At 69.5% G+C, this 57,671-nt stretch carries 47 protein-coding genes (2 of these 47 only partly in view); 9 read left to right on the top strand and 38 right to left on the bottom strand.

What is annotated here, in order from left to right:
- From atpG to KF708C_RS37005, 12 genes are all read right to left on the bottom strand, one after another.
- Positions 1-611, bottom strand: the 5' portion of a protein-coding gene (gene atpG / locus KF708C_RS04815) for a F0F1 ATP synthase subunit gamma (protein WP_020200455.1). It extends 265 nt beyond the left edge of the window; 611 of the gene's 876 nt are visible here — the first part of the coding sequence; its start codon is at positions 609-611; its stop codon lies beyond the left edge, outside the window.
- Positions 612-687: 76 nt separating this feature from the next.
- Positions 688-2,229 (bottom strand): F0F1 ATP synthase subunit alpha, encoded by a 1,542-nt coding sequence (gene atpA, locus KF708C_RS04820; protein WP_020200456.1) that lies wholly within the window; start codon positions 2,227-2,229, stop codon positions 688-690.
- A 50-nt stretch (positions 2,230-2,279) separates the two neighbouring features.
- Positions 2,280-2,819, bottom strand: a complete 540-nt coding sequence (locus KF708C_RS04825) for a F0F1 ATP synthase subunit delta (RefSeq protein ID WP_020200457.1) — start codon at positions 2,817-2,819, stop codon at positions 2,280-2,282.
- A 2-nt stretch (positions 2,820-2,821) separates the two neighbouring features.
- Positions 2,822-3,292 (bottom strand): F0F1 ATP synthase subunit B, encoded by a 471-nt coding sequence (locus KF708C_RS04830; protein WP_020200458.1) that lies wholly within the window; start codon positions 3,290-3,292, stop codon positions 2,822-2,824.
- Between the two features lie 100 nt (positions 3,293-3,392).
- Positions 3,393-3,659, bottom strand: a complete 267-nt coding sequence (gene atpE / locus KF708C_RS04835; RefSeq protein ID WP_006157246.1) for a F0F1 ATP synthase subunit C — start codon at positions 3,657-3,659, stop codon at positions 3,393-3,395.
- A 63-nt stretch (positions 3,660-3,722) separates the two neighbouring features.
- Positions 3,723-4,586: a F0F1 ATP synthase subunit A gene (gene atpB / locus KF708C_RS04840; protein ID WP_029043061.1), complete on the bottom strand. Its 864-nt coding sequence runs from the start codon at positions 4,584-4,586 to the stop codon at positions 3,723-3,725.
- 266 nt (positions 4,587-4,852) lie between these two features.
- The gene (locus tag KF708C_RS04845; protein ID WP_059410917.1) at positions 4,853-5,386 is read right to left on the bottom strand and encodes an ATP synthase subunit I; all 534 of its coding nucleotides are present in this window, start codon (positions 5,384-5,386) and stop codon (positions 4,853-4,855) included.
- A gap of 326 nt (positions 5,387-5,712) precedes the next feature.
- Complete coding sequence (locus tag KF708C_RS04850; RefSeq protein WP_059410918.1) at positions 5,713-6,615, bottom strand: ParB/RepB/Spo0J family partition protein; 903 nt, start codon at positions 6,613-6,615, stop codon at positions 5,713-5,715.
- A 104-nt stretch (positions 6,616-6,719) separates the two neighbouring features.
- Positions 6,720-7,493: a ParA family protein gene (locus KF708C_RS04855; protein WP_020200462.1), complete on the bottom strand. Its 774-nt coding sequence runs from the start codon at positions 7,491-7,493 to the stop codon at positions 6,720-6,722.
- A gap of 68 nt (positions 7,494-7,561) precedes the next feature.
- Positions 7,562-8,269, bottom strand: coding sequence for a 16S rRNA (guanine(527)-N(7))-methyltransferase RsmG (gene rsmG, locus KF708C_RS04860; RefSeq protein WP_059410919.1), 708 nt, complete (start codon positions 8,267-8,269; stop codon positions 7,562-7,564).
- Complete coding sequence (mnmG, locus tag KF708C_RS04865) at positions 8,270-10,210, bottom strand: tRNA uridine-5-carboxymethylaminomethyl(34) synthesis enzyme MnmG (protein WP_059410920.1); 1,941 nt, start codon at positions 10,208-10,210, stop codon at positions 8,270-8,272.
- A gap of 206 nt (positions 10,211-10,416) precedes the next feature.
- Positions 10,417-10,818 carry an N-formylglutamate amidohydrolase gene (locus KF708C_RS37005; RefSeq protein WP_370552787.1) on the bottom strand — a complete coding sequence of 134 codons (402 nt, stop codon included), beginning with the start codon at positions 10,816-10,818 and terminating at the stop codon, positions 10,417-10,419.
- Between the two features lie 1,096 nt (positions 10,819-11,914).
- Between KF708C_RS37005 and KF708C_RS35455 the strand changes: the two genes are divergently transcribed.
- Positions 11,915-12,556 carry a hypothetical protein gene (locus tag KF708C_RS35455; protein ID WP_197090314.1) on the top strand — a complete coding sequence of 214 codons (642 nt, stop codon included), beginning with the start codon at positions 11,915-11,917 and terminating at the stop codon, positions 12,554-12,556.
- Between the two features lie 91 nt (positions 12,557-12,647).
- Here the strand turns inward: KF708C_RS35455 and KF708C_RS04880 are convergent, their stop codons facing one another.
- The 15 genes from KF708C_RS04880 to KF708C_RS04950 form a co-directional block, all read right to left on the bottom strand.
- Entirely contained in the window at positions 12,648-13,391 is a 744-nt protein-coding gene (locus tag KF708C_RS04880; protein WP_059410922.1) for an ABC transporter ATP-binding protein, read from the bottom strand.
- A 10-nt stretch (positions 13,392-13,401) separates the two neighbouring features.
- Positions 13,402-15,282: a branched-chain amino acid ABC transporter ATP-binding protein/permease gene (locus tag KF708C_RS04885; RefSeq protein ID WP_059410923.1), complete on the bottom strand. Its 1,881-nt coding sequence runs from the start codon at positions 15,280-15,282 to the stop codon at positions 13,402-13,404.
- A gap of 10 nt (positions 15,283-15,292) precedes the next feature.
- Positions 15,293-16,345, bottom strand: a complete 1,053-nt coding sequence (locus tag KF708C_RS04890; protein ID WP_059410924.1) for a branched-chain amino acid ABC transporter permease — start codon at positions 16,343-16,345, stop codon at positions 15,293-15,295.
- 212 nt (positions 16,346-16,557) lie between these two features.
- The gene (locus KF708C_RS04895; protein WP_059410925.1) at positions 16,558-17,706 is read right to left on the bottom strand and encodes an ABC transporter substrate-binding protein; all 1,149 of its coding nucleotides are present in this window, start codon (positions 17,704-17,706) and stop codon (positions 16,558-16,560) included.
- A gap of 420 nt (positions 17,707-18,126) precedes the next feature.
- Positions 18,127-18,885 (bottom strand): sulfite exporter TauE/SafE family protein, encoded by a 759-nt coding sequence (locus KF708C_RS04900; RefSeq protein ID WP_020200470.1) that lies wholly within the window; start codon positions 18,883-18,885, stop codon positions 18,127-18,129.
- Between the two features lie 111 nt (positions 18,886-18,996).
- Positions 18,997-19,542 (bottom strand): hypothetical protein, encoded by a 546-nt coding sequence (locus KF708C_RS04905; protein WP_059410926.1) that lies wholly within the window; start codon positions 19,540-19,542, stop codon positions 18,997-18,999.
- Between the two features lie 396 nt (positions 19,543-19,938).
- Positions 19,939-20,973, bottom strand: a complete 1,035-nt coding sequence (locus KF708C_RS04910; RefSeq protein ID WP_059410927.1) for a branched-chain amino acid ABC transporter permease — start codon at positions 20,971-20,973, stop codon at positions 19,939-19,941.
- A complete protein-coding gene (locus tag KF708C_RS04915) occupies positions 20,973-21,857 on the bottom strand; it encodes a branched-chain amino acid ABC transporter permease (protein ID WP_020200473.1) in 885 nt (294 codons plus the stop codon). The genes KF708C_RS04910 and KF708C_RS04915 overlap by 1 nt, the downstream gene beginning before the upstream one ends.
- A gap of 132 nt (positions 21,858-21,989) precedes the next feature.
- Complete coding sequence (locus KF708C_RS04920; protein WP_020200474.1) at positions 21,990-23,198, bottom strand: ABC transporter substrate-binding protein; 1,209 nt, start codon at positions 23,196-23,198, stop codon at positions 21,990-21,992.
- A gap of 91 nt (positions 23,199-23,289) precedes the next feature.
- The gene (locus KF708C_RS04925; protein WP_020200475.1) at positions 23,290-24,027 is read right to left on the bottom strand and encodes an ABC transporter ATP-binding protein; all 738 of its coding nucleotides are present in this window, start codon (positions 24,025-24,027) and stop codon (positions 23,290-23,292) included.
- A 9-nt stretch (positions 24,028-24,036) separates the two neighbouring features.
- Positions 24,037-24,813 carry an ABC transporter ATP-binding protein gene (locus tag KF708C_RS04930; RefSeq protein WP_020200476.1) on the bottom strand — a complete coding sequence of 259 codons (777 nt, stop codon included), beginning with the start codon at positions 24,811-24,813 and terminating at the stop codon, positions 24,037-24,039.
- Between the two features lie 381 nt (positions 24,814-25,194).
- A complete protein-coding gene (locus tag KF708C_RS04935) occupies positions 25,195-26,907 on the bottom strand; it encodes a GMC family oxidoreductase (protein ID WP_059410928.1) in 1,713 nt (570 codons plus the stop codon).
- 117 nt (positions 26,908-27,024) lie between these two features.
- The gene (locus tag KF708C_RS04940; RefSeq protein ID WP_082079435.1) at positions 27,025-28,008 is read right to left on the bottom strand and encodes an alpha/beta hydrolase; all 984 of its coding nucleotides are present in this window, start codon (positions 28,006-28,008) and stop codon (positions 27,025-27,027) included.
- Positions 28,009-28,073: 65 nt separating this feature from the next.
- Complete coding sequence (gene cueR / locus KF708C_RS04945; RefSeq protein ID WP_059410929.1) at positions 28,074-28,592, bottom strand: Cu(I)-responsive transcriptional regulator; 519 nt, start codon at positions 28,590-28,592, stop codon at positions 28,074-28,076.
- Positions 28,589-31,036, bottom strand: a complete 2,448-nt coding sequence (locus KF708C_RS04950) for a heavy metal translocating P-type ATPase (protein ID WP_059410930.1) — start codon at positions 31,034-31,036, stop codon at positions 28,589-28,591. The genes cueR and KF708C_RS04950 overlap by 4 nt, the downstream gene beginning before the upstream one ends.
- A gap of 262 nt (positions 31,037-31,298) precedes the next feature.
- Between KF708C_RS04950 and KF708C_RS04955 the strand changes: the two genes are divergently transcribed.
- Complete coding sequence (locus tag KF708C_RS04955) at positions 31,299-31,493, top strand: heavy-metal-associated domain-containing protein (RefSeq protein WP_059410931.1); 195 nt, start codon at positions 31,299-31,301, stop codon at positions 31,491-31,493.
- Between the two features lie 85 nt (positions 31,494-31,578).
- Here KF708C_RS04955 and KF708C_RS04960 read toward each other — a convergent pair whose 3' ends face one another.
- The 7 genes from KF708C_RS04960 to KF708C_RS04990 all read right to left on the bottom strand — a co-directional run bounded on the left by KF708C_RS04960 (position 31,579) and on the right by KF708C_RS04990 (position 44,359).
- Positions 31,579-32,307 carry an OmpW/AlkL family protein gene (locus tag KF708C_RS04960; protein ID WP_020200482.1) on the bottom strand — a complete coding sequence of 243 codons (729 nt, stop codon included), beginning with the start codon at positions 32,305-32,307 and terminating at the stop codon, positions 31,579-31,581.
- Positions 32,308-32,595: 288 nt separating this feature from the next.
- Positions 32,596-33,576, bottom strand: coding sequence for a delta(1)-pyrroline-2-carboxylate reductase family protein (locus KF708C_RS04965; protein WP_059410932.1), 981 nt, complete (start codon positions 33,574-33,576; stop codon positions 32,596-32,598).
- 70 nt (positions 33,577-33,646) lie between these two features.
- On the bottom strand, positions 33,647-34,651 hold the full coding sequence (locus KF708C_RS04970; RefSeq protein WP_059410933.1) for an aldo/keto reductase: 1,005 nt from the start codon (positions 34,649-34,651) through the stop codon (positions 33,647-33,649).
- A 153-nt stretch (positions 34,652-34,804) separates the two neighbouring features.
- A complete protein-coding gene (gene pbpC / locus KF708C_RS04975; RefSeq protein WP_059410934.1) occupies positions 34,805-37,033 on the bottom strand; it encodes a penicillin-binding protein 1C in 2,229 nt (742 codons plus the stop codon).
- Positions 37,030-37,731 carry a lysoplasmalogenase gene (locus tag KF708C_RS04980; RefSeq protein ID WP_020423607.1) on the bottom strand — a complete coding sequence of 234 codons (702 nt, stop codon included), beginning with the start codon at positions 37,729-37,731 and terminating at the stop codon, positions 37,030-37,032. The genes pbpC and KF708C_RS04980 overlap by 4 nt, the downstream gene beginning before the upstream one ends.
- Positions 37,728-43,754, bottom strand: coding sequence for an alpha-2-macroglobulin family protein (locus tag KF708C_RS04985; protein ID WP_059410935.1), 6,027 nt, complete (start codon positions 43,752-43,754; stop codon positions 37,728-37,730). The genes KF708C_RS04980 and KF708C_RS04985 overlap by 4 nt, the downstream gene beginning before the upstream one ends.
- Before the next feature lie 131 nt (positions 43,755-43,885).
- Complete coding sequence (locus tag KF708C_RS04990) at positions 43,886-44,359, bottom strand: Lrp/AsnC family transcriptional regulator (protein ID WP_020200488.1); 474 nt, start codon at positions 44,357-44,359, stop codon at positions 43,886-43,888.
- 203 nt (positions 44,360-44,562) lie between these two features.
- Here KF708C_RS04990 and phhA point away from each other — a divergent pair, with 203 nt between their 5' ends.
- The 4 genes from phhA (at position 44,563) to KF708C_RS05010 (ending at position 48,501) form a co-directional block, all read left to right on the top strand.
- A complete protein-coding gene (gene phhA / locus KF708C_RS04995; RefSeq protein WP_059410936.1) occupies positions 44,563-45,507 on the top strand; it encodes a phenylalanine 4-monooxygenase in 945 nt (314 codons plus the stop codon).
- A gap of 147 nt (positions 45,508-45,654) precedes the next feature.
- Entirely contained in the window at positions 45,655-45,972 is a 318-nt protein-coding gene (locus KF708C_RS05000; protein WP_043364969.1) for a 4a-hydroxytetrahydrobiopterin dehydratase, read from the top strand.
- A 159-nt stretch (positions 45,973-46,131) separates the two neighbouring features.
- The gene (locus KF708C_RS05005) at positions 46,132-46,836 is read left to right on the top strand and encodes a response regulator transcription factor (protein ID WP_020200491.1); all 705 of its coding nucleotides are present in this window, start codon (positions 46,132-46,134) and stop codon (positions 46,834-46,836) included.
- Positions 46,837-46,887: 51 nt separating this feature from the next.
- Positions 46,888-48,501, top strand: a complete 1,614-nt coding sequence (locus tag KF708C_RS05010; protein WP_020200492.1) for a sensor histidine kinase — start codon at positions 46,888-46,890, stop codon at positions 48,499-48,501.
- 37 nt (positions 48,502-48,538) lie between these two features.
- Here the strand turns inward: KF708C_RS05010 and KF708C_RS05015 are convergent, their stop codons facing one another.
- The gene (locus KF708C_RS05015) at positions 48,539-49,144 is read right to left on the bottom strand and encodes an SET domain-containing protein (protein ID WP_059410937.1); all 606 of its coding nucleotides are present in this window, start codon (positions 49,142-49,144) and stop codon (positions 48,539-48,541) included.
- A gap of 1,251 nt (positions 49,145-50,395) precedes the next feature.
- On the opposite strand from KF708C_RS05015, the gene KF708C_RS05020 reads away from it, so the two are divergent.
- Together KF708C_RS05020 and KF708C_RS05025 are read left to right on the top strand one after the other, a co-directional pair.
- Positions 50,396-50,674 carry an HU family DNA-binding protein gene (locus tag KF708C_RS05020; protein ID WP_017227089.1) on the top strand — a complete coding sequence of 93 codons (279 nt, stop codon included), beginning with the start codon at positions 50,396-50,398 and terminating at the stop codon, positions 50,672-50,674.
- A 244-nt stretch (positions 50,675-50,918) separates the two neighbouring features.
- A complete protein-coding gene (locus KF708C_RS05025) occupies positions 50,919-51,890 on the top strand; it encodes a DUF2272 domain-containing protein (RefSeq protein ID WP_059410938.1) in 972 nt (323 codons plus the stop codon).
- Between the two features lie 305 nt (positions 51,891-52,195).
- On the opposite strand, the gene rarD is transcribed toward KF708C_RS05025, so the two are convergent.
- Positions 52,196-53,086: an EamA family transporter RarD gene (gene rarD, locus KF708C_RS05030; RefSeq protein ID WP_020200495.1), complete on the bottom strand. Its 891-nt coding sequence runs from the start codon at positions 53,084-53,086 to the stop codon at positions 52,196-52,198.
- 90 nt (positions 53,087-53,176) lie between these two features.
- Entirely contained in the window at positions 53,177-54,310 is a 1,134-nt protein-coding gene (locus KF708C_RS05035) for a TRAP transporter substrate-binding protein (protein ID WP_029043066.1), read from the bottom strand.
- Positions 54,311-54,799: 489 nt separating this feature from the next.
- Between KF708C_RS05035 and KF708C_RS05040 the strand changes: the two genes are divergently transcribed.
- Entirely contained in the window at positions 54,800-56,536 is a 1,737-nt protein-coding gene (locus KF708C_RS05040) for a carbohydrate porin (RefSeq protein WP_059410939.1), read from the top strand.
- 234 nt (positions 56,537-56,770) lie between these two features.
- On the opposite strand, the gene KF708C_RS05045 is transcribed toward KF708C_RS05040, so the two are convergent.
- Positions 56,771-57,671 carry the 3' portion of a sensor domain-containing diguanylate cyclase gene (locus KF708C_RS05045; protein WP_020200498.1) on the bottom strand. 383 nt of this gene lie beyond the right edge of the window, so the window shows 901 of its 1,284 coding nt (coding positions 384-1,284); its start codon lies off the right edge, out of view; its stop codon occupies positions 56,771-56,773.

The following is a 57,671-nucleotide window of genomic DNA, read 5'->3' on the forward strand; positions in this document are numbered from 1 at the left end:
CGCTTTTCATCTTCGGTCTGGGCAAACTTGTCGGCGGGGAGCGGCAGCAGCTGCTCCACCATCGGCTCCTGTTTCATCGTGTTGATGAACTTGGTGTAAGCCAGGTACACGGCATCGACTTCACCATTGGTGAAAGCGTCGAGCTGGACCTTGATCGCGCCGATCAGTTTTTCCAGATGCGGGGTGTCACCGAGGTGCACCACGTGCGAAACCACCTTGCCGCCGATGCGGCCCAGGAACTGCATGCCCTTGGAACCGATGGCGGTGCTCTGCACCGTCACGCCGCGCGCCTGCAGCTCGCGCAGTTCGTTGGTCACCGCGCGCAGCACGTTCGTGTTCAGGCCGCCGCACAGGCCCTTGTCGGTCGTCACCACGATCAGGCCGGCGCGCTTGACTTCGCGCGCCACCATGAAGGGGTGCTTGAACTCGGGATTGGCCGCAGCCAGGTGCGCCGCGATGTTGCGCACCTTCTCGGCGTAGGGACGGGCATTGCGCATCCGTTCCTGCGCCTTGCGCATCTTGGACGCGGCGACCATCTCCATCGCCTTGGTGATCTTGCGCGTGTTCTGCACGCTCTTGATCTTGGTTCGAATTTCTTTCGTTCCGGCCATATCTTCCTCTCCATTCGTGCCGCGCCGGGGCCGTCATGGCAACGGCGGCCCGGCGCAGATTCGTGGAATTACGCGGTTAGAACGCGGCGGACTTCTTGAAATCCTCGATCGCGGCACGCAGCGCGGCTTCGTCTTCCTTCGACAGATCCTTGGTCTCTTCGATGCGGTTGACGAGGTCGGCGTACTTGGTCTTCAGATGGTCGTGCAGGCCCTTCTCGAAGGGGAGAATGTCCTTCACGTCCACGTTGTCGAGGAAGCCGTTGTTGGCTGCGTACAGCGACGCGGCCAGCTGCCACACCTGCAGCGGCAGGTACTGCGGCTGCTTGAGCAGTTCGGTCACGCGGCGGCCGCGCTCGAGCTGCTTGCGGGTGGCGTCGTCCAGGTCGGAGGCGAACTGCGCGAACGCGGCCAGCTCACGGTACTGGGCCAGGTCGGTACGGATACCGCCGGACAGCTTCTTGACGACCTTGGTCTGGGCGGCACCGCCGACGCGCGACACCGAGATACCGGCGTTGATGGCGGGACGGATACCGGCGTTGAACAGGTCGGTTTCCAGGAAGATCTGGCCGTCGGTGATCGAGATCACGTTGGTCGGCACGAACGCGGACACGTCGCCGGCCTGCGTTTCGATCACGGGCAGCGCGGTCAGCGAGCCGGTCTTGCCGGTCACGGCGCCCTTGGTGAACTTCTCGACGTAGTCGGCGTTCACGCGGGCGGCGCGCTCGAGCAGGCGCGAGTGCAGGTAGAACACGTCGCCGGGGTAGGCTTCGCGGCCCGGCGGGCGGCGCAGCAGCAGCGACACCTGGCGGTAGGCCCAGGCCTGCTTGGTCAGGTCGTCATAGACGATCAGCGCGTCTTCGCCGCGGTCGCGGAAGTATTCGCCCATCGTGCAGCCGGCGTAGGCGGCCAGGTACTGCATGGCGGCCGAATCCGAAGCCGAGGCGGCGACCACGATGGTGTATTCCATCGCGCCCAGTTCCTCGAGCTTGCGCACCACGTTGTTGATCGTCGAAGCCTTCTGGCCGATCGCCACGTACACGCAGAAGACGCCCTTGCCCTTCTGGTTGATGATGGCGTCGACGGCCACGGCGGTCTTGCCGGTCTGGCGGTCGCCGATGATCAGCTCGCGCTGGCCGCGGCCGATCGGCACCATCGCGTCGATCGACTTCAGGCCGGTCTGCACCGGCTGGCTCACCGACTGGCGCGCGATCACGCCAGGGGCGACCTTCTCGATCACGTCCGTTTCCTTGGCGTTGATCGGGCCCTTGCCGTCGATCGGCTGGCCGAGCGTGTTGACCACGCGGCCGAGCAGTTCGCGGCCGACCGGCACTTCCAGAATGCGGCCGGTGCACTTGACCGGGTCGCCTTCCGAAATGTGTTCGTAGTCGCCCAGCACCACGGCGCCGACGGAGTCGCGCTCGAGGTTCAGCGCGAGGCCGAAGGTGTTGCCGGGGAATTCCAGCATCTCGCCCTGCATCACGCCGGACAGGCCGTGCACGCGGCAGATACCATCGGTCACGGAAATCACCGTGCCGGTGTTGCGCACTTCAGCGTCGGCGCCAAGACCCGAGATGCGGGACTTGATCAGCTCGCTGATTTCTGAGGGGTTCAGTTGCATCACAATGCTCCTAATTCTTCAATCCGTCGGCCGCTGGGCGCTTGCGCGCCTCAGGCGGTCAGCGCGACTTGCATCGCAGCCAGGCGGGCACGCACGGAGGTGTCGAGGACTTCGTCGCCAACCTTGACGCGCACGCCGCCGATCAGCGACGGGTCTACCGCAACCGTGGGCTGCAGCTTGCGGCCGAACTTGCGTTCGAGCGCGCCGACGAGGTCGGTCAGGGTCGCGCCTTCGATCGGGAAGGCACTCGTGATCTCGACATCGGCCGACCCTTCGCGGGCGTTCTTGAGCGCATGGAACTGCTCGGCGATCTCCGGCAGGACTGCCAGGCGGTGGTTTTCCACCAGCAGGCCGACGAAGCGCTTGGCCTCGTCGTTGACCGGAGACTTCAGGGCCGACAGGAACAGTGCGGCCAGCTTGTCGCCGGGCACGTTCGGATCGCCAGCCACCGCCTTCATGTCGGGATTGGCGGCAACCTGCCCCATCTCCGACACCAGCTCGGACCATGCATCCAGATTGCCGCTCGACTCGGTCGCGACGCGGAACAGCGCCTCGGCGTAGGGACGGGCAATGGTTGCGGTTTCAGCCATGATTAGAGCTCAGCCTTGAGTTGATTGAGCAGGTCGGCGTGGACCTGCGCGTTCACTTCGCGCTTGAGGATCTGCTCGGCACCCTTGACGGCCAGCACGGCAACCTGGTCGCGCAGCTGTTCGCGCGCGCGGGTGACCTGCTGTTCGGCTTCGGCCTTGGCCTGGGCGATGATGCGTGCGGCTTCCGCCTGGGCGTTGTGCTTGATCTCGTCGGCCGTCAACTGGGCGCGCTTCTCGGCGTCGGCGACGCGCTGCGCGCCTTCGGTGCGGGCTTCGGCCAGGGCCTGGTCCACGCGCTTGTTGGCCAGTTCGAGCTCAGCCTTGCCCTTTTCGGCAGCGGCGAGGCCATCGGCGATCTTCTTTGCGCGTTCGTCGAGCGCCTTCACCAGCGGCGGCCAAATGAATTTGGCAACAACCCACCACAGGATGAAGAACACGACCATCTGCGCAAGAAACGTTGCGTTCAGATTCATGGTGTGTTCCTTTCGGTAATCAAACTACAGATAAATGCGCAAGGGCGGCCAGGCTAAGTGGCCCGCGCCGCCCGTCAGCATCATGCAGACCGAAAAGAAATTACTTGATGACAGCCAGCAGCGGGTTGGCGAATGCGAACAGCATTGCAACGCCCACGCCGATCAGGAATGCCGCGTCGATCAGGCCAGCCAGCAGGAACATCTTGGTTTGCAGCGGGTTCATCAGCTCGGGCTGACGTGCGCATGCTTCGATGTACTTGCCGCCCATCAGGGCGATACCCAGGCAGGCGCCGATTGCGCCCAGACCGATGATGATGCCGATACCGATGGCGGTCAGACCCTGGATGTTGGCGAGATATGCTTGCATGACGACTCCTTAAATTGAGAAGAGACTTAGAACCAAAAAACCAAAAACCAAAAAACCGGAAAATCAGTGGTGGTCGTGTGCCTGGCCGATGTACACCAGCGTCAGCATCATGAAAATGAAGGCCTGCAGCAGGACGATCAGGATGTGGAAGATCGCCCAGACGGCACCGGCCAGCACGTGACCGACGAAGCCCAGCGCGGACAGGTCCGCGCCGAACGTCCAGATGGAGCCCAGCAGCGCGATCAGCAAGAACACGAGCTCGCCGGCGTACATGTTGCCGAACAGCCGCATGCCGAGCGAAACGGCCTTGGCCAGGAATTCGATGACGTTCAGGATCAGGTTGAACGGGGCCAGGTACCACTTGGCGCCGAACGGGGCCGAGAGCAGTTCGTGCGCGAAGCCGCCGACGCCCTTGATCTTGAAGCTGTAGTAGATCATCAGCACCAGCACCGAGCACGACATGCCCAGCGTGCCGTTCAGGTCGGCCGTGGCGACGGCGCGGTGGTGCGGCAGGTGGATGTGGAAAATGCCCAGGAACTGGTTCAGGCCGGTGACCCAGTCGACCGGGATCAGGTCGACCGCGTTCATCACGGTGATCCAGCAGAACACCATCAGCGCCAGCGGCGCGATGAAGGAGCGGTCGCCGTGGATGATGCCCTTGGCCTGGTCGTCGACCATCTCGACGATCATCTCGACGAAGGCCTGGAAGCGGCCCGGCACGCCGGCGGTGACGCGGCGCGCGGCGGCGTACAGGAACACCACGGCGATCAGGCCGCACAGCACCGCCCAGAACACGGTGTCGTAGTTGAGCACGCTGAAGTCGACCACCGAGGCTTGCTTGCCGCCGACGGAATTCAAGTTCTGCAAGTGTTCGGCGATATAGCCGGAGGGAGTGAGCGCCTGTTCGGCGCCTTGAGCAGCTGACATGTCGAAACGAACCGTAATATTGCGAAACCAGTTGCCGGCATGCTGCCGGTACGCTTCTTGCACCGCCTTCAGCGTGAGTCGCTGGTCACCGCGGGCAAGGACGCCTTAACCTTATCTGCGCCGCGCTTCACCGCTGTGACGCGCCACGCCAAAACACTCTTGATATTCCGTTTTCGTGCCCCACCTCGATGGAATGCACTACCTACGAACCTCCGCGCCACGCCGCCTCGCCGCTCCCGCGGACTGGCCCGCGGCGCCTGCGCGCCTCAGCGAATCGCCAGCGCCACCCAGTAGGCCTTGAGCGTCAGCAGAAACGTGACCAGCATCGGCACCCAGCGCAACTCGCGATACAGCACCACCACCAGCACGAACAGGGCGACCGTGGCAAACACCTTGATGGCCTCGCCGACGACCAGCCCGCCGACCGAGGTGCGCTCGCGCGACATCCACAGGCGCAGCGCGAAGAAGCCGCTCGGCACGAAACACACGACGCCGCCAAACAGCGCGGACCAGCCTGCCGCCGCGGCATTGCCGCCGGCAAACAGTCGCCAGGCAAGGGCCGACAAGATCGTCACCGCCACCTGCGCCAGCACGACCCTGCCCGGCGTCATGCGCGAAGGGCGCAGCGCACGCGCGCCGAACAGCGTTTCCGCGTCCGCGCGTGACAGCGGTTCGACCGCCTCTTCTTCGCGCTGCGCCTCGTCATCCCAGGCATCGCGCGGCTGCCCGTCCTTTTCCTGACGGGCATCTCGACGATCTGAAACCACCTGCTTATTGCCTCTGCTGGTTGTTGACTCCATCCGGAACTTTTCCGAACCGGCCAGATTTCAAACCGCACGATTTTACGAGGAATGCACCATCCGAGTCAATCTGCTTACAGACTCCTTGCAACGGTGCGCAACCTCGCGCCCACATGCCGATACTGGCCGCGCGGCCAGCGCCAGCCAATGACGCGGCAGGTAATTGAGGCGATCGGCGCGGGCGGCGCATCATCATCGTTTATCGCGCTTGCGCAAACCTTACGCAGCATCGCCGCGCGGCCGCGCGCGCCGCACCGCGGCCGTGGTCGCGTGCGCTAATCGCGCACTATTTTCGGGAAAACGCGGCGATGGCCGCTCAGGCCAACTCAGGTCGTCGGCTGGCTCTCGCCCTGCTCGCGCAGCCGCGTGAGCACGCCGTCGAGCGCGTCGTTGCTGGTGAAGTGGATGGTGAGCTGGCCCTTGCCGCGCACGCCGAGCTTGATCTGCACCGGCAGGCCGAGCGTGTCCGACAGCTCCTCTTCGAGCCGGGCCACGTCGCGCGCCGGCGCGGCGCCGTTCTGGCGCACCGAGCGCAGATCGTGGGGCTTGAGCGTGGATGCGACCAGTTTCTCGGTTTCGCGCACCGACAGGCGCTTGTTGACGATCTGGTTGGCCAGCGTGATCTGGTTGGCGCCGTCCACGGCGAGCAGCGCGCGCGCGTGCCCCATGTCGAGATCGCCGGCCATCAGCATGGTCTGCACCGGCTGGGCCAGGTTGAGCAGGCGCAGCAGGTTGGACACCGCGCTGCGCGAGCGCCCCACCGACTCGGCCGCCTGCTCGTGCGTGAAATCGAACTCGCGCACCAGGCGCATGATGCCCTGCGCCTCCTCGAGCGGATTGAGGTCCTCGCGCTGGATGTTCTCGATCAGCGCCATCGCGGCCGCGGCGTCGTCCGCCACGTCCTTGACCAGCACCGGCACTTCTTCGAGCCCGGCGATGCGCGAGGCGCGGAAGCGCCGCTCGCCGGCGATGATCTCGTAGCGGCCCGGTTCCGCCACGCGGCGCACCAGGATCGGCTGCATCAGGCCCTGCGCGCGGATGCTCGCGGCCAGCTCCTGCAGCGCGCCCTCGTCCATGCGCGTGCGCGGCTGGTACTTGCCGGGCTGCAACTGGTCCAGGCGCAGCACCGACGGCGCGCCCTCCTGCTTCACGGCATCGACGATCTCCGCCGGGCTGCCCAGCAAGGCTTCCAGTCCGCGGCCCAGGCCTTTCTTCTTTGCGGTGCTCATCTCGTTATCCTGACTTGGTGGCGGCTCGTCGCCGCCGGTTGCTGCCTGCCGGCTCCCGGCATCCTTCCCGCGCACGCGGCGCGGCGTAGCGTGGCGGGCGGCGCTCAGTCGAGCAGCTTGACCCGCGCGATCATTTCCGCGCCGAAGTCCAGGTAGGCGCGCGCCCCCTTGGAGGACGGATCGAAAGCCACGCCCGGCACGCCATAGGAAGGCGCCTCCGCCAGCCGCACGTTGCGCGGGATCACGGTCTTGAAGACCTTCTCGCCGAAGTGCGATTCGAGCTGCGCCGAGACCTGCTGCTGCAAGGTCACACGTGGATCAAACATCACACGCAGCAGGCCGATCACCTTCAGGTCGCGGTTGAGGTTGGCGTGCACCTGCTTGATCGTGTTGACGAGGTCGGACAACCCTTCCAGCGCGAAGTACTCGCACTGCATCGGCACGATCACGCCGTTGGCGGCGCACAGGCCGTTGAGCGTCAGCAGCGACAGCGACGGCGGGCAGTCGATCAGCACGAAATCGTATTCGCCGTCGACCTCGGCGATGGCGTTCTTCAGGCGGCGCTCGCGCTGGTCGAGCTCGACCAGCTCCACCTCGGCGCCGGCCAGTTCGCGGTTGGCGGGCAGCACGTCGTACTTGCCCGACTCGGAATGCTGGCGCGCCTGGGCGATCGTCGACAGGCCGACCAGCACCTGGTAGACGCTGTGCTCGAGTGACTGCTTGTCGATGCCGGAGCCCATCGAGGCATTGCCCTGCGGATCGAGGTCGATCAGCAGCACGCGCTGCGCCTGCGCCGCCAGTCCGGCGGCGAGGTTCACCGTGGTGGTGGTCTTGCCGACGCCGCCCTTCTGGTTGGCGATCACGAATACCTTGGCCATAAGCTCTTAGCTGCTCCTGCTTGATTTCAACCTGCCGGGGTGGACACCGGCGACAACCACCGGCCGGGTCAGCGGCGCGACAGCACCACCAGGTGACGTTCTGCGTCCAGTTCGGGCACGATCAGGCGCGGCACCGCCTCGACCTGCCATGCGGCCATCAGGCCGGCCGCTTCCATGCGGTCGAGCTCGGGCTGCGGATACACGCCCTTCATCGCGATCAGCTTGCCGCGCGGCGCGAGCAGGTGGCCGGCGAGCGAGACGAAATCGCTCAGCTCGGCGAACGCGCGCGAGGTGATGACCGCGTAGCCCTTGTCGTCTTCGAGCTTCTCCACCGGACCCCAGTGGGCGGCGGCATTGGACAAGCCGAGTTGCGCGCGGCACTGCGTCAGGAACGCGGTCTTCTTCTGCACGATGTCGACCATCAGCACCGACAGGTCCGGGCACGCGATCGCCAGCGGCAGGCCGGGCATGCCGCCGCCCGAGCCCACGTCGAGCACCCGGCCGCGCGCGCCCTCTTCCGCCGCCGCGCTGCGCGCCGCCTCGGCCAACGCCGGGACGGCGGCCAGCGAATCGAGCAGATGGTGCGTCAGCATCTCGTCGGGATGACGGATGGCGGTCAGGTTGTAGATGGCGTTCCACTTGCGCAGCAGCGCCAGGTAGGCGAAAAGCTGGTCGATCTGCGCCGCCGTCAGCGCGAGGCCGATGGCGGACAGGCCGGCTTCCAGCCGGCGGCGCTGGTCGGCGTCGTCCACCGCGGGGTAGCGTTGGCCCCGCACTCAGGCCGCCTCTTGCGTGGTGCCGGGCTTGGCGCGGCCCATGCCCTTCTTCTTCAGGTGCACCAGCAGCAGCGAGATCGCGGCCGGCGTCACGCCCGAAATGCGCGAAGCCTGTCCGAGCGTTTCCGGGCGATGCTGGTTCAGCTTCTGGCTGACCTCGAAACCGAGGCCGCGCACTTCGGTGTAGTCGAAACCCTCGGGCAGGCGCGTGGTCTCGTTCGCTTCCAGCTTGTCGACCTCGGCGGCCTGGCGCGCGATATAACCGTGGTACTTGATGCCGATCTCGATCTGCTCGCGGATCTGCGCGGCCAGCAGCGGATCGGCGTCGAGCGGCTGCGCGGGCGCGTACTTGCCGCCCTGGAGCGCCATCAGCGCGTCGTAGGCGACCGCCGGGCGGCGCAGCAGGTCGGCGAGGTTGTACTCGCGCTCGATGGCCTTGCCCAGCAGCGGCACGGCGTCGGCCTCCGGCAGCAGCGCCGGATTGACCCAGGTGCTCTTCAGACGCTCTGTTTCACGTGAAACCGCGTCGCGCTTGCGATTGAATGCATCCCAGCGCACATCGTCCACCACACCAAGCTCGCGGCCGACCTCGGTCAAGCGCATATCGGCATTATCTTCGCGCAGGCTCAAACGGAATTCCGCGCGGCTGGTGAACATCCGGTACGGTTCCGACACCCCGCGGGTGATCAGGTCGTCGACCAGAACCCCAAGATAGGCCTGGTCCCGGCGCGGTGTCCAGGCATCGCGCTCGCGCACGAAGCAGCCGGCGTTGATACCGGCCAGCAGGCCCTGGGCCGCCGCCTCCTCGTAGCCCGTGGTGCCGTTGATCTGGCCCGCGAAGAACAGACCCTGGATCGCCTTGGACTCCAGCGACGCCTTCAGCGCGCGCGGATCGAAGTAGTCGTACTCGATGGCGTAGCCGGGCCGCAGGATGTGCGCGCTCTCCATGCCGCGGATCGAATGCACGAGCGCGAGCTGCACGTCGAACGGCAGGCTGGTCGAGATGCCGTTGGGATAAAACTCGTTGGTGGTCAGCCCTTCGGGTTCGAGGAAGATCTGGTGGCTGTCCTTGCTGGCAAAGCGATGGATCTTGTCCTCGATGCTCGGGCAATAGCGCGGCCCCACTCCCTCGATCACGCCGGTGTACATCGGCGAGCGGTCGAGCCCGCCGCGGATGATGTCATGCGTGCGCGTATTGGTATGGGTGATCCAGCACGGCAGTTGCTGCGGGTGCTGCTCGGCGCGGCCGAGGAACGAGAACACCGGCACCGGGTCCAGGTCGCCCGGCTGTTCCTCCATCACCGAGAAGTCGATGGTGCGGCCGTCGATGCGCGGCGGCGTACCGGTCTTGAGGCGGCCCTGCGGCAGCTTCAGTTCCTTCAGGCGCGCCGACAGCGAGACCGAAGCCGGATCGCCGGCGCGGCCGCCGGTGTAGTTGTCCAGTCCCACGTGGATCTTGCCGTCCAGGAACGTACCGGCGGTCAGCACCACCGCGCGCGCGCGGAACGCGATGCCGACCTGGGTAACGGCACCGACCACGCGGTCGCCCTCCACCATCAGGTCGTCCACCGCCTGCTGGAACAGCATCAGGTTCGGCTGGTTCTCGAGCCGCGTGCGGATGGCCTTGCGATACAGCACGCGGTCCGCCTGCGCGCGCGTGGCGCGCACGGCCGGCCCCTTGCTCGAATTGAGGATGCGGAACTGGATGCCAGATTCGTCCGTGGCCGCCGCCATCGCACCACCCATCGCATCCACCTCTTTGACGAGATGGCCCTTGCCGATGCCGCCGATGGACGGATTGCAGCTCATCTGGCCAAGCGTCTCGATGTTGTGGCTCAGCAGCAGCGTCTGACAGCCCATGCGCGCAGCGGCGAGTGCAGCTTCAGTGCCGGCGTGGCCACCACCGACGACAATGACATCGAATTCTTTTGGGTAAAGCATGGACGAACCTCCTCCGGGAGGCTGGCGGGAATCATTCGGGATGCCGAATTATAGCGGCAATCGCTGCTGCTTTTTTGCGCAGCGGCATGTTTCACGTGAAACATGCTGTTTCGACAACTTGGCTGTGTTCCACGTGAAACAAAAGCGTTGGGTGCGGCGTTGGGTGCATGACGCGGCTTTCCGTTTTCCAGCTTTGCCGGTTAATGTCACCGCCCCCCTGCTCCCGCAGATACGCGACAATCCCGCTCGACCCGCTTGCCGAGGTTGGCTTGCCGCCGGCCGAACCCGACGTTGCGTTCGGGCGCCGCCTCCTCCATGTACAGCGGACGGCGGAGCTCGATCCGCGGGCTGTGGCGATGCACGACCGGCTGCCCGATTCGCACGATCAGTCGCACGCCCTTGCATGGATCATTGCGGGCCACCGCGTAGCCCATCGCCCGCAGTTCGTCCGCCACTAGCGCCACGACGGTCGACTCGCAGGTGATGTCTTCACTGTCGCCGAGCAGGAAGTCAGCCAGTGGCCTGCCGCTCGAATCTGGAGGCGCTCGTAGGCATCGTTCGGCATCGAAGGCAAGCTCCCGCGCCCAATCGCACTCAAGCGTAGGCATGCGTTACCTTCACCGTGGCCGACCGGGTGGTAGTCGCTGTCGATCCGGTTGCGTACCTCTTGCAGCGACGGCTTGCGATCATGGAGCGGCGTGGCCGCATCGAGGTCGTCGGGCAAGCGGTCCGAGTCGATATAGACCCGGCACCCTGTGTGCCGCCGGCCGGAGGCACGGCATCCCACAGCGTCTCGCCTGGTTATCCTCGCCGCCGCACAGCCTCGGCCCAGACAGCGCCGCGCGGAGGTCGACCGGATATCGCGTGCCGCCATGCGGCGTTTCGCATACCAGCGGCAACGCCGCTACCACAGCCTGGAAAGTGGGAACACCGACGATGCCGGGATGTTTTGAAATCGTTGCCCATGCCTCGGCCAGCTTGAGCAACTGCGGTAAGCACACCGCACCGCCAGCGCGCGCAGGCAGCCGCATTTCACGTAAGGCAGCGCTGACGAAAGATTGTCCCCTGCCCTGCCGCCGCATCGTTGATTGAGTGCCAGCCCGGCACTCTTGTACGACCCGCGCAGCAGGTCGATCCATGCCGATGGGGTGACTGTCCGGCACTGCTCGCGCAACGGACTCCATGCCTGCCGAGCCGCCCGCGTCTCCCTTGTTATTCATCACGATCGGCTGCCACGCCTTACACCCGCCGAACGCCGCCACGAACCGCACCGCGAGAACCAACGGCCGAACCACTGCGGTTCTACACCTCCGCGTCCACCAACGGGCAGCACTGGCTGTGGACGCCAAGCGTACCCAGTGCTGCGCCCGCAATCACCACCGGCTTCGGCCAGATCTCGATCTTGATGCAGGCGCTTCGAGTCCGACATGGACGTAGCCGTGCCACGGCGCTGCCGGGTACGCAACGAGATCACAGCCGACCGCTTGGTGGCGGCGCCGCTCGACCTGCCGATCTCCCCCGCGCGGCGATCTCCCGTACACACCGCGTGAGCAGCGCACCCATCCGGCATTTGCGCTGCGCCCTGCGTCGGGCAATAGCTGCTGGAAACGGCGGCGCAGGATCTGGATCTGGTTGGCGTGGAAAAATCGGCTGGATAAATAGAACCATCCTAAGAATTATCCAATTTATCCATGCCGTGGATACATGCAAATCACCATGACGCCAATCATTCCAGAGATAGATATTATCGTCACACCAAACAGAGTTATATTCATCGCAAAAATAAAACACGCCACCAACCCGCCAAGACGCCGGCCCGGCAATCACCTCCACATCCAACTCATGCATAAACAGCGGCCAGCGCCATGTTTGCGCATGATCCGCCCGCGATCACATCATCGTGGTTTTCACCACAGCGATCCGAGGCAGGCAATGTTGAATCCGGACTCCGGGAATGAGGCAGCACGGAAAAGAGATGCGAAAAAGAGAGCCTTGTTGCTAGCTGGCCTCCTCATCTGCGGCGCGGCGGCAGGCGCGGAATGGCTCAACGAATATCGCGCGGCCAGGGTCCTGTACTCCATCTATGGCGGTCATCTCGGCGACACCATCGCCCCTGCCCGTGGCGACAGGAAAATCGCCTTCGAGGTATCGGGCAAGGCCGCGCGGGACATCTTCGATGCCATCGGTCCCGACCGGCGCGACGCCTGCATCACCGACGCCGCCACGAGAAGCCGCTATCTGGACGATGGCAGGTTCGCCTGCCTGCGAAACCGCGAGGGCCAGTATTTCTGCCACTTCGGCTTCGATCTGACCTCGGGCAAGAGCATGGGCGGGGCGGTCTGCTGAACGGCGATGAGGCCATCATTCAGCGGATGTATGCGGCGAGAACGATGGCGACCGCACTTATTCGTCCGGCATATCGAAGTGCCCTCCACCCTCAAGCCGCCTTCCTCACCAACCCCAAATACGTCTCGATCACCTTGGGATTCGCCGCCAGTTCCGCCGCCGGCCCTTCCATCGCCATGTCGCCGGTCTCGATCACGTAGCCGTAGTCGGCCACCTGCAGTGCGGCGCGCGCGTTCTGCTCGATCAGCAGCGTGGCCACGCCAGTCCGGCGCAGGTCGCTGATGATGTGGAAGATCTCCTTCACGATCAGCGGCGCGAGGCCGAGGCTGGGTTCGTCCAGCATCAGCAGTTGCGGCTTGGCCATCAGCGCGCGGCCGACCGCCAGCATCTGGCGCTCGCCGCCGGAGAGCGTGCCGGCGTCCTGGCGGGCGCGCTCCTTGAGGCGCGGGAACAGGCCGTAGACCACTTCCATCTGGTCGAGGAAGTGCTTCTCGCCGGCGCGCTTGCGGCGGTAGGCGCCGAGCACGAGGTTGTCGGCCACGCTCATCGAGGCGAACAGTTCGCGCTTCTCGGGCACCAGGTTCATGCCGCGCGCGACTCTCCCCTCCACCGGCAGGCCGGCCATGTCGTGGCCGAGGTAGCTGACCGTGCCCGACGCCGAGCCGCCGGCCGGCAGCGCGCCCATGATGGCGTTGAGCATGGTGGACTTGCCGGCGCCGTTGGGACCGATCACGGTGACGATCCGGCCGGCCTCCACCTTGAGGCTGGCGCCATGCACGGCTTCGACCTTGCCGTAGCGCACGTGGAGGTCCTTCACTTCGAGGACGAGGCTCATGGCTGTCTCCTTACTCCACGCCGCCAAGATAGGCTTCCAGCACCGCCGGGTTCTTCTGCACGTCCTCCGGCACGCCTTCCGCGATGCGCGTGCCGAACTCCATCACCACCAGGCGGTCGGTGAGGTTCATGACGAAGTCCATGTCGTGCTCGACCAGCAGCACGCTCATGCCTTCGCCCTTGAGCTTCCCGAGCAGTTCGGCCAGCGCCTGCTTTTCCTTGTAGCGCAGGCCCGCCGCGGGTTCGTCGAGCAGCAGCAGCGCCGGGTCGCAGCACAACGCGCGCGCGATCTCCAGGATGCGCTGCTGGCCCAGCGCGAGGCTGCCCGCTTCCATGTACATGCAGTCGGCCAGGCCCACGCGCTCAAGCTGGCGCGCGGCCTCGAACAGCAGCTTGCCTTCCTCGGCCCGGTTCATGCGCAGGATCGCCGCGGCCACGCCGCCCTGCGCCGCGAAGTCGCCGCGCAGGTGCGCGCCGATCGCCACGTTCTCGAGCACCGTCATGGCCGGCAGCAGATGCACGTGCTGGAAGGTGCGGCCGATGCCGCGCTTGACGATCTCGCGCGACGGCAGCCCCGAGACCGGCTCGCCGCGGTAGCGCACCTCGCCGCGCGTGACCGGCAGCACGCCGGTGACGAGATTGAAGGTAGTGGACTTGCCCGCGCCGTTGGGGCCGATCAGCCCGACGATCTCGCCGGCATGCAGCTGGAAGCTGACATCGTTGACCGCCACCAGCCCGCCGAACTCCTTGCGCGCGGCGCGCACGTCGAGGATCAGCTCGCCGGCCCGCGGCTTCTCGCGCTGCGGCAGCGGCTCGGCGTGCCGTGGCGCGAGCGCCGGCGGGCCGCCCGGGAACAGCTTGCGGACGAACGGCCAGATGCCGTCGCGCGCATGCTGCAGCAGCAGCACCATCAGCACGCCGAACACGATGGTCTCGAAGTTGCCGTTGGCGCCGAGCAGCTTCGGCAGCACGCCCTGCAGCACGTCCTTGAGGATGGTGAGGATGCCGGCGCCGAGCACCGCGCCCCACACATGCCCGACGCCGCCCACCACCGCCATGAACAGGTACTCGATGCCGTAGTTCAGGCCGAACGGCGTCGGGTTCACCGCGCGCTGCAGGTGCGCGTAGAGAAAGCCCGAGATGCAGGCCAGCACCGCCGCCACCACGAACACCACCACCTTCATCCACGCCGTGTTCACGCCCATCGCCTCGGCCATCGTGCCGCCGCCCTTGAGCGCGCGGATGGCGCGGCCCGGGCGCGAGTCGAGCAGGTTGTGCATGGCGATGGCCGCCAGCAGCACCACGGCCCAGATCAGGTAGAACATCGCGCGCCCGGAAGCCAGTTCGATGCCGAGCACGCGCAGCACCGGAATGCCGTTGAGGCCGTCGTACTTGCCGAGGAACTCCAGGTTGCCGAACAGGAAGAACAGCGACAGGCCCCACGCGATGGTGGCCAGCGGCAGGTAGTGCCCGGACATGCGCATGGTGATGAGCCCGATCACGTAGGCCGAGGCCATCGTAATGACCAGCCCCACCAGCAGGCCGAACCACGGCGACAGCCCGAACTGCGTGGTGAGGTACGCCGTGCTGTAGGCGCCCAGCCCGACGAACGCGGCCTGGCCGAACGAGGTCATGCCGCCCACGCCGGTGAGCAGCACCAGCCCGATGGCGACGATGCCGTACAGGCCGATGTAGTTGCCCAGCGTGATCCAGAACTCCGGCGTGGGCAGCACCGGCAGCAGCGCCAGCACCACGGCGAAGGCCAGCAGGCAGAGGCGGTTGCGGCCCGCCGCGCTGCCCGGCTTGTGCGCCTTGTGCGCCCTGTCCACCTTGTCCGCGCCGCCGGCCACGGCGCCCTTGCCGTCCGCGTTCTTGACGTTTGCATTGCTCATGGCCTGCTCCTTATTCCTCGTCTTCCACGTGCTTGCCGTTGAGCGAGCGCCACAGCAGCACGGGCAGGATCAGGGTGAACACGATGACCTCCTTGAACGCGCTGGCCCAGAAGGACGAATACGATTCGAGCAGCCCGACGAGGACGGCGCCCGCGGCCGCCACCGGATAGCTCACCAGCCCGCCGACGATGGCGCCGACGAAGCCCTTGAGGCCGATCAGGAAACCGGACTCGTAATAGACCGTGGTCAGCGGCGCGATCAGGATGCCGCACAGCGCGCCCATCGCCGCGGCCAGCGTGAACGACAGGCGCCCGGCCTGCGTGGTGCCGATGCCCACCAGGCGCGCGCCGAGCCGGTTGACGGCGGTGGCGCGCAGCGCCTTGCCGGTGAGCGTGCGCTCGAAGTAAAAGTACAGCGCGGCGATCAGCAGGCCCGACACGCCCACCACCCACAGGCTCTGCCCCGACACTGTCAGGCTGCCCACCTCGAAGCGCGCCTCGGAGAACGCCGTGGTGCGCGAGCCCTCCGCGCCGAACATCACCAGCCCCAGCCCCACCAGCGCGAAGTGCACGCCGACCGAGACGATCAGCAGCACCAGCGTGCTGGCCTCGGCCAGCGGCTGGTAGGCCAGGCGGTACAGCATCGGACCCAGCGGAATCACGATCAGCAGCGTGAGCGCGATCTGCGCGGCCATCGGCATCGGCTGCGCGCCGTATTGCTGCGCCAGCAGGTGCACCGCGAGCGGAAACGCGAGGTACTTGCCCGCCAGCACCGCCAGCCGCGTGCCCGCGGTGCGGCGCAGTTCGGCGTTGCGCAGCACCGTCGCGGTGTCGTAGACGAAGGTCAGCACGCCCATGCCCAGCAGCAGCCAGCTGCTCTGCGGCGCGTGGCCGGCCTGGATCGCCGCCAGCGTGAGCGCGCCGTAGGCGACGAACTCCCCTTGCGGAATGAAGATGACGCGCGTCACCGAGAACACCAGCACCAGGGCCAGCGCCAGCAGCGCGTAGATGGCACCCGAGGTGATCCCGTCCTGCGCCAGGATGGCGGCAATCGAGAGGTCCATTGTCTCCCCGTATTTGTTTGATATGCCCGGCCGGCGGGGGCGCCGGCGGGCTGGCATTACGGATTACGAAATAGTAAACAAGTTACGCATAGCGCAAATCCCGACCAACCCTAGCTTGCGCGGCACGAGCCGCCGCGACAGCACGGCGAGACAAACAAAAAGGGCGCATGGCTGACCATGCGCCCTGCCCTGGCTTCAGCCCCGAAGCCGGCCTACTTGGTCTGCAGCTTCCACTTGCCGTCGGCGATCAGCACCATCACGCGCGCGCGCTGGTCGAGGCCGAGATGGTCGTTCGCCGTCATGTTCATGATGCCGTGCGAGATCGGCAGCTCCCTGGTCTGCTCCATCGCGTCGCGCAGTCCCTTGCGGAATTCCCTGGTGCCGGGCTGGCCCTTCTTCAGCGCTTCCGGGATCGCGCGCTGCAGCAGCAGGCCCGCGTCCCAGGCATGGCCGCCGAACGTGGAGACCTGTCCGCCGAAGGCTTTCTCGTAGGCCGTCTTGTAGGCCAGCGCGGGCTTCTTCACCGGGTTGCCGTCGGGCAGTTGCTCGGCCACCAGCAGCGGGCCCGCCGGCAGGAAGGTGCCTTCGCAATCCTTGGCGCAGACGCGCAGGAAGTCCGCGTTGGCCACGCCGTGCGTCTGGTAGATCCTGCCCTTCCAGCCGCGCTCCTTGAGCGCCTTGGCCGGCAGCGCGGCGGGCGTGCCCGAGCCGGCGATCAGCACCGCGTCCGGGTTGGCGGCCATCATCTTCAGCACCTGGCCCGTGACCGAGGTGTCGGTGCGCGCGAAGCGCTCGTTGGCCACCACCTTGATCTTGCGCATCTCGCCGACCTTGGCGAACTCCTGCGCCCAACTGTCGCCGTAGGCGTCCGCGAAGCCGATGAACGCCACCGTCTTCACGTTGTGGTCGGTCATGTGCTCGGCGATGGCGGTCGCCATGTGCGAGTCGTTCTGCGGCGTCTTGAAGACCCATGCGCGCTTGGCGTCCATCGGTTCGATGATGCGCGCCGAGGCGGCCAGCGTGATCATCGGCGTCTCGTTCTCGGCCGCCACGTCGACCATCGCCAGCGAGTTCGGCGTGACGGTGGAGCCGATCACCACGTCGACCTTGTCCTCGCTGATCAGCTTGCGCGTGTTCTTGACCGCGGTGGTGGTGTCGGAAGCGTCGTCGAGCACGATGTACTCGATCTTCTTGCCGGCGATCTCCTTCGGCAGCAGCGAGATGGTGTTCTTCTCGGGGATGCCCAGCGAAGCCGCGGGGCCCGTGGCCGAAACCGTCACCCCTACCTTGACCTGTGCGCTGGCGGTGCCCGCGCACAGGGCGGCGGCGAAAGCCAGCAGGCTGGCGCGCTTGAATGTCATCGTGTCTCCTCCGTTGCGGCAAACGAAAAGGGCATCCGCGCCGGCTTGCGGCCGGTCGGATGCCCCGGTCTGGTCTTCTTGGGCCCGATCTCGTGCCTGCCCTTGTGCCTGCCTGTCTTGGTCTTGTTCCGGTGTCCTCGCGGACCCGTGTCCAGGCGCAACGCCGGCGCCTGCCTGCTGCCCGGCGCGCGCCGAACCCGTCCGCCGCGCACCGCCTATCTCCCGTCCTGCGCGTCCACCCCGGCGGCACGTTGCCACTGATGCCGCCGATGCGGCTGATGTCGCCGATGCCGCTGATTCGCCGACCGCACGGTCGGGAATGCGTAGCGAGTCTAGCAACAGCGATATGACGCGCAAAGCAGGATTAACCCGGAGCGCCGCCCGCGCGACACACCGCGCGCCGCCGCGCAGATGCCGCGCTCAATGCCCGAACGCATCCCACGCGGTCTTCACGATCAGCGCCGCCACCACCACGATGAACACGCGCCGCACGAAGCCGCTGCCGTGCTTGAGCGCCAGCCGGCTACCCACCTGGCTGCCCGCCACGTTGGCCACCGCCATCACCAGGCCGAGCTGCCACCACACGTGCCCCTTGGCCGCCAGCAGCAGCAGCGCCGCGAGGTTGGTGGCGAGGTTGACCACCTTGGTCGAGGCCGAGGCGTGCAGGAAGTCGTAGCCGAACACGCGCACGAACACGATCATCAGGAAGCTGCCGGTGCCGGGACCGAACACGCCGTCGTAGAAGCCGATCGCCGCGCCGGCCAGCAGCGCCGCCGCGCGCTCCCGGCCGCCCGAGAGCGTGGGCGCGTGCTCGGTGCCCAGGTTTTTCTTGGCCACCGTGTAGACCAGCAGGATCACCAGCACGAACGGCAGCGACTTGCGCAGCGGCCCGGCCGGAATCAGCGTCAGCGCATAGGCGCCCGCCATCGAGAAGGCGAACGCCGACAGCATCGCCGGCAAGGTCGCGCCCCAGTAGATGCGCACGCTGCGCCCGTAGCGCACCGCCGCGTTGGCGGTGCCCGAGAGCGAAGCGATCTTGTTGGTGCCGATCAGCGTGGCCGGCGGCATGCCGGGATAGGCCGAGAACAGGGCCGGGATCTGCACCAGCCCGCCGCCGCCGGCGACAGCATCGATCAGGCCGGCAAGAAAGGCGGCGACAGCGAGAAACGCGAATTCCATGAACGCTCGGGAAACGGAGAAGGGATGAAGGAGGAAGGCGAAAGCGGAAGCGGAAGCGGTGATGGCGACGATGGCGACGGCCGCGGAAAACGGCGCGCCGATGGCGCCGCCTCAGCCAAGATGCTTGTGCGCGGGCGCCAGGCCGCGATGCCACAAGCCGCCGGCATGTGGCCCGAAACCCGCGGCCGCCGCCTGCGGCGCCGTCAGCAGCGCGGGCGCGAGCAGCAGGTGGCGCACGCCGTGCGCCCGGCACCAGTCGGCCAGCAGGCCGCAGCAGGCCAGCAGCAGCGCCGCATCCCGCGCGGCGGATTGTGCATCGTCTCCGGCGACTGGCGGCATCCACCATTCCGCGGCGAACGCCGCCAGGCCGCCAAGGCCGAGATGCGGCACCAGCGTGGCCGGCAGGCAGCCCAGCAGCGCCGCCCCGCCCTCGCCCGCCGCGGCCACATCGGAAGCCACCGTGTCGGCAGCACCTTCGGCCGCAGCCTCGGCCACTACGCAGGCGCCGCGCTCGGGCCGCGCCAGCAGGCTCTCCACCAGCGCCTGCCGCGCGCGCGCGGCGGCCACCGGCAGCGGCTGCGCGGCCTGGAGCCAGGCGTCCAGCCGCCCGGCATCGGCCGCAACCGCGAGGCGCACGCGGGGCGATACGGCGGGCATCGACGGAACAGGCGCGTCCTGCCGCTCATGAGATGCATGAGACGCATGAAGCAGCAAAGGGGAAGAATCGGAAGACATGGCGGGCACGGAAGGTGGAGACGGATTGTCTCATGTGGCCCTGGCCGTTCTTATGCAGATTCCGCATGGCGCGCTCCGGCGCACCAAAAGCGGGCACGAAAGCGGTGCGCGCGGACATGAAAAAAGGCGTTGCCAGGGATCACCCGGCAACGCCCTCGTCTTATATTGACACTGCAGCCTAGTGACCGCGCGCCTGTCGTCTCCTCGCTTCCGCCTCCATCTAACCTGCGAAAACCGTATATGCAATGTAACGAAGCGGTGCGTTTTGGACAAGCTAGAAGAAACCCTAGCCCCAAAATCGGGCATGTCTCCCCGTGATCACTCGCGGGCCCTGCCCAAGCGGGCCAGCAACTCGCCCATGATGCCGCGCCGGAAGGTCAGCACGCAGATCACGAAGATCACGCCGGTGACCATCGTCACCGACTCGCCCAGCGAGCCGAACCACTCGATGCCGGTGGCCGAGGCCAGGAAATTGCCGATGTCGCCGAGCTTGTTCTCCAGCGCCACCACCACGAAGGCGCCCACCAGCGGGCCCGACAGCGTGCCCAGGCCGCCCACCAGCGTCATCAGGATCACCGAGCCCGACATCGACCAGTGCACGTCGGTCAGCGTGGCGAAGCCCAGCACCAGCGCCTTGATCGAGCCGGCCAGCCCGGACAGCGCCGCGGACAGCACGAACACCATCAGCTTGAAGCGGTCGGTGCCGTAGCCCAGCGAGATGGTGCGCGGCTCGTTCTCCTTGATCGCCTTGAGGATCTGCCCGAACGGCGAATGCACGGTGCGCACGATCAGCGCGAAGGCCAGCACGATGATCAGCAGCGCCACGTAGTACAGCGTCAGGTCGCTGTCCAGCGGCAGCACGCCGAACAGCTTGCCGCGCGGAATGCCCTGCAGGCCGTCCTCGCCGCCGGTGTAGGGCACCTGCAGGCAGAAGAAGAACAGCATCTGCGCCAGCGCCAGCGTGATCATGGAGAAATAGATGCCCTGGCGGCGGATCGCGATCCAGCCCACCACGTAGCCGATCACCGCGCCGGTCAGCGTGCCCAGCACCAGCCCCACCTCCGGCGTCACGCCCCACACCTTCATGGCATGGCCGGCCATGTAGGCGGCGCCGCCGAAGAAGGCCGCGTGCCCGAACGACAGCAGCCCGGTGTAGCCGATCAGCAGGTTGAACGCGCACGCGAACAGCGCGAAGCACAGCACCTTGAGCACGAACACCGGATACGCCCCGGCCATCGGCGCCACCAGCAGCGCCACCAGCAGCAATCCATACCCCAGCCACAGTTTCTTCTGCACGCCCCGCCCCTGTCTTGTCTGCCCGGCGGCCGCGGCCGCGCCCGATGTCTGGCTCATCACTTCTCCCTCCCGAACAGCCCGGCCGGGCGCAGCATCAGCACGATCACCATGATGAAGAACACCACCGTGGACGACGCTTCGGGGTAGAACACCTTGGTCAGCCCCTCGATCACGCCCAGCCCCAGGCCGGTGAGGATCGAGCCCATGATCGAGCCCATGCCGCCGATCACCACCACGGCGAACACGATGATGATCAGGTTCTGCCCCATCAGCGGCGAGATCTGGATCACCGGCGCGGCCAGCACGCCCGCGAACGCCGCCAGCGCCACGCCGAAGCCGTAGGTCAGCGTCACCATCAGCGGCACGTTGACGCCGAACGCCTCCACCAGCTTGGGGTTTTCGGTGCCGGCGCGCAGGTAGGCGCCGAGCTTGGTCTTCTCGATCAGGAACCACGTGGCGAAGCACACCGCCAGCGACGCCACCACCACCCAGGCGCGGTAGTTGGGCAGGATCATGAAGCCGAGGTCGGTGGCGCCGGAGAGCAGTTCCGGCGTCGAGTACGGCAGGCCGGACACGCCGTAGATCGAGCGGAAGATGCCTTCGATCACCAGCGTGATGCCCAGCGTGAGCAGCAGGCCGTAGATGTGGTCGAGCTTGTAGATCCAGCGCAGCATGGTGCGCTCGATCACCACCCCGAGCAGCGCCACCACCAGCGGCGACAGCACCAGCATCACCCAGTAGTTGAGCTCGAAGTAGTTCATGCCCATCCAGGCCAGCACCGCGCCCAGCATGAACAGCGCCCCGTGGGCGAAATTGATGACGTTGAGCAGGCCGAAGATCACCGCCAGGCCAAGGCTCAGCATCGCGTAGAAAGCACCGTTGACCAGCCCCAGCAGCAACTGGGACAGCATGGCGGGCAAGGGAATACCGAAGATGTCCATCGCGGGCGTTACCGTTCGCGCGCCGGCCGGGAGGCGCGATGGCCTCCCGCGCGGGCGCAGTCAGATGAAGCGAAGCCGCGGCGCCCGCAACCCGGGCCGCCGCGGCGGGGACAGCACTCGCAGCTCAGGCGCTCACTTCTTCAGCAGCGCGCACTTCGATTCCGCCACCGTGGTGAAGGCCTGGTCGCCCGGGATGGTGGCGGCCACCTTCAGGTAGTCCCACGGCTTCTTCGACTCCGCCGGCGACTTCACCTGCATCAGGTACATGTCGTGGATGGCGCGGCCGTCCTGGCGGATGTAGCCCTTGGTGTAGAAGTCGTCGATCTTGGCCTTCTTCAGCTCGGCCATGACCTTGTCCGGATCGTCCGTCTTGGCCGTCTCCACCGCCCTCAGGTAGGTGCGGATGGCGGAGTAGTCGGCGGCCTGCAGGCTGCTCGGCATCTTCTTGGTCTTGCCGAAGAAGCGCGTGGCGAACTTGCGCGTCTCGTCGTTCATGTCCCAGTACCAGCTGTCGGTCATCAGCAGGCCTTCGGTGTTCTTCAGCCCCAGGCTGTGCACGTCGTTGATGAACATCAGCAGCCCGGCGATCTTCATCGACTTGGTGATGCCGAATTCCTTGGCCGCCTTGATCGCGTTGATGGTGTCGCCGCCGGCATTGGCCAGGCCCAGGATCTGCGCCTTGGACGACTGCGCCTGCAGCAGGAACGAGGAGAAGTCGGATGCGTTGAGCGGATGGCGCACCTGGCCCACCACGGTGCCGCCGTTGGCCTTCACCACCGCCGCGGTGTCCTGCTCGAGCGAGTGGCCGAACGCGTAGTCGGCGGTCAGGAAGAACCACGACTTGCCGCCCTGCTTGACCACCGCGCTGCCGGTGCCCTTGGCCAGCGCCACCGTGTCGTATGCGTAGTGCACCGTGTACGGCGAGCACTCCTCGTTGGTCAGGCGCGCCGAGCCGGCGCCGATGTTGAAGTAGACCTTCTTCTTCTCCGCCGCCACCTTGGCCATCGCCAGGCCGGTGGCGGAGTTGGTGCCGCCGAGCAGCATGTCCAGGCCCTGCTGGTCCATCCATTCGCGCGCCTTCGAGGCGGCGATGTCGGCCTTGTTCTGGTGATCGGCCGAGACCAGCTCGATCGGCTTGCCCAGCGCCTTGCCGCCCGCGTCCTCGATCGCCATCTTGATGGCTTCGAGGCCGGCCGGGCCGTCGATGTCGGCATACAGGCCCGACATGTCGGTGATGTAGCCGATCTTGACCGTATCGCCCGAAACCTGTGCCGAGGCCGAGCCCGTTGCCACGCCCGTTACGATGGCCGCCAGAGCAGCCGCCAGCCGAGTCATTTTCATTACCTGTCTCCTTAGTTTCGGCGGCACTTGTCGCCACCCGTTCCTGCCCTGAAACAAATGCCCGCGATGCCCGCGCGCGGCGCGCGCCGCATCAGACCCCGAGCAGCTCGTTGAGCACCGGCATCTTGGCCTGCAGTTCCGCCGCGGCGAAACGCTCGACGATGGTGCCGTGCTCCATCACGTAAAAGCGGTCGGCCAGCGGCGCGGCGAAGCGGAAGTTCTGCTCCACCATCACCACCGTGTAGCCCTTCTTCTTGAGCATCAGGATCATGCGCGCCAGCGCCTGCACGATCACCGGCGCGAGGCCCTCGGAGATCTCGTCGAGCAGCAGCAGGTTGGCGCCGGTGCGCAGGATGCGCCCCACCGCCAGCATCTGCTGCTCGCCGCCCGACAGGCGCGTGCCCTGGCTCTGGCGGCGCTCCTTGAGGTTGGGGAACATCTCGTAGATCTCGGCCTCGCTCATGCCGGCGCCGCCATTGCCGCCGCCCTTGCCCTTGAGCAACGGCGGCAGCATCAGGTTCTCCTCGCACGACAGGCTGGCGAAGATGCCGCGCTCCTCCGGGCAGTAGCCGATGCCGCAATGCGCGATCTTGTGCGTGGGCATGCCGATGGTCTCGGTGCCGTTGACGCGGATCGAGCCCTTGCGCTGGCCGGTCAGGCCCATGATGGCGCGCAGCGTGGTGGTGCGCCCGGCGCCGTTGCGGCCCAGCAGCGTGACCACCTCGCCGCGGTTCACGGTCAGGTCCACGCCGTGCAGGATGTGCGATTCGCCGTACCAGGCGTGCAGGTCCTTGATTTCGAGTGCGGGCGTCGCCGATGTTGTGCTCATGCGGATTCCTCAGTGCGCGCCCTGCAGCTCGGCCTCGACGGTGCCCATGTAGGCTTCCATCACGCGCGGGTCCTTCGACACCTCCGCGTAGGGCCCCTCGGCGAGAATCGCGCCGCGCTGCAATACGGTGATCTTGTCGGCGATCGACGACACCACGTTCATGTTGTGCTCGACCATCAGGATGGTGCGCCCGGCCGCCACCTGGCGGATCAGCTCGGTGACGCGCGCCACGTCCTCGTGGCCCATGCCCTGCGTGGGCTCGTCCAGCAGCATCAGCTCCGGCTCCATCGCCAGCGTGGTGGCGATCTCGAGCGCGCGCTTGCGGCCGTACGGCAGGTTGACGGTGACGATCTGCGCGGCGTCGGCCAGGCCGACCTGCTCGAGCAGGTCCATGCTGCGCTCGTTGAGCACGTCGAGCGTGCGCTCGCTGCGCCAGAAATGGTAGGACGTGCCGAGCTGGCGCTGCAGGCCGATGCGCACGTTCTCCAGCACCGTCAGGTGCGGGAACACCGCCGAGATCTGGAACGAGCGGATCACGCCGCGCCGCGCGATCTGCGCGGGCGCTTCGCGCGTGATGTCGATGCCGTTGAAGAGAATGGTCCCCGTGGTCGGCTCGAGGAACTTCGTCAGCAGGTTGAAGCATGTCGTCTTGCCGGCGCCGTTGGGGCCGATCAAGGCATGGATGGAGCCGCGCCGCACCTTCAGGTTGACGTCGCTCACCGCGGTGAACCCCTTGAATTCCTTCGTGAGGTTCCGCGTCTCGAGGATCGTGTCTTGCTCGCTCATGGTCTCCTGCCCGCCCTCTTGTCGCGGCGCCGGCTTCTGGTCGGCACCGCCAAATGGTCAGAACCGTGGCGCTGTTTGCGCCACCACCGCACGAGTCACGCCAACCCAGTCGCGCTCCCCGTGGCTGTCGCGGCTTGCCGCGGCTTGTCTGCCGCTTATGCGCCGCTTGTCTTTCTTCGTTGCCGCCGATGCGGTCATGCACCCGCGCCACGCACCGGGCCTTCAACGCGCGACGCGCCCTGGGTAGGGCGCGCCAATGTGAGCGCTGCTGCACGGCATCTGGGCGTCTATTGTGTGCGTCTGCTGCGTCGCAAAACATCCGGGTTTGCACTGATCATGAAACATGAACCAGATGTCAGGTCCGGCAGTCAGGTCCGGGGCTCAGGTCCGTGCCGCCGCGCCGCCCTTCGCATGGAGCGCGTCGGGCACGCCGGCCGCGGTAACGGCGCCGGCCGCAGCCGCGCCCGTCACCGCCGTGCCGCCGATGCGCCGGCGGCGGTCCTCGCGGATCATGTCGCTGGCGCGCTCGGCGATCATGATGGTCGGCGAGTTGGTGTTGCCCGACGTGATCAGCGGCATCACCGACGCATCCACCACGCGCAGCCCGTCGACGCCGATCACGCGCAGGCGCTGATCCACCACCGCGTCCGGGTCGTCCGCGCGCCCCATGCGGCAGGTGCCGACCGGGTGGAAGATGGTGGTGCCGATCTCGCCGGCGGCCTGCGCCAGCTGCGCGTCGGTCTCGAAGGCCGGGCCCGGCAGCCATTCCTGCGGCTTGTACGGCGCCAGCGCCGGCGCGGCCACGATGCGCCGCGTCAGCCGCAGCGAGTCCGCGGCCACCTTGCGGTCTTCTTCGGTGGCGAGGTAGTTGGGCTCGATCAGCGGCGCCTTGCGGAAATCGGCGTCGCCGATGTGCACGCTGCCGCGCGAGGTCGGGCGCAGATTGCACACGCTCGCGGTGAACGCGTTGAAGCGGTGCAGCGGATCGCCGAACTTGTCGAGCGACAGCGGCTGCACGTGGTACTCCAGGTTGGCGCGCGCCTGCGTGGCGTCCGAGCGCGCGAACGCGCCCAGCTGCGACGGCGCCATGCTCATCGGCCCGCTCTGGTTGATCGCGTACTGCAGGCCGATGCCGAGCTTGCCCCACCAGCTTGCCGCGCGCGTGTTGAGCGTGCGCACGCCCTCCACCTTGACCACGGTGCGCAGCTGCAGGTGGTCCTGCAGGTTCTCGCCCACGCCCGGCAGCGCATGGCGCACCGCGATGCCGAGCGCGCCCAGGCGCTCGGGCTGGCCGATGCCGGACAGCTCCAGCAGCTGCGGCGAATTGACCGCGCCGGCCGCGAGGATGACTTCCTCGCGCGCCGCGGCCGCATGCGCGGCGCCGCCGCCCAGATAGGCCACGCCGCTGCAGCGGCGGGCGTCGAAGTTCAGCGCGCTGACCTGCGCGCCGGTGATGATGGTCAGGTTGGGCCGCTCGGCCGCGCGCCGCAGGAAGGCCTTGGCGGTGTTCCAGCGGATGCCGCGGCGCTGGTTGACCTCGAAGTAGCCCACGCCGAAGTTGTCGCCGCGGTTGAAGTCGTCGGTGCGCGGGATGCCGGCCTGCCCGGCCGCGTCGATGAAGCGCTCCAGGATGTCCCAGCGCAGCCGCTGGCCCTCCACGCGCCATTCGCCGCCGGCGCCGTGGAACGCGCTGGCGCCGCGGTGATGGTCCTCGCTGCGCTTGAACAGCGGCAGCACGTTGTCCCAGCGCCAGCCGTCGTCGCCGGTCAGGCGCGCCCAGTCGTCGTAGTCCTCGCGCTGGCCGCGCATGTAGATCATGCCGTTGATCGACGACGAGCCGCCCAGCACGCGCCCGCGCGGATAACCGAGCGCGCGGCCGTTGAGCCCGGCCTGCGCGGTGGTGCGGTACATCCAGTCGGTGCGCGGGTTGCCGATGCAGTACAGGTAGCCCACCGGGATGTGAATCCAGTGATAGTCGTCGCGCCCGCCCGCCTCGAGCAGCAGCACGCTCACGTCGGGGTCCTGGGTCAGGCGGTTGGCCAGCACGCAGCCGGCCGATCCCGCGCCGACGATGATGTAGTCGTAAGTCTCCATGCTTTTGTCTTTGTCTGGCCTTGCGCCGCGGTTGCAATGGTTGAAGATGGGCCTGCGCCGGGGCGCGGCCTGCCGGTCTTGGGCCGTCGTGGCGCGCGATGGTTCACGCGCCCGCGGTCATGCCTGCGGTTGCAGGTGCTGGCGCAGCCAGCCGGCCAGCGCGGCGAACACCTCGCCGCGCAGCGGCTGCGCTTCGTTGAAGATCTCATGGTAGCCGCCGTCGAACCAGCGCATCTCGCGCAGGTCCGGCGGCGCGGCGTCGAAGAAGCGGCGGCTGCCGGCCGCGTCGACGATGCGGTCGGCACCGGGCACCAGCAGCAGCGCGGGGGCTTCGAGCAGCGGCGCGTCGGCCTGCGCCTGCGCCATGCCGCGCACGAAGGTCTCCAGCACGCCGGCGCTGATGGTGCCCTGCACCAGCGGGTCGGCGCGGTACTGCGCCACCACCGCCGCGTCGTGCGACAGGTAGCGCGCCTCGATCGGATTGGGCACGCGCAGGTTCGGCGCCAGCGTCAGCAGCGCGCGGTGCAGCATCAGCATCGCGCCGGACAGGCGCAGCGCCAGCGCCGGCGACGACAGCACCAGCGCGCGCACCGGCCGCACGCGCGCGGTGGCGAAGCGCGCCGCCACCAGCCCGCCCATGCTGTGGCCCAGCAGGAACGGCAGTTCCTGCCATTGGCCCACGGCGGCGTCATGGATCTCGGCAAGGTCTTCGACGTAGATGTCGGGATGCGGCGCCACCATGCGCGCGCCGCCGCTGGCGCCGTGGCCGCGCTGGTCGTAGGCGCGCACGCGCAGGCCCAGGCCGCACAGCAATTCGGCCACGTGCTGGTAGCGCCCGCAGTGCTCGGCCAGGCCGTGCACCAGCAGCAGCGAGCCGGTGGCTTCGGGGAACAGGGCGGGATCGGGCTGCCAGGTGCGCAGCAGCAGCTCGGTGCCGTCGCGCATGCGCTGGCGGCTCTCGGCGGGCACCAGCGGCCGCGCGGGCGCGCCCGCGTCCTGGCCCGCATCCGGGCCGGCGTACCCACCCGCGCCCGGCGCGGGCCGCGGCGCGCCGCCGGGCTCGGCGGGAACAGCAGGGACAGCGGTACTCGGTTGGTCCATCCGGTTGGTCTCCATGTCCGTTCCGCTCGCGTTGCGCCCGCCGGCGCGCCTGTGCCGGGGCGTGGCTAGGCCGCCGCGCCGTGGCGGTGGCAGGATGGCAGCGCCATGTCGCCATCGCCGCCGCCATCGCCATCCGCGTCTCTGTCCGCTTCTCTGTCTGCTTCTCTGCCCGCTTTTCCGTCGACTTCGCCGTCGCCGAGCCGCGCCATGTCGGCCAGGATCGGGCAGTCCGGCCGGTGGTCGCCGCTGCACGCCTCGGCCAGTTGGCGCAGCGTGTCGCGCATGGCGGCCAGCTCGGCGATGCGCTGCTCCAGGTCCGCCACGTGGCGCAGGGTCAGCGCCTTGACGTCGGCGCTGGCGCGCGCGCGGTCGTGCCACAGCGACAGCAGGCCGCGGATCTCGTCCAGCGAGAACCCGAGATTACGGGCCCGCCGCACGAAGCGCAAGGTGTGCACCGCGCGCTCGTCGTAGCGGCGGTAGCCGCCCTCGCTGCGCGGCGGCGCCGCCACCAGGCCGATCGCTTCGTAGTGCCGGATCATCTTGGCGGACACGCCCGAGGCCTGTGCCGCATCGCCGATATTCATGCTTGTTCTCCCGCCGGTTTCCAGCGCCGCAGCAGCAGCGCGTTGCCGACCACGCTCACGCTGGAGAACGCCATCGCCGCGCCCGCCACCACCGGGTTGAGCAGGCCGGCCGCCGCCAGCGGGATGCCGATCACATTGTAGAAGAAGGCCCAGAACAGGTTCTCGCGGATCTTGCGCACGGTGCGGTGCGAGATGCCCAGCGCGTCGGCCACCAGCGCCGGGTCGCCGCGCATCAGCGTGATGCCGGCGGCATGCATGGCCACGTCGGTGCCGGTCGACATGGCGATGCCCACGTCGGCCGCGGCCAGCGCCGGCGCGTCGTTGATGCCGTCGCCGACCATCGCCACCACCGCGCCGCCGGCCTTGAGCGCCAGCACGCGCTCGGCCTTGTCGGCGGGCAGCACCTCGGCCTGCACTTCGTCGATGCCGAGCGCCTCGGCCACGCGCGCGGCGGCGCCGCGGTTGTCGCCCGACAGCATCACGGTGCGCACGCCGGCCGCGCGCAGCCGCTCGATGGCGCGGCGCGCGCCGGGCTTGATGGCGTCGCCGAAGGCCACCAGCCCCAGCACGCGCGGCGCGCCGGCCACGCCGACATCGATCAGCCACGACACCGTGCGCCCTTCGTCCTGCAGCGCCTGCGCGCGCGCCTGCAGCGTACCCGCCGCCGCGCCCAGCGAGGCGCGCAGCCGCTCGCTGCCGAGCTGCAGCGCCATGCCCCCGACCGTGCCGGCCAGGCCCACGCCCGGCAGCGCGCGCACCTCGGCGGCGGCCGGCGCCGTCACGCCGCGCGCGCGTGCCGCGGCCAGCACCGCGTGCGCGAGCGGATGCTCGCTGCCGGCCTGCAGCGCGGCCAGCAGCGCCAGCACGCGCAGTGCCTCGCCGTCGCCCGCGCCCTCCGGCACCGCCAGCGCCACCACTTCCGGCTTGCCGACCGTGAGCGTGCCGGTCTTGTCGAAGGCCACCACCTTGACGCGGTGCGCCACTTCGAGCGCCTCGGCGTCCTTGATCAGGATGCCGGCGCGCGCGCCGGCGCCGGTGCCGGCCATGATGGCGGTCGGCGTGGCCAGCCCCAGTGCGCACGGACAGGCGATCACCAGCACCGCCACCGCGTTGAGCAGCGCCGCTTCCCAGTTGCCGCCGAGCACGCCCCAACCCAGCAGCGTGAGCAGCGCGATGCCCAGCACCACCGGCACGAACACCGCGCTGACGCTGTCGACCATGCGCTGGATCGGCGCCTTGGCCGCCTGCGCGTGCTCCACCATGCGGATGATGCGCGCCAGCACCGTTTCCGCGCCCACCGCCACGGTGCGCGCCACCAGCCGGCCTTCGTAGTTGATGGCGCCGCCGGTGAGGCGGTCGCCGGGCGCCTTGGGCACTGGCAGGCTCTCGCCGGTGAGCATCGATTCGTCGGCGTGGCTGGTGCCCTCGGTCACTTCGGCGTCCACCGGCACGCGCGCGCCCGGCAGCACCACGATCTCGTCGCCCACCCGCACCGACGCCAGCGGCACCGTGGCCTCCACGCCGGCGCGGCGCACGATGGCGCTGTCCGGGCGCAGCGCCGCCAGCGCGCGGATCGCCTCCGCGGTCTGGCGCTTGGCGCGCGTCTCCATCCACTTGCCCAGGCGCACCAGCGTGATGACCACCGCCGCGCTCTCGAAATACAGGTGCGGCATGCCGTCCGCGCCGCGCCACATCAGCCACAGCGACAGGCCGTAGGCCGCCGAGGTGCCGAGCGCGACCAGCAGGTCCATGTTGCCGGCGCCGGCGCGCGCGGCCTTCCAGCCCGCCTTGTAGAAGCGCCAGCCGAACACGAACTGCACCGGCGTGGCCAGCAGCCACTGCACCCACGCCGGCAGCATCCAGTGCACGCCGAACCACCCGGCCACCATCGGCGCCACCAGCGGCAGCGACAACGCGGCCGCGAGCGCCACCGGCCACGGCCCGGACCAGAAGCTATCGCGCGGCGCCGCGCCCGCCGGCTGCTCCTCGCTCACCGGCACCGCGCCATAACCGGCGCGCGCCACCGCGGCGACCAGCGCGGCGGCGTCCACCGCGCCGCGCGGCACGGTCACGGCCGCGCGCTCGGTCGCCAGGTTGACCTGGGCGTCGACCACGCCCGGCACGGCCTTGAGCGCGCGCTCCACGCGCGCCACGCAGGACGCGCAGGTCATGTCGCTGATCGACAGCTCGACGGCCTGGTACGGCACTTCGTAGCCGGCGGCCTTCACCGCCGCCGCCGCGGCTGGCAGCACGGCGGCGCTGTCGGCCTGCAGCGTGGCTTCCTCGGTGGCGAGATTCACGGCGACCTGGCGCACGCCGGGCACCTTGGCCAGCGCGTTCTCGACGCGCCGCACGCACGAGGCGCAGGTCATGCCGCCGATGGGCAGGCGCCATTCGGCATCCGGCGCGCCGGACAGGGGAAGAGTCTGGGATGAAGCGGACATGGCTTGAAGGGAGAGGATTCCACGGTGACGACAAGCGCATCATGGACCTTACCATGTTGGGAAGGTCAAGGCCGGAATCAAGCCATGCCCAGGTCACTTTGCCGCACCCGGCGTTTCGCCGGAAAAGCGCTTGCGCTTCCCACAGTGGGAAGGTGCACACTTCACACCGTATCGCAGGGCCGGCCGCCGCGCGCAGCGGTTGGTACGCTCCGGCGATTGCGCTTTTGTTTACGCTCGTTTCCGTTCCAACAGGAGAACCCAGATGATCCAGTTCCAGGTTGAAGGCATGTCGTGCGGCCACTGCGTGGGCGCCATCACCCGCGCCGTGCAGGCCGTCGACCCGGCCGCCAAGGTCTCGGCCGACATCCCCGCGCAGGCCGTGACCGTGGAAGCCACGGCCAGCACCGAGGCGCTGCGCGCGGCCATCGAGGAAGCCGGTTATCCGGTCAAGGGCTGAAGCGCGCACCGCGCGCCTCCGCCCGCCCCGCGAAGAAAAAAGGGCTTCCGGAAACGGAAGCCCTTTCGCGTGGCGCGGCGTGCGCTCAGAAGCGGTAGCCCACGCTCAGGAACGTCACCACCGGGTCGATCTTGATCTTGGTATGCGACTGCACGGTCTGGTTGGCGCCCGCGCCGGCGTTGCGCGCCGTGAAGCTGGCGGTGGTCGACAGCGGCAGGTAGGACACCGAGAGGCCGACGAACCAGTTGTCGGTCACGGCGTAGTTGGCGCCGACGTTGAACACCGGGTTCCACGAGCTCTTGGCGCTGGCCGTCATGGTCGCGCCCGGGCCGAACTCGGATTTCACGAAGGTCTGGTTGCTGATGGTTTCGTCGGTAAACCACGTGTAGTTCACGCCGATGCCGACATACGGGCGGAACCGGGACTTGGCTTCCAGGAAGTGGTACTTCACCAGCATCGCCGGGCTCCACTGCTTCACGTTGCCCAGCATGCCGTACTTGGCGAAGGCGCCCTCGCCCGCGACGTCATGCTTGGGCGGGAGGCCGACCACGAACTCGACGCCGATGTTGTCGGTGAAATAGTGCTCCAGCGAGATGCCCACCGTGTCCGCCGTCTTGACCTCGGCACCCGTGCCGGCCTTGGGCACGCCGACCGGGAAGCCGTTGATGCTGTCCACGGTGAGCGGGTCCGCCGAGCTGTTCGGCATCAGCCGGAACCAGCCCAGGCTGACGACGTTGCTGCCGGCGCTCTGCGCCTGCGCGGCGCCTGCGATCAGCATGGCAACGCTGGCCACCAGGATCTTTTTATGGGTCATGCCTGCTCCTTGTCGTTTCTCTCTTCCTCGAGTTGAGGGGTGCATTATCCCGTCTGGGGTGTGCCGCCTGTTTCAAACGTGCAACGCTTTCATAGAGCGAGGCCCCTAAAGAGCGGGTTAACCACTAAGAAAATGGGGAGTACGCCAGAAAACCGCGCGAAAACTGTACCGAATTTGCGACGCCTGCCCGCCGCAAAACCTACTCCGCGGTAAAGGCCTACTGGGGACAAGGGAATTCACGCGGGCGCGGCGGCGGCGGGCACCCGCCGGCCACCGCTTCGGGATGCCTCAGGCAGCACCCGCCGCGCCCGGCGCAAGCGCGGCGCTGGCCAGCACGCAGGCCGCCAGGTCCCACAAGGCGTAGCCCACGCTCTTGAACACCAGCGGGCTGCCGCCGCGCGCGCGCAGCGCGTCGGCCGCGAGGATGGCCTGCTCGAACGGCTGCACGGTGGCCCAGTCGATGCCGGCCTGCAGCAGGTCGCCGGCCTCGTCCTCGATGCCGAACAGGGTGTCGGCCAGCAGCCGGCCGCTGGCCGACGCGGCCCGGCACAGCGCCGGCGGCAGCTCGCACATCTCGGGGCGGAAGGCGCCCACCGCGGCGATGAAGTGGTCGTCGCGCCACAGGCCGCTGTCGAGGTCGGGCAGCACCGGCGCCAGGCTGGAAGTCACCGTGACCACCATCGACACCCGCTGCAGCACCGCGCGCACGTCGTCCACCGCCTGCGCCTCGGTGCCGAGCGCGCGCGCGTGCACGGCCAGCGCCCCGGCCTTGGCGGCGGTGCGCGAATGCAGCCACACGCGGCGCGGCGCCAGCCCGGCGATGAAGGCTTCGAGATGGGTCAGCGCCTGCACCCCGGCGCCGACGATCAGCAGCTCGCCGTCCGGGCGCGGCGCGAACCGCTGCGCGGCCAGCAGCGAGACCGCCGCGGTGCGCCGCCCGGTCACGGTGGGCCCGTCCAGCAGCGCCAGCCGCCGGCCGGTGTGGGCGTCGGCCACCACCACTTCGCCGAGGATGCTGGGCAGGCCGCGGCGCGGGTTGTCCGGGTGCACGGTGATGTTCTTGGTCATCACCAGCTCGCGGTTGCAGGCCGGCATCACCAGCAGCGTGCCCGCGCCGCCCCCGGCGTCGCCCACCGGCAGGGCGATGCGCGGCGGCGCCGTGGCGGTGCCGGCGCGCAGTTCGGCCAGCATGTCGGCGATGGCGCGCGCCAGTTCCGGGTACGGCAGGCGGGCGGCGGTCTGGTCGGCGTCGAGCGGGGCGAGGGACACGGCGGGTGGCTCCGGAAGCGGTTTGCGATGCGGGATTATCCGCGATTGCCGCCCTTCCCCGCTCGCCCGTTCAGCGCGCCAGCAGCGGCATGACCTGTTCCGGATAGCGCGTACCCGCCGCTGCGTCGGGCGGGAACACGGCGTCGATCGCCGCCAGGTCGGCCGCGTCCAGCGTCACGTCCAGCGCGCCGAGGTTGTCGTCGAGGTTGGCCACGCGCCGCGTGCCGGGAATCGGCACCACGTCCTCGCCGCGCGCCAGCACCCAGGCCAGCGCCAGTTGCGCCGGCGTGCAGCCCTTGCCGCGCGCGATGTCCCTGACCTTGTCGGCCAGCGCCAGGTTGCGCGCGAAGTTCTCGCCGACGAAGCGCGGGCTGGCGCGGCGGTAGTCGTCGGCGGCGAAATCGTCCGGGCTGCGGATCGCGCCGGTGAGAAAGCCGCGCCCGAGCGGGCTGTACGGCACGAAGGCCACGCAGAGCCGCCGGCAGGTGGCCAGGATGCCCTGCGCGCCGCCCGCCTCCACGTCGCGCGTCCACAGCGAATACTCGCTCTGCAGCGCGGCGATCGGGTGCACCGCGTGCGCGCGCTCGAGCGTGCCGGCGCCGGCCTCCGACAGGCCCAGCCAGCGCACCTTGCCCGCGCGCACCAGTTCCGCCATCGCGCCCACGGTTTCCTCGATCGGCACCTGCGGGTCCACGCGGTGCTGGTAGTACAGGTCGATGTGGTCCAGGCCGAGCCGCTTCAGGCTGGCGTCGCAGGCGGCGCGCACGTACTCGGGGCGCCCGTCGACGCCGCGCGCCACCGGGTTGGCCGGATCGCGCACGATGCCGAACTTGGTGGCCAGCACCACGCCGTCGCGGCGGTCGGCGATGGCGCGGCCGACCAGGCGCTCGTTGGTGTGCGGGCCGTAGATGTCGGCGGTGTCGATCAGGTTGACCCCGCGCGCCAGCGCATGGTGGATGGTGCGGATCGATTCGGCGTCGTCGTGCGCGCCGTAGAACTCGCTCATGCCCATGCAGCCGAGGCCGAGCGGAAAGACTTCGGGGCCGTGGCGGCCCAGCTTGCGTAATGCGGTCATGCCCACTCCTGGAAAGACGTTGGCGGAACACCGGCGGGCAGCGGCCCGCCCGCGCATGGCGCGCCCGCACGGCATCGGGGGCGCGCAACCCTGGCAGCATAGGCCGGATCGGCGCCGCGTGCCGGCCTGCCGCCCCCGTGCCGCTCAAGCACCTCAGCCGCGCGGCGCGCCCTTCGCCACCGCGCCGCGCACCTCGATGCCGATGCGGTCCACCACCTTGCCGCCGGCGTCGAGCAGTTCCACCCGGTGCCACCCCGGCCACGGAAACCACGCCATCTGCGCGCCGCGCCCGAGCGGCTTGCCGTCGACGCGCCAGCGCACGCCCTGCGCCGCCCGCCCGCCCGCGCCCTCGGCGCGGAACCAGACCCGCTGCGCCGCCGGCGGGATGTCCGGGTCGAGCGCGAACACGGTGCCGTCGGCGGGACTGCCGATGGCGGGCACGCCATCCCGCGCCGGCGCGCGCGCGGGCGCCGCGCTGGCCACATCGACCGCATCGACCATATCGACCACGCGCATGGCCGTGCCCGCGAGGAACACTTCCTCGCGCGCCGGCTCCAGGTCGCCGGCAAAGCGCAGCGCCACGCGCTCCACGCCGGCCGGCATGGCCGGCGCCGCGCTCGGCACCGCGCGGTGCAGCGCTTCCATGACGTCGTGCCACACCGGCGCGGCGCCCGCCACGCCGGACACCTCGTGCATGCTCGCGCCGCTGGCGTTGCCGACCCACACGCCCACGGTGTAGCGCTGCGACCAGCCGATACACCAGTTGTCGCGCATGTCCTTCGAGGTGCCGGTCTTCACCGCGGTCCAGAAGCGCGTGGTGAGCGGGCTGTCCAGGCCGAAGGTGCGCGCCCGCGCGTGGCGGTCCGACAGCACGTCGGCGATCAGGTAGCTGGCCGCCGGCGACATCACCGCGCGCGCCGCCGGCGCGGCGGCCCCCGCGCGCATGCGCACCGGCGCATAGGCGCCGCCGTTGGCGAACGCGCGGTATGCATTGGCCAGCGCCAGCAGCGGCACGTCGGCGCTGCCCAGCGCGAGGCTGTAGCCGTAGTAGTCGCCGGCCTGCGGCAGCGGCAGCCCGAGCGCGACCAGGCGCTGGTGGAAGCGGTGCGGCGTGACCATCACCAGCGTGCGCACCGCCGGCACGTTGAGCGACGACGCCAGCGCCGCGCGCATGCTGACCCAGCCGGCATAGCGATGGTCGTAGTTCTGCGGCACGTAGAGCCCGCCCGCGCCGCCGGCGGGCAGGTTGACGGGACGGTCGTCGAGCAGCGAGGCCGGCGTCAGGCGCCGCGCCTCCAGCGCCTGCGCGTAGAGGAAGGGCTTGAGCGTGGAGCCGGCCTGGCGCGGCGCCGCGGCGTGGTCCACCTGCGCCGCGCCGGACAGCGCGCCGGACGAGCCCACGTAGGCCAGCACCTCGCCGCTGGCGTTGTCGAGCACCACCACCGCGCCGTCCTCGACGTTGCGCCCGGCCAGCTCGCGCAGGTGCCGCCCGAGGCTGTCGGCGGCGAGGCGCTGCAGGCCGGCGTCGAGCGTGGAGGTGATCGATGCCGGCACCGCGCCGGCCGCGCGCGCCTGCGCCACCAGCAGGCGCGCCAGGTGCGGCGCGAGGTCGGGGCCGGACACCGCGGCCGCCGCAACCGGCGCGCCCGCCGCGGCGCCGCCGCGCGGCAGCGTCAGTTGCGCGAAGCCGCCCAGCCCTTCGCAGGCCTTCGGCAGGCCCTGCTCGCGCAGGATGCCGCAGGCGCGCTGCGCGACCTGCGCCGCGCGCGCGTTGGGCGCGCGCACCAGCGCCACCGCCAGCGCCGCCTCGCGCGCGTCGAGCCCGCTCGGGTACTTGCCGAACAGCGCCTGCGACAGCGCCGACAGGCCCACCAGCTCGCCCCGGAACGGCACCAGGTTGAGATAGGCCTCGAGGATCTGGTCCTTGCTCCAGTCGCGCTCGAGCGCGGCGGCGCGCAGCGCCTGCGCCATCTTCTGCCCCACGCTGCGCCCGCCCGCGCGGCGCAGGTCGTCGTCGAGCAGGCCGGCAAGCTGCATGGTCAGCGTGGAGGCGCCGCGCGTGCGCGTGTTCCACAGGTTGGCCCACGCCGCCGCCGCCACGCCCTGCCAGTCCACGCCGCTGTGCGCATAGAAGCGCCGGTCCTCCGACAGCACGATGGCGGTGCGCACCGCCGGCGAGATTTCCGCCAGCGTGACCCAGTCCCCGCGGCGCGCGCCGAAATCCTCGCGCACGCGCGACAGCGGCGCGCCGTGGCGGTCGAGCACGATCACGTCGGCGCTGCGCCAGCCGGCGCGCACGCTGTCGTACGAGGGCAGCGCGTGTGCTGCCGCGCTTGCCGCCATGCAGGCGGCGGCCAACGTGGCGCGCGGCGCGCGGCTCATTCCCCGCGCCCCGCCACCACGCCGGCCACCAGCAGCACCTGCGCCGCGGCGTAGGTCCACCAGATGCCCAGCGCGAAGGTCTCGAACGGCACCAGGAAGCGCGCGCTGCCGATCAGCGCGTCGGACACCGCGAAGCACAGCGCGCCGATGGCCGCCAGCGGCGTGGGCAGCCTCGCCGCCAGCGCCGCGCACGCCATTGCCGCGAGCGCGATCACGTAGACGGTGACGGGCGCGGCCAGCGCCCCGAGGTTGGGCCAGAAGCGCCCGAGCATGGCGCCCGCCGCGCCCATCACCACGCCGCAGCCGACCAGGCGGTGCGGCCGCCAGTCGCCGGCCATCGGCACGAACAGGCCGAGGTAGGCCAGGTGCGCGAGCAGGAACGCGCCCAGGCCGCCGATGAACGACACCGACAGCCACGGCATCGCCAGCAGGAAGTCGCCCACCGCCGAGCACAGCAGCGCCGCCATCAGCCAGCGCCGCTCGCGCGGCACCGGGTGGTAGCGCGCCGCGCGCGCCAGCATCAGCGCCATCGCCGTCTTCCACACCGGCTGGAAGGCAATCTGGCCGCTCAGCTGCGCGCCGGGCTGCGCGTCCATCGCCACCGTGACCAGCATGCCGCCGTAGACCAGGCCGGCCAGCGTGCCGGCCAGCCACCATTCGCGCACGCGCGCGGGCATCATCATCGCAAGCCAGCTCAAGGGCGCGCTCCTACGGTCAGCCTTGCATTGGGTTGGGCGCCGAACACGTCCGGCGCGTACATCGCTTCCACGCGCGTGGGCGGCAGCGCGAACTCGCCGGCGTTGTTCAGGCGCACCGTGTATTCGACGGTGGCGCTGCCGCGCGGCAGGTAGGCGTAGTACTCGCGGTAGGCCTGCTGCGTGCGCTCAGTGAAGGCCGGCCACGCGCCCGTGCGCCGCTGGCCGCGCGTGGCGATGTCCGAGTCGCGCCCGAGGCCGCTGCCGAGAATGGTGGCGCCGGCGGGAACGGGGTCGCTCACCACCACCCAGGTCATGTCGGCCTGCGCGTCGACCTGCAGCGTCACGCGGTAGGTATCGCCGCGCGACCACTTGCCCGCCACCGCCTGCTCCACCGGCGTCACGCTGCGCGTGATGCGGTAGCCGGCCGCGAGCGGCGCGGCCAGCGGCACCGCCGCCAGCGCGCGCACCGTGGCCCACGGCCGCCCGGCGCCCTGCTGGTCGGCGCGCAAGGTGGCGGTGCCGTCCTGCGGCCACGGCAGGCTCACGCTGCCCACGGCCACGCCGTCGCGGCTGGCCGCGCGCGCCCACTCGAACGCGCGCGTGGCGTCCGGCACGCCTTCCAGCGCCACGCGCGTGGCGCCGGCCACCGGCGTCTTCTCGAAGGCCTGCGCGAAACGCGCCACCGCCAGCGCGCCCCACGCGTTGGCGGTGGTGGTGCCCCACGCGCCGCGCACCTGCCGGCCCAGCAGGCCGGCGGCGAGCTGCGCGGCCTCGTCCTTCCAGCCGGGCAGGTCAAGCGACAGCGCCAGCAGCCGCGCGGCGTTGAGATCGACGCCGCTCATCAGCCACCACCAGTTGTCCTCGCGCTCGGTGGAGAACGCCAGGCGCGTGCCCTGCACGGTCAGGCGCGCGCGCAGGATCTGCTGCGCCTGCGCGAGGCGCGCCTCGCGCTGCGGGATGTCGTGCACGCGGCTCAGCAGCGCGATCCAGTCGAGCAAGGCGGAGGTGGGCCACTGCTGCGGCAGGATCTGGATCGCGCCGAGCATGCGCGCCTGCGCGTGGCCGCTGCGCGAGAGCGCCTCGAGCGCGGCCAGCTTGCGCACTTCCAGGTCCTGCGTGGGCGCCCAGCGCTCGCGCTTGATGCGGCCCTCGACGAAGGCCGCGAGGCCGCTCTCCATGCGCGCGCGGGTCTCGTCGGGCAGGCGCAGCGGCAGGCCCGCGCGCACCGCCTCGTCCGACAGCGCGAGCAGGTAGGCGGTGAGCACCTCGCTGCCGGCGGCGTCGTTCTGCAGCGGGAAATACGCCGCCAGCCCGTCATCGTCGAGATAGCCCGGCAGCTGCGCCGTGAGCGCGCTCCACTGCGCGGCGTCGCCGAGGCCCACCGCGCGCGAGGCGCGCTGCTCCAGGCACGAGAACGGATAGTCGCGGAACCACGCGCGCACGCCGGGCATACCGCCCGCGAGCGACGCCTGCAGGTCGACCTGCAGGCCGCCGCGCGGCCGGCCCGCGGCGTCGGCCAGCGCGCCCTGCGGCGCGCGCACCGGCACCGCCAGCGCGGGCGCGAGCTGCGCCAGCGTGGCCTGCTGCACCGCGAGCGGCACCGCCGGCACCAGTTGCTGCGCGAGCCTGACGCGGTCGGCCGCGCCGCCCTTGCCCTGCTCGCCGGCCTCCACTTCCCACTGCACGGTGCCTTCCTGCGCGAACGCGCCCGCGGGCAGCAGCGGCGCGCTCACGTCCCAGCCGATCTCGCGCGACGCGCCGGCCGGGATCTCCACCGTCTGCGCCGGCAATGCCGGCGCCGTCTGTTGCGCGGATTGCGAAGGCCCGCCCATGCGCGCCACCGCCTGCACCGTCATCGCCCGCTGCGTGGCATTGCGCAGCGTGAACATGGCGCGGTAGCGGTCTTCCTCGCGCACCAGCGGCGGCAGGCCGGAGATCAGCTGCAGGTCCTGCGTGGCGGCCACGGTGGCGCTGCCGCTGCCGAAGCGGCTCACGCCGAGGTCGGCCACGGCGACGATGCGAAAGCGCGTGAGCGAATCGTTGAGCGGCACCGTCAGCGTGGCGCGCCCGGCGCCGTCGAGCGGCACGCGCGGGTTCCACAGCAGCAGCGTGTCGAACAGCTCGCGCGTGGGGCTCTTGCCGCCGCCCCCGCCAGCCGGCACCGCCTTGCGGCCATAGTGCCGGCGGCCGACGATCTCCATCTGCGCGGTGGCGGTCTCCACGCCGTAGGCGCGCCGCCGCAGCATGGCATCGAGCAGGTCCCAGCTGGTGTTGGGCATCAGCTCGAGCAGAGCCTCGTCCACCGCGGCCAGCGCGACTTCGCCGCTGGCCGCGGGCTTGCCGTCGGGCAGCGTCACCTGCACCACCACCTGGGCCTTGCCGCGCACCGGATAGCTGGCCTTGTCGGGCGTCACCTTCACGTCCAGGCGATAGCCTTCGTCGCCGACGCGGATCTCCGCCAGGCCGAGGCGGAAGGCCGGTTTGGACAGGTCGACCAGCGCGCTCGGCGCGGCGTATTCGCGGCCTTCGCTGCGGAAGGCCTGCCACCATGCGAGCGGCTGGCGCCAGCCCCAGGTGAAGAACGAATACCACGGCACCTCGCGCAGCCGCCCGCGCAGCGCCAGCACCGAGACGTACACGTTCGGCCCCCACTCCGGCCTGACCTTGACGCGCACGGTCGGGTCGCGCCCGTCGAGCTCGACCACGCTGGCTTCCAGCACGCCTTCGCGCTCCACCGACACCAGCGCGGTGGCATGGCGGAACGGCATGCGCACCTGGAACACGGCGGTCTCGCCCGGCGCGTAGGCCTTCTTCTCGGGCAGCAGGTCGATGCGGTCGTTGTTCTCGCCGCCGAACCACAGCTCGCCCTGGCGCGTGACCCACACGCTGGTGGCGGCCTGCGACATGCGCCCGGCGTTGTCGCGCGCCTGCGCCACCAGCTCGACCTCGCCGGCCTCGGGCAGCGCCACCTCGCATTGCATGCGGCCCCGCGCGTCGGTGCGGCCTTCGCAGACGCTGCCGAGGTCGCGCGTCTGGCTGCTGTTGTCGTAGCGGTAGAAGCCGCCCACCACGCGCTTGCGCACCGAGGTGGTGGTGCGCAGCAGCGCGCGCACGGCGACCGGCGCGTCGGCCTGCGGGCGGCCCTGGGTGTCGAGCACGAGGCCGTTGACCTTGAGCTTCTGCCTGACCGACACCCAGTTCTCGGCGCGGATGCCCGCCACCACCGCCGCCGGCCACAGCGGCACGGTCTGGCGCAGCGTCTGGATCTCGCCGTTGGGGTCGGCGAAGCCGGTTTCCACCACGAGGTCCCTGGGCGCGTCCACGCGCGGCAGGTTCTTGAGCGTGAGCGCGCCGCCGCCGTTCTTGTCGAGCCTGAGCGGCAGCTTGTCGGCGACCAGCTTCTGGCCGTCGTCGCGCGCGGCGCCGTCCTCGCTCTCGTCCTCGTCGCCGGAGGACGGCTCGCCGCCCTTGCGCTGCGGGCGCGGCGGCGCGAAGGCGTAGTCGCCGTAGTCGGCGAAGCTCACGGACTTGCCGCGCAGCAGCGCCGACACCTGCACCGGCAGGCCCGCCGCGCCACCGCCCGACACGTAGTGCACTTCCAGGTCGAGCGGCACCTCGGCCGGCGCCACCAGCGCGCCGCCGCCGCCGGCCTTGAGCGTGCCGGCCAGCACCGGCAGGCGGAACGCCTCGACGCGGAAGCTGCCGCTGTCGAACGTGCGCTCGCGCGCATCGCTGAACGACACCGTGTAGACGCCCAGCTTGGCCGCCGCCGGCACCGCGAAGGCGCTCTCGGCGCTGCGCCCGCCGGTGGCGGTGGTCCGCCACCGCACCGGCTGCTCGTAGGTCTGCCCGCTGCCCTCGTGGCGGATCACCATCTTGCCGGGCATGGCCTCGTCGCCCGACGGCAGCGCGAAACCGTTCGCGGTCTCGGTGCGGATCAGGTGCTTCATCGACACGGTCTCGCCGGCGCGCAGCAGCGTGCGGTCGAACACGGTGGCGATGCGCACGTCGGGCGTGGCGCTGGTGTCGGTGGGCACGTTGAAGCGCCAGCTTTCGATGCCCTGGTTCCAGCCGGACATGACGAAGGCCATGTCGGCCTGGCCGCGCGCCTGCGGGTGGTCGGCGCCGATGCGCGCGGAGACGAAATAGCCGGACAGGCCGGTGTCGCCGCAGTCGCGCTCGCGCGCGTCCTCGACCGCGCCGAAGCTGGCCAGCCCGGCGGCGTCGGTGCGCGCCGAGGCCAGCAGGCGGCCGCCGCAGTCGCGCAGCGCCACCGCGGCGTTGGCCACCGGCTTGCCGTCGTCGAGCGTCGTGACCCAGGCCAGCGCGGTCATCTTGCCGGGGCCGCGCGCGAGCTTGAAATGCACGCCGAGGTTGGTCACCAGCGCGGCGGTGCGCACGTACATCGGCGCCTGCCGGCCGAGCAGCGCCTCGCCCAGCATCGGCGAGGCGATCTCCACCACGTGGAAGCCGGCCTCGGGCAGCGGAATGCCGACCACCTCGAACGGGCGCGGCGCCTTGCCGCCGGGGTCGGACAACTGCGGGATGGCGAGCTTGCGCGCGCCGGGCACGCCCTCGAGCAGCGACACCGAGCGCGTTTCGATGGCGGGCGCGTTGCGCGGGTTGACGACGTCGCCGGGCGCGCGGCCGGCCAGGATGGCGTCGAGCTCGCCGCGGGTCCAGGCGCTTTCGTGCAGGCGGCGCACCAGCGCGTACCAGCGCAGCACCGCGCCGTCGTCGTCCACCTTGAGCCGGCGCACGGTGCCGGCCTGGGCGCGCACGCCGAGCGCGGGCAGGTCGGCCTCGACGTTGCGCAGCGTGACCGGCAGCAGCGCCGGATAGTCGGCCGGCGCGCGGCCCTTGGGCAGTTCGCCGAAGCGCTCCAGCACGCCGAACGGCGCGGCCGGAAACTTCGCCAGCGGCGGCATGGCGGCGGTGGCGAACTTGAGCGGGAACAGGTCCGCGTTGGCCAGCGCGCGGCCGCTGTCGTCCTTCAGGCCCGCGGGCACCGACAGCGTGAATTCGGTCTTCTCGGCAAACGGCGGCGCGAAGGTGACGCTGCCGACCGGCGCGTCGCGCGCGGCGCCGGGCTCGAACTGCGGCGCGCGCGGGCCCTTGGGGGTGTTCAGCACGATGTGCTCGGCGTCCTTGCGCGAGATCGGCGCCGAGAACGACAGCGACACCGGCCGCAGCGGCGTGCACGGCGACTGCGCGCGCTCGCGCTCGCACGAGAAGCTGGCGGTGAAGGGCTCGCGCACGGTGTAGTCGAAGCGGCGCTCGTCGCGCGTGGCCACGCCGGACGGCGTGGCGATGCCGCCGCCCAGCACCAGCTGCATGCGCGCGCCGGCGGGCAGGCGCTGCTGGCACGTCAGCAGGTGCACGGTGTCGGCCTGCTCCGCCTTGAGCTTCCAGCGCAGCGCGGCCAGCACGGCCTCGCGCTCCTGGCCGCCGAGCAGCCGCACCGGGATGCGCTCGCCCAGGCCCTGCGCCTGGCACCACGCGGCCGCGCGCACCGAATCGGGCGTGGCCGCGCCGTTGAAGCGCAGCGCGAAGACCTGCTCTTCCTCGATCTCGCCGCCGGCCGGGCGCGCCGACACCACCGCCGGTCCGCCGGTCTCGAAACGGTATTCCGGCTTGCCGGCGTAGGCCTTGCCGGCCTCGCTCCGGAGGCCGGCCGCGATGCGCACCGCGCATCTGACGCCGGGCGGCAGGTCGCGCGTGAAATCGAACACCCAGTTGCGCGCATCGACCCAGCGCGCGTGGCCCTCGACGGCCGCGCCGCTGCACGACACGGCGGCGGGCGCGGCGGCCTGCGCGTCGCCGAGCGGCACCATCGCTTCATCGAAGCGGATCGCCACCTGCCGCACGCGCGCGGCCTCGCCCTCGGGCGAGAAGCGGACCACCTGCGCGGCCTGCGCCACGCCCGGCAGCAGCGCCGCCAGGGCACCCGCCAATGCCAGCGCGGCAGCCTGCCAGCGCCCGCGCTGCGCGCGCCTGCCAATCCGAGCGACGATCTGCGTCATCCTGTCCCCTTCCGTTTGCGGCACCGGGCGAGGGTGACATGCGCCGATGGCAAGTGCAAGTAGGCGCACGTCGGCGCGGCACCGACGCGGCATTGGCGCGACATTGAGGCGACAGCGGCAGCCCGCGCGCGCTAGCGCAGGTGCGACAGCGGCAGCGGCCCGTCGCGCTTGAGCGCGGTCAGCACGATGTTGGAGCGCACGCTCTCCACGCCGGGCACGCGCATCAGCTTCTTCATGGTGAACTCGGCCAGCGTGGGCAGGTCCGGCACCATGATGCGCAGCAGGTAGTCGGCCTCGCCGGCCACCGAGTAGCACTCCTGCACTTCCTCGAGCAGCAGGATGTCCTCGCGGAAGCGCTCGACGATGGTGTCGCCGTGGTGGGCCAGCTTGACGCTGGTGAAGACCAGCACGCCGAGGCCGAGCAGCGGCGGCGACAGCACCACGCGGTAGCCGGTGATGACGCCGTCGGCCTCCAGCCGCGCCAGCCGCCGGCCGATCTGGCTGGGCGACAGGTGGATGCGCTCGGCCAGTTGCTGGTGGGTGGAGCGGCCGTCGGTCTGCAGCGCCGCCAGCAGCGCGAGATCGAATGGATCGAGATTGAGCATGGTGGGTTCGCCTTGGGAATCGTGTCGCGGGCAGCGTATCGGGGGGCATGGGGGGCGGTCCGGCCACGCGCGCATGTTTTCCGCAGACAATAACAAATTCCTGCGGTTTATGTGCATTACAAAACCAAAACAGGCCGTTTTCGCGGGCCGCTTGCAGCGTCTGCTCGCTAAACTGTGCGGTAAATCTGCAGGAGATACCGCACATGGAAGCCACCGCGATCCGCCAGCCCGAAGATGCCGCCGCGCCGCCCGCCTTTGCCGGCACGCTGACCGACAAGCTCAGGGAACAGTTCGACGCCGGCCTGCTGTCGGGCCAGGCGCTGCGCGACGACTTCACCATCGAGCAGCCGCTGGAGCGCTATACCGAGACCGACCACGCGGTGTGGCGCCAGCTCTACGAGCGCCAGTCCTCGATGCTGCGCGGGCGCGTCTGCGACGAATTCCTCGAAGGCCTGTCCGCGCTCGGCATGGCGCACGACCGCGTGCCCAGCTTCGCCCGCCTCAACGAAACGCTGATGCGCGCCACCGGCTGGCAGGTGGTGGCCGTGCCCGGGCTGGTGCCCGACGAAGTCTTCTTCGAGCACCTGGCCAACCGGCGCTTCCCCGCGAGCTGGTGGATGCGCAAGCCCGAGCAGCTCGACTACCTGCAGGAGCCCGACTGCTTCCACGACGTGTTCGGCCACGTGCCGCTGCTGATCAACCCGGTCTTCGCCAACTACATGGAAGCCTACGGCAAGGGCGGGCTCAAGGCCGCCTCGCTGGGCGCGCTGGACATGCTCGCGCGGCTGTACTGGTACACGGTGGAGTTCGGCCTGATCCGCACGCCGGCCGGGCTGCGCATCTACGGCGCGGGCATCCTGTCGAGCCAGGGCGAGTCGGTCTACAGCCTGGACTCGGCCAGCCCCAACCGCATTGGCTTCGACGTGCGCCGCATCATGCGCACGCGCTACCGCATCGACACCTTCCAGAAGACCTACTTCGTGATCGACGACTTCGCGCAGCTGTTCGACGGCACGCGCCCGGATTTCGCGCCGCTCTACGCGGCGCTGCGCGGGCTGCCCACGCTCGGCGCCGGCGACGTGGCGCCCGGCGACCTCGTGCTCAACCGCGGCAGCCGCGAAGGCTGGGCCGACAGCGACGACATCTGAGCGCGCCGCCACTCACGCCCGCGCCCGCCCCGGGCGCTTTGTGAAACAATGCCCGCATGCCCCGCAGCAGCGCTCGCCACCGGGCGCCGTGGCGGCAGCGGCCGGCATTGCGCCCGTCCCGTTCCCATCCACACCATCGAGCCCATCATGTCCCCTGCGCCCCTCGTGCCACTTTCGCCGGAAGAACGCGCGCCGCTGCTGGCCGGCCTGCCCGGCTGGCAACCCGTCGAGGACCGCGACGCGATCCGCAAGCGCTTCACCTTCGCCGACTTCAACGCCGCGTTCGCCTTCATGACGCGCGTGGCGCTGGCCGCCGAGAAAGCCGACCACCATCCCGAGTGGTTCAACGTCTACAACCGCGTCGACATCACCCTGTCCACGCACGACGCCAACGGCCTGACCCGGCGCGACATCGACCTGGCCGGGTTCATCGAGCGCGCGGCCGCAACGCTGGCCAGGCCGTAAGGCCCGGCGCCCGCTGTAGGGAAACCGAAAGGTCCGCAAAGGCGCCGGCCTGTACAATTGGCGCCTGAGCGCCCGCCGCCGCCATTGCGGCGGCCGCGTTCCGCGTTCCTGCCCTGATCCGCCCTTGACCCGTTTCTTTCCCGGATTCCCCCTGCTGCCATGCGTATCCTTCTGATCGAGGACGATCGCCAGATCGCCAGTGGCGTCGAAGCCGGCCTGTCGCAGGCCGGCCACCAGGTGCGCGTGGTGCACGATGGCGTCTACGCCACCGAGCACCTGCTGCGCGAACAGCACGACCTGGTGATACTCGACCTGGGCCTGCCCGGCATCGATGGCATGACGCTGCTGGCGCGCTACCGCGCCCGCAACCGCACCACGCCGGTCATCATCCTCACCGCGCGCGACGAGCTCGAAGACAAGCTCTCCGGCCTGAACGCCGGCGCCGACGACTACCTGGTCAAGCCCTTCGCGCTGCCCGAGCTGGAAGCGCGCGTGCGCGTGCTGCTGCGCCGCAGCCAGCACGGCGAGGCCGCGCCCGAGCGCGACGTGCGCCTGGGCCGGCTGCGGCTGTCGGGCAACGACCGCCGCATGTTCATCGACGGCAAGCCGCTGGAGCTGTCGCCGCGCGAGTTCGCCGTGCTGGAGCTGCTGCTGCAGCGCCAGGGCCGCGTGGTCAGCAAGGCGCAGCTGCAGGACCACCTCGCCACCTTCGCGCATCCGGCCGGCGAAGGCGGCGACACCGTGGGCGACACCGCCATCGAGGTCTACGTGCACCGCGTGCGCAAGAAGCTCGAGGAAAGCGACGTGGAGATCGTCACCGTGCGCGGCTTCGGCTACCTGCTGCAGATCCGCGCCGGCGCCTGACGCCGCGCGCCCGGCCAGCCAGCCGCCCGCCCCAGTCCAGCCCAGCCCGCCATGTGGCCGCGCCCCCGCCCCCCGAAGGTTTCGCAGGCCATCGCCAGCCCCGCCGCGGCCCCCGACCGCCCCGCCGCCCAGGCCGTGCGCCCCGCTTCCACGCAGAGCCTGCGCGTGCACCTGCTGCGCGCGCTGGCCACGCCGCTGTTCGCGCTGGTGCTGACCAGCGGCTCGCTGTCCTACTGGCTCGCGGCCCACTACACCACCCAGGTGTTCGACCGCGCGCTGTACGGCGTGGCCAACAACATCGCGCAGCAGATCCGCATCGCCGGCCCGCGCCTGGAGCAGGACATCCCGATGATCGCGCAGACGCTGGTCGAGGCCGAGGGCACCGACCGCATCTACTGGCGCATCCACGGCCCCGACGGGCTGATCGGCGGCATGGACACGTGGCTGGGCTACGGCACCGGCCAGACCTCGCTGCATGACGCGCGGCTGTTCTACGCGTGGTTCAGCGGGCGCCAGGTGCGCGCGGTGCGCCTGCCGGTCAACCTGCCCAGCCCGGCATCGGACGAGCTGGCCACCAGCGAGGCCGGGCGCGCGCCGCGCGGGCCGGTGGTGGTGGAAGTGGCGGAGCTGCTGGACCGGCGCGAGACCGCCGCCAACGAGATCCTGCTGTCGGTGTCGGTGCCGCTGATCCTGCTGCTGGTGGTGGGCAGCCTGATCCTCTCGCACGTGCTCAAGGAAGAGCTGGTGCCGCTGCAGATCCTGACCGACAAGCTCAACCGCCAGACCGCGCGCTCGCTGGCGCCGCTCGACGAGACCCAGGTGCCGGCCGAGGTGGAGCCGCTGATCCGCGCGCTCAACGCGCTGCTGGCGCGGCTGCGCGACGCGCTCGACGCGCAGCGCAAGTTCATCGCCGACGCCGCGCATCAGTTGCGCACGCCGCTGACCGCGGTCAAGCTGCACGCCGACCGCGCGGTGCAGTCGGACGACCCGCAAGTGACCGGCCACGCGCTGCGCGAGCTGCAGTCGGCCGCCGACCGCGCGGTGCGGCTGTCCAACCAGCTGCTGTCGCTGGCGCGCGCCGAACCGGGGCTGTCGCTGGAGCGGCTCGGGCCGATCGAGCATTTCGACCTGGCCACGCTGGCCTTCGAGACCGGCGCCGAGTGGGTGCCGCAGGCGCTGGCGCGCCACATCGACCTGGGCTTCGAGACCCTGCCCGGCCCCACCTTCACCGGCGCGGCGCCGTCCACGGTGCGCGGCAACCGGCTGCTGATGCGCGAGGCGCTCAGCAACCTGATCGACAACGCGGTGAAGTACGTGCCCTCGGGCGGGCGCATCACGGTGCGCGCCGGCGGCGAGACGCTCGGCCATCGTGGCATGGCGGTGGTGATGGTGGAAGACAACGGCCCCGGCATCGCGCCGGCGCGCCGCGAGGAAGTCTTCAAGCGCTTCTTCCGCGGCGACCACACGCCGAGCGGGCCCGGCGGCAACGCGCCGGCCCAGCCGCCCGGCGGCGCCGGCCTGGGGCTGGCCATCGTGCACGAGATCATCGGCCTGCACCAGGGCTCCATCCGCATCGAGGACGTGCCGCCGCCCGCGCCCGGCACCGAGGCGCGCGGCATGCGCTTCGTGATCCGCATCCCGTGCGAGGCGCCCGGCACTGCCTGAGCCTGCCGGGCGCGCATTCAGGCGCGTTCAGGCACGTTCAGCGCGTCTTCTTTTCCTTCGGCGCCAGCATGGTGCCGCGGCACTGCGGGTTGCCGCAGCGGCACTCGAATTCCTTCTTGAGCTTCTTGGTGTAGCGCGCGTCGATCACGAGGCCATAGTCGTAGAACAGCTCCTCGCCGCCGGCGATGTCGCGCAGCGCGTGGATGAACACGCGGCCCTTCTTCTCGCGCGCCTCGCAGTTGGGCTCGCAGGCATGGTTGATCCAGCGCGCGCGGTTGCCGCCGAACTTGGCGTCGATCACGTCGCCGTCTTCCAGGCTGAAATAGAAGGTGTGGTTGGGATCGGCGGGATCGTGCGGGTGGCGCTTGAGCGCTTCCTTCCAGGAAATATGCTCGCCCTTGTACTCGATGATGCGCTCGCCTTCGGCGATCGGCGCGATCGCGTAGACGCCCTTGCCGTGCACGCCCGAGCGGCGTACCTCGATGCGGTCGGACGCGGTCTTGCGCTTGCCGTCCTTCGCCTTCTGCCTGCCCTCCTGCTTGCCCTGCTTCTCGCCTGCCGCCGCGTCAGCCGCGGCACCCGTGCCGTTCTTCATGTCGCTGGTTTCCTGTTCCGCGCCGCTGCGCCCTGCCTGTTCCGCCATTTGCCATCCCGTCGTGATCCGCCGGCCTGCCACCCAGTGTGGCTGCGCGCTGGCGATGATACCCGCGCGCCATCGCGGCGGCATCCCCCTTGTCCGGTATACGCACGGCCGCAGGTGGCCGTATACGCAAAAGCGCAGCAGGAGGCCCCTGCGTAAACGCATACGGCGTGTATACGGCGCACATGGCCCAACTGCCGCGCATGTGGATAAACCCGCAAAAATCTGTGGATAAGGACGCGCGAATCATGTGGGCCGCCTGGGGTTGGCATGGGGATGCCTCAGGCATAAGTCGGAGGCTCCGGTTTACCTCCCTCGGCCAAACGACCGAGTCATCCACGCCGGCCAACACCGGGTCCCGGGACTTTCATGTCGCACAAGCCATTGATTCATATGGAGTAAATGCAGTTATCCACAGAAAGGAGCGGCGTTTACCTACTACTACTATCTGTATACATGAAAGAAAGAAGTAAACCGAAAGGACTACGCCCGCCATCGGTCGAAAAGCGCAGCAGGCAGGAAAAACAGAGCGGTGGAAACCGCTTTTTGGCGGGGCTACTTTTTTAGGCAGGGGAAATCGTGCGTATACGGCGTCGGCATCGGTATACGCGGCGACGGGCGGTATACGCGCATCGACTTCCTGCCGTATACGCCACGCACCGCCACGCAATGCCTTGCCTGGACGTGCATTCGCGCCGCGAATAGCGCCGGCATGCCTCTGCACGATAGTGCAGCCGCACTGCTTTTCAGGCCGGTCCGCCCTTCCCGGCAACGCTGCAATGGGTACGCTGCGGGTTGCATCCTCTGCCGGCAGGTTTGTGGCGTTGCGCAGGCAGCCGGTCCCGAGGCCGGTTTACACCCCGCGGGAAGGCTCGCCTGGCGCTTCGGCACGTATACGCGTTCCAGGAAGGCGCCAGGCGCCTCGCAAGGCGTCCAGAAGCGTCCAGGAGGGCCCAGGCGCGTTTTTTTGCCGCTTCGTGCCCGGGAGGACACCTGCGGTCCCGTTTCGCCTGGAGCGCTTTCCTGGACCGCGCGGGTCGTCCGGGGCCGCTTCGCGATCCCGAGCCGGCCCGCTTTTTTCCCTCAAAGCCCCAGCCGGCGCGGCCTGGCGCGCCATACGCTGTAACAATCTGTTCCCGGTCGGTCTTGCCCGACACGGTATGATGTGGCCCGCGGCGCCTTTGCCGAGGCCGGTGCCCAGCGCGGCGGCCAGGGCAGGCGTCCCTGTTTTATCAACTCGAGACGGAGTGAAGCATGACGAAAACCGAACTGATCGACGCCATCGCGGCCGGCGTGGACGGCCTGACCAAGGCCAAGGCTGAACAAGCGTTGAACGTGACGCTGGGCGCCATCATGGACGCCGTCGCCAAGGGCGACACGCTGAGCCTGATCGGCTTTGGCACGTTCAGCCAGGGCGAGCGCGGCGAACGCATGGCGCGCAATCCGCGCACCGGCGAGGAAATCAAGGTGGAAGCGGCCAAGACCGTCAAGTTCAAGGCCGGCCAGAAGTTCAAGGACGCAGTGAACCAGTAAGCAGCAACGTCCCGCGGGCGGCCTTCGCGCCAGCCTTGCAGGAACAACCCCGCCGTGTCGCCGCCAGCCGCCTGGCGCGGGCGAGCGCCAGGCGGGGAGCGTTATCCACAATGCCGGCGCGGTGGTTATCCTGACGCCACGCGGTATACGCGGCACCCTCCGCCAGCCGGGTAAGATTGAGCCTTGTCGGCGCCTTCCCTCAATAAATACAAGGGTCTACGGCGTCCTGCCGAGTCGGACCAGCATGGACCTCAGATCTCCGCGTCGCAGATTTCCACAGTCTTATTCACAGCGTTTCCCACAAAATTTTCCACAGGCGCGCCTGGTCGGGTTGGGCCTGCTGACGGCGCTCGCGCTGCTGTGCGGCTGCACCACGCCGTCGCAGCCGGCGCGTCCGGAAGCCGCGCCGCTGCCCGACACCGAAAGGCCCGTCACCACGCCCGGCGCCAGCCCGCGCCAGCGCATCGTCGAGATCGCCTGGCAGGAGTGGCAGCGCTGGGGCGGCCAGACCGTGCGCCTGGGCCGCGACGACACCGCCTGCGTGACGGACAGCCCGCTGCCGGCGCCGCTGCTGCCGGGCGCGCCGCCATCCGACACCGCCGACGCCGAGCCGACCGATGCCACCGACCGCACCGCCGACCGCGAGGATGACGAGGGCGCGGCGGCGGACTGCCTGCATTTCCCCGACGGCACCGGCATGGAAGCCACCGCCGAAGGCTGCAAGCTGGCCCAGCGCTACTGGGCCATCGTCGGCAAGGCCGTGACCTGCCGCCAGATCACGCAGGGCAACTGGGCCTGGTCGGCGGTCTTCATCTCGTGGGTGATGCGCAAGGCCGGACTGGACGAGCGGCAGTTCCTCACCGGCGACTCGCATTCGATGTACGTGGTGGACGCGCGCGACGGCATCCTGCCGGCGCCGGCCTTCCGCGTCGAGCCGCTGCCCGCCCTGCCGCGCCCGGGTGACATGATCTGCGCCGGCCGCGGGCGCGACAAATACCTGGCCAGCGCGGCGGAGATCGGCTTCGGCACCACGCCCATGCATTGCGACATCGTGGTCGAGGTGGACCCGGCCGCGCGCCTGGTCAAGGCCATCGGCGGCAACGTGCAGCAGTCGGTGTCGATGGAGGAGATCGAGCTGGGCGACTCCGGCATGATCGACGGCGTGACCAATTCGCATATGCCGTGGCTGCTGATCATGCGCAACACCCTGCCGTAGGCCGCGGGCAGGCCGTGGCCGGCGGGCCGTGCCGCAGCACTGGGTACGCGGGATGCCGCGGTGCCTTCGGTCAGAATATCGGTGGAATAATTCTGGCGACGAATGTTTCGTCGGGTTCGCGAGTCGGTATCAATAGATACGGTGAATTTTTTGACCCGAAAAGCAGGCTGGGCGGTCCTGCTCATCCAGCCTGCTCTCCGCCACATGTTGGTGATTTTGATTGATGGTATGGATGCCATCATCATCGCTGTAACTTGATTCATAAATGGCATGAATTCAACGGCGCCCATCCCGAGCCTGTGCCATCAGCTTCCAGCCGACGCTCCCGCGCGCCGGCGCCCCGCCAGCAGCCCTTCCGCGGCATAGATCGCCAGCGAGATCCAGATCAGCGCATAACCGGCCTGCTTGCTGGCCGGGAACGGCTCGTGCCACAGCCACACGCCCAGCAGCAGTTGCAGCGTCGGCCCGGTGTATTGCAGCAGCCCGAGCAGCGACAGCGGGATGCGCCGCGCGCCGGCGGCGAACAGCAGCAGCGGCACCGCCGTCACCGGCCCGGCCAGCAGCGCCAGCAACTGCACGCCGCCTTCGGCCTGGCTGAAGCCGGCCTGGCCGCTGGCGAACAGGTAGGCCAGCGAGGCGGCTGCCAGCGGGAACAGCAGCAGCGTCTCCAGCGACAGTCCCTCCAGCGCGCCCAGCGTGGCGGTCTTGCGGAGCAGGCCGTAGCCGCCGAAGCTGCTGGCCAGCGCCAGCGCGATCCACGGCAACTGGCCCGCGGCCACCGTCAGCCACAGCACGCCGGCCGCGGCGATGGCGATCGACAGCCATTGCCCGGGCCGCAGCCGCTCGTGCAGGAACACCACGCCTAGCAGCACGTTGAACAGCGGGTTGATGAAGTAGCCCAGGCTGGCGTCCACCACCCGCCCGTTGGAGACCGACCAGATGTACAGGAACCAGTTGCCGCTCAGCAGCAGCGCGCTGGCCACGAAGCCGGCCAGCAGGCGTGGGTTCGACCACACCGCGCGCAGCCAGCCCCAGTGGCGGCGCCATGCCAGCACCAGGCCGAGGAATACCAGCGACCACACCATCCGGTGCAGCAGGATCTCGGTCGGCGCGATGCCGTGCAGGGATTTGATGTAGAGCGGCAGCAGGCCCCAGATGACGTAGGCCAGCAGCGCGTAGAGAATGCCGATTTGCATGAGAAGTCCAGGAGGAATCGGGCATTTTACCGGCGCAAAAAAGCCCGTGCAGGGCACGGGCTCCGGCGGGGGCGCTCGGTCTGGGGGCGCTTACAGCTTGCGCGCGAAGCTGAATTGCGAGAAGGCCTGCTCGGCCACGTTGAACCAGGCCGCCTCGTTGTTGCGGAACACGCGCCAGTCGTCGTAGATCTTCTTGAACGACGGGTTCTTGGCGGTTTCGTCGGCGTAGGCTTCCTGGGTGGCCTTGAAGCAGGCTTCCATGATTTCCTTGGAGAACGGGCGCAGCTTGACGCCGTTCTCGAGCAGGCGGGCCAGCGCCTGCGGGTTGAGCGCGTCGTACTTGGCCATCATGTTGGTGTGGGCCTCGATGGTGGCGGTCTCCAGCGCGCGCTTGTACTGCGACGGCAGCTTCTCGTATTCGGTGGCCGAGGCGTAGAACGACAACTGCGCGCTGCCTTCCCACCAGCCCGGGTAGTAGTAGTACGGCGCCACCTTGTAGAAGCCGAGCTTCTCGTCGTCATAGGGGCCGACCCATTCGGCCGCGTCGATGGTGCCCTTTTCCAGCGCCGGGTAGATGTCGCCGCCGGCGATCTGCTGCGGCACCACGCCCAGGCGCGACAGCACCACGCCGGCAAAACCGGCGATGCGGTACTTCAGGCCCTGCAGGTCCGCCACGGTCTTGATCTCCCGGCGGAACCAGCCGCCCATCTGGGCGTTGGTGTTGCCGCCGAGGAAATTGACGACGTTGTATTCCTTGAAGAATTCGCGCATCAGCTTCATGCCGTTGCCCTGCATCATCCAGGCGTTCTGCTGGCGCGAGGTCAGGCCGAACGGCACGGTGGTATCGAAGCACAGCGTCGGGTTCTTGCCGAAGTAGTAGTAGCCCGCGGTGTGGCCGATCTGCACGGTGTTGTTCTGCACCGCGTCCAGCACCTGCAGGCCCGGCACGATTTCGCCGGCGGCGAAGACCTTGATGTTGAACTTGCCGTCGGTCAGTTCCCTGACGCGCGTGGCCAGCAGCTCGCCGCCGCCGTAGATGGTGTCGAGCGATTTCGGGAAGCTCGAAGCCAGGCGCCATTCCACCGCCGGGTTGCTGCCCACCACCGCGGGCGCGCTGGCGGCGGCCGCGGCAGGCGCCGCGGGTTTTTCGTCCTTGCCGCAAGCGGCCAGCGCGCCGGTGGCCGCCACGGCCGATGCCTTCAACAGAAAGGAACGACGTTCCATGACTTGTTCTCCTCTTTTATCGGTTCTTGTAATGCGGCAGCAGGCGCGGCGGCCGCGTCTTGCGCGGAACGCCGCTCTTGTGCCGAGACGCGCGTGGAGCCGGATACGGGCGATGCGGCCGTGGGCGCAGCAATGAGCCTGTTGCGAAGGCATGCCACGGTGATGACGTATGCTGGCATGCCTTCGCAACAGGCTCGAAAGGCCGGCCCGTACCCGTCGGGCTGGCCAGATGATTATAGCGGTGGCCCTTTCGCCACGGGGGGCCGGCAAGGTCCGGGTTTTCGCTAGGAGAGGCCGCGCGGCAAGGCCTGGCGCGACGCCGCGGCGAGGTCGGCGCGGGCATGCCGCAGGCGGCGCGCACGGCGCTTTTCGGCTTGCCGCCGCCGCGTTTTCCGTATGGTGGAAAGGCCGCTTTGCCACGGATTTTGTAACCCCGCTTGCTGTCCAATCGCTCGACTGTTAAAAAATCACGCCTTGCCTGCCTAGCCTATGTTGTCCGCTGTCCCGCCCGTTTCCGGCCGTCCGCCGGCCCGCCGCCCGCATTGCCTCGTCCTGGCCATCCTGGCCGTCTGGGGTCTCGACGCGTGCGCGCAGGCGCCCGCCGGCACGGAGCTGGTCCCGCCGGCGGTGCAGGCCGCGCCGCACGCGGTGGCGCAGCCTGCGCAGCAGGCGGGCGACGATCCGCTCGGCGCGCTGATCTCGGGCACGCAGGACGCAGGCCGCGCCGCCGCGTCCACGGCACCCGAGGCGCCACCCCAAGCGGCGCCCGAGGCCACACCCCAGGCCGTGCCCGAGGCGGCACAGGCCCAGGCGGCGCCCGACGCGCCCGCGCCCGAAGCCTACGTCATGCCGCCACCGCCCGCGCCCGCCACCTGGGTCAACGCCGGGCTGGCCGACGACGGCAGCGAGCTGGCCGGCCCGCCCGATCCCGAATACCCGCTCGAGCCCTACGTCGCCCCGCCGCCGCCGGTGGTGCTGTTTCCCGCGCGCCTGGGCCAGTTCGTGGCGAACGCGCCGCCGCTGCCGGCCAGCGACGCCCCCGAGGCGCCCGCCGCCGAAGGTTTCTCGCTCACCTCGCAACTGCCGCCCGACGATCCCGCCGGGGACCAGATCCTGCGCCTCGGCTACAGCGGGCGTGCCGCCTACGACGACCGCACCCTCGCCGCGCAGGCCTGCCCCGGCGGCGGCACGCTGTCCGCCGGCCTCTCCGGCGTGGCCTGCCGCAGCAGCGGCGAGGTCAAGGTCAAGGAATCGCTGTTCTCGCTCGACGGCGGCACGCAGGTGCAACTGGTGGCGCAGGCCAAGGGCACGGACGCCACCTCGGTCAACGGCCGCCCCGCTGCCGTCGACCAATACGCGCTGCTGCCGCAGTTCTACACCGCCGTGAGCGGCCTGCCGGTGCTCGACGGCGCCACCATGTGGGCCGGCCGGCGCGAGGATTCGTCCTTCCTGATGTCGTCCGGCCTGCTGCCGCCGAACTCGCCGGCCATGCGCGTCGGCGTGGACAATGCGCGCTTCGGCGACATCGCGCTCAACTACCAGTACACCGCGCGCAACGATCTCAACGGCGCCAACCTGCCGAGCTACCACTCGCTGCGCACCGCGCCCATCTCGACCAACGACAAAGGCTCGGTGCAACTGGGCTACACGCGCGTGGAGGCCGAGCCGCTGATCCAGCAGACCGGCAGCGCGTGGTGGGTCTCCGCGATGCACGAGCAAAAAGGCGTGCTGGCCGGCACCAACCGCCTGGGCATGCAGTTCGGCGAAGGCAGCCGCAACGCGCTGACCGGCTACACCGGCATGGGGCCGTCGCTGTCGCGCGTGCGCGTGGCCGAATCGATGGAATGGAAGCGGGCCTCCGGCCTGGGCCTGGCCGGCTCGGTCGAATCGAGCATGCAGTTCGACCGCTCGCCGGTCGGCACGCTGCAATGGACCACCACGCGCGTGCGCCCGGCCTATATCGCCAGCGACCAGTTCAAGCTCACCTTCGAAGTCGCGCGCGACCAGATCACCTCCGGCTTCGGCACCAGCGGCCAGCGCACCGCGGTGACGGTGGCGCCGACCTTCACGCTCGGCAAGGCCGCGGGCAACGCCAACCTGCGCGCCTTCTACACCTACAGCCGCGCCACCGACGTGGACGGCATCGCCTTCACCGCGCCGGCCGATACCTGGGCGTCGCAGAATTCGGGCTCGATCTTCGGCGTGCAGCTGAATCGGCGCTGGTAGGCGCCGAGGTGGTTTGCGGCGATGCTCGCGACGCGCGCAGGTGCATCCCGGGCAGATTCGGCATGCGGATTTCGGGGGAATTTCAGGCAATGCCGATAATCGCGGGCGCGACGGCATGAAAGACGAGGGCGAATCCCTTGAAGAGTAGGCGGTGAACGCGGCCGGCGCAAGGCAGGCGAAGCGGCCGGGCCCGTTCCCGCGCCAGCGGCCGGGCGCGCGGGGCCGCACGCGCCGCTATCCGACCTCGACCCTGTTCCTGCCCGTTTCCTTGGCCTTGTACAGCGCCAGGTCGGCGCGCTTGAGGATGGCCTGGGCATCGCGCTCGCCGGGTTTGCGCGACGCCACGCCGATGCTGACGGTAAACGGGATCGGGATGCCGATGCGCCAGTTGTGCGTGAAGTCCTGCTGCTCGAACGTCGATTTCAGCGCTTCCGCGGCCGCCCTCGCCTGTTCGGCGTCCAGCCCCGGCAACGCGGCCACGAACTCCTCGCCGCCCCATCTGGCGAACACGTCGACCTTCCGGCTGGACCCCATGCCCACCTTGGCCACGATGCGCAGGACCTCGTCGCCGACGTCGTGTCCGTAGGCGTCGTTGATCTTCTTGAAGAAATCCACGTCGAGCATGAACACCGCGAGGTCTTCCTCCGTGTCCAGGATATTGGTGACGACATCGAGGAATTCACGGCGATTGGGCAGGCCCGTGAGCTCGTCCGTCACGGCCTGCTTCTGCAGCAGGTCGATCAGGCGGACGCGGTCGGTGATGTCGCGGATCACCGCGGTGAATTCGATCAGCCCTTCGACGTTGATCTTCGAGATCGCGATTTCCACCGGCAGCATCGAGCCGTCGCGGTGCAGCCCGTAGACGCGGTTGCGCTCGTCCATCTGCCGCGAGCGCACCGGGGAGCGCGCGAACTGCTGCACGTATTGCGCATGGTGCGTCCGGTATTTGTCCGGCAGCAGGCACTCGATGGGCTGGCCGACCATCTCGGCCGACGAATAGCCGAACAGGTTCTCGGCGGCCCGGTTGAACAGCGTGATGTTGTGCTGCTGGTCGATCGTGATGATCGCGTCGTAGGCCGCGTCGACGACCGAACGGAAGCGCGACGTCGTCGCCTCCAGGTCGCGCGTGAGCTGC

Origin of the sequence: Cupriavidus basilensis (genome assembly GCF_000876015.1) — a bacterium.
Taxonomy (GTDB): Bacteria; Pseudomonadota; Gammaproteobacteria; order Burkholderiales; family Burkholderiaceae; genus Cupriavidus; species Cupriavidus basilensis_B.

Excerpts from the sequence above, each read along its gene's own strand:
- KF708C_RS04970 (WP_059410933.1), bottom strand. The coding sequence starts at position 34,651 with ATGACCGCATTACGCAAGCTGGGCCGCCACGGCCCCGAAGTCTTTCCG.
- KF708C_RS05000 (WP_043364969.1), top strand. The coding sequence starts at position 45,655 with ATGTCCCCTGCGCCCCTCGTGCCACTTTCGCCGGAAGAACGCGCGCCG.
- atpB (WP_029043061.1), bottom strand. The coding sequence starts at position 4,586 with ATGTCAGCTGCTCAAGGCGCCGAACAGGCGCTCACTCCCTCCGGCTAT.
- KF708C_RS05040 (WP_059410939.1), top strand. The coding sequence starts at position 54,800 with ATGTTGTCCGCTGTCCCGCCCGTTTCCGGCCGTCCGCCGGCCCGCCGC.
- KF708C_RS37005 (WP_370552787.1), bottom strand. The coding sequence starts at position 10,818 with ATGCCTACGCTTGAGTGCGATTGGGCGCGGGAGCTTGCCTTCGATGCC.
- KF708C_RS04895 (WP_059410925.1), bottom strand. The coding sequence starts at position 17,706 with ATGACATTCAAGCGCGCCAGCCTGCTGGCTTTCGCCGCCGCCCTGTGC.
- KF708C_RS04900 (WP_020200470.1), bottom strand. The coding sequence starts at position 18,885 with ATGGAATTCGCGTTTCTCGCTGTCGCCGCCTTTCTTGCCGGCCTGATC.
- KF708C_RS04940 (WP_082079435.1), bottom strand. The coding sequence starts at position 28,008 with ATGGACCAACCGAGTACCGCTGTCCCTGCTGTTCCCGCCGAGCCCGGC.
- KF708C_RS04910 (WP_059410927.1), bottom strand. The coding sequence starts at position 20,973 with ATGAGCCAGACATCGGGCGCGGCCGCGGCCGCCGGGCAGACAAGACAG.
- atpE (WP_006157246.1), bottom strand. The coding sequence starts at position 3,659 with ATGCAAGCATATCTCGCCAACATCCAGGGTCTGACCGCCATCGGTATC.
- KF708C_RS04990 (WP_020200488.1), bottom strand. The coding sequence starts at position 44,359 with ATGCTCAATCTCGATCCATTCGATCTCGCGCTGCTGGCGGCGCTGCAG.
- pbpC (WP_059410934.1), bottom strand. The coding sequence starts at position 37,033 with ATGAGCCGCGCGCCGCGCGCCACGTTGGCCGCCGCCTGCATGGCGGCA.
- KF708C_RS04925 (WP_020200475.1), bottom strand. The coding sequence starts at position 24,027 with ATGAGCACAACATCGGCGACGCCCGCACTCGAAATCAAGGACCTGCAC.
- cueR (WP_059410929.1), bottom strand. The coding sequence starts at position 28,592 with ATGAATATCGGCGATGCGGCACAGGCCTCGGGCGTGTCCGCCAAGATG.
- KF708C_RS05005 (WP_020200491.1), top strand. The coding sequence starts at position 46,132 with ATGCGTATCCTTCTGATCGAGGACGATCGCCAGATCGCCAGTGGCGTC.
- atpA (WP_020200456.1), bottom strand. The coding sequence starts at position 2,229 with ATGCAACTGAACCCCTCAGAAATCAGCGAGCTGATCAAGTCCCGCATC.
- KF708C_RS04955 (WP_059410931.1), top strand. The coding sequence starts at position 31,299 with ATGATCCAGTTCCAGGTTGAAGGCATGTCGTGCGGCCACTGCGTGGGC.
- mnmG (WP_059410920.1), bottom strand. The coding sequence starts at position 10,210 with ATGCTTTACCCAAAAGAATTCGATGTCATTGTCGTCGGTGGTGGCCAC.
- KF708C_RS05010 (WP_020200492.1), top strand. The coding sequence starts at position 46,888 with ATGTGGCCGCGCCCCCGCCCCCCGAAGGTTTCGCAGGCCATCGCCAGC.
- phhA (WP_059410936.1), top strand. The coding sequence starts at position 44,563 with ATGGAAGCCACCGCGATCCGCCAGCCCGAAGATGCCGCCGCGCCGCCC.
- KF708C_RS04850 (WP_059410918.1), bottom strand. The coding sequence starts at position 6,615 with ATGAGCACCGCAAAGAAGAAAGGCCTGGGCCGCGGACTGGAAGCCTTG.
- KF708C_RS04855 (WP_020200462.1), bottom strand. The coding sequence starts at position 7,493 with ATGGCCAAGGTATTCGTGATCGCCAACCAGAAGGGCGGCGTCGGCAAG.
- KF708C_RS04905 (WP_059410926.1), bottom strand. The coding sequence starts at position 19,542 with ATGCCCGCCGTATCGCCCCGCGTGCGCCTCGCGGTTGCGGCCGATGCC.
- KF708C_RS04880 (WP_059410922.1), bottom strand. The coding sequence starts at position 13,391 with ATGAGCCTCGTCCTCGAAGTGAAGGACCTCCACGTGCGCTACGGCAAG.
- KF708C_RS04825 (WP_020200457.1), bottom strand. The coding sequence starts at position 2,819 with ATGGCTGAAACCGCAACCATTGCCCGTCCCTACGCCGAGGCGCTGTTC.
- KF708C_RS05015 (WP_059410937.1), bottom strand. The coding sequence starts at position 49,144 with ATGGCGGAACAGGCAGGGCGCAGCGGCGCGGAACAGGAAACCAGCGAC.
- KF708C_RS04885 (WP_059410923.1), bottom strand. The coding sequence starts at position 15,282 with ATGAGCAATGCAAACGTCAAGAACGCGGACGGCAAGGGCGCCGTGGCC.
- KF708C_RS04935 (WP_059410928.1), bottom strand. The coding sequence starts at position 26,907 with ATGGAGACTTACGACTACATCATCGTCGGCGCGGGATCGGCCGGCTGC.
- KF708C_RS05025 (WP_059410938.1), top strand. The coding sequence starts at position 50,919 with ATGGACCTCAGATCTCCGCGTCGCAGATTTCCACAGTCTTATTCACAG.
- KF708C_RS04930 (WP_020200476.1), bottom strand. The coding sequence starts at position 24,813 with ATGAGCGAGCAAGACACGATCCTCGAGACGCGGAACCTCACGAAGGAA.
- KF708C_RS04915 (WP_020200473.1), bottom strand. The coding sequence starts at position 21,857 with ATGGACATCTTCGGTATTCCCTTGCCCGCCATGCTGTCCCAGTTGCTG.
- KF708C_RS04985 (WP_059410935.1), bottom strand. The coding sequence starts at position 43,754 with ATGACGCAGATCGTCGCTCGGATTGGCAGGCGCGCGCAGCGCGGGCGC.
- KF708C_RS04960 (WP_020200482.1), bottom strand. The coding sequence starts at position 32,307 with ATGACCCATAAAAAGATCCTGGTGGCCAGCGTTGCCATGCTGATCGCA.
- rarD (WP_020200495.1), bottom strand. The coding sequence starts at position 53,086 with ATGCAAATCGGCATTCTCTACGCGCTGCTGGCCTACGTCATCTGGGGC.
- KF708C_RS04845 (WP_059410917.1), bottom strand. The coding sequence starts at position 5,386 with ATGGAGTCAACAACCAGCAGAGGCAATAAGCAGGTGGTTTCAGATCGT.
- KF708C_RS05020 (WP_017227089.1), top strand. The coding sequence starts at position 50,396 with ATGACGAAAACCGAACTGATCGACGCCATCGCGGCCGGCGTGGACGGC.
- KF708C_RS04920 (WP_020200474.1), bottom strand. The coding sequence starts at position 23,198 with ATGAAAATGACTCGGCTGGCGGCTGCTCTGGCGGCCATCGTAACGGGC.
- KF708C_RS35455 (WP_197090314.1), top strand. The coding sequence starts at position 11,915 with ATGCAAATCACCATGACGCCAATCATTCCAGAGATAGATATTATCGTC.
- KF708C_RS04830 (WP_020200458.1), bottom strand. The coding sequence starts at position 3,292 with ATGAATCTGAACGCAACGTTTCTTGCGCAGATGGTCGTGTTCTTCATC.
- KF708C_RS04890 (WP_059410924.1), bottom strand. The coding sequence starts at position 16,345 with ATGGACCTCTCGATTGCCGCCATCCTGGCGCAGGACGGGATCACCTCG.
- KF708C_RS05035 (WP_029043066.1), bottom strand. The coding sequence starts at position 54,310 with ATGGAACGTCGTTCCTTTCTGTTGAAGGCATCGGCCGTGGCGGCCACC.
- KF708C_RS04950 (WP_059410930.1), bottom strand. The coding sequence starts at position 31,036 with ATGTCCGCTTCATCCCAGACTCTTCCCCTGTCCGGCGCGCCGGATGCC.